The sequence below is a fragment of the Paenibacillus piscarius genome (genome assembly GCF_022234545.1).
Taxonomy (GTDB): domain Bacteria; phylum Bacillota; class Bacilli; order Paenibacillales; family Paenibacillaceae; genus Paenibacillus_AQ; species Paenibacillus_AQ piscarius.
Genome location: NZ_JAIEUI010000036.1, coordinates 1 through 42,234, shown reverse-complemented (window position 1 = coordinate 42,234; position 42,234 = coordinate 1). Strand labels below are relative to the sequence as shown.

General features: G+C 56.6%; 39 protein-coding genes and 1 tRNA gene. 5 read left to right on the top strand and 35 right to left on the bottom strand.

The window, feature by feature from the left end; genetic code table 11:
• Positions 1-339: 339 nt before the first annotated feature.
• From K1558_RS31725 to K1558_RS31650, 16 genes are all read right to left on the bottom strand, one after another.
• Positions 340-579 (bottom strand): DUF1450 domain-containing protein, encoded by a 240-nt coding sequence (locus K1558_RS31725; protein ID WP_238655960.1) that lies wholly within the window; start codon positions 577-579, stop codon positions 340-342.
• A gap of 42 nt (positions 580-621) precedes the next feature.
• A complete protein-coding gene (locus K1558_RS31720; RefSeq protein ID WP_238655959.1) occupies positions 622-924 on the bottom strand; it encodes a HesB/IscA family protein in 303 nt (100 codons plus the stop codon).
• A 138-nt stretch (positions 925-1,062) separates the two neighbouring features.
• A complete protein-coding gene (locus tag K1558_RS31715) occupies positions 1,063-1,314 on the bottom strand; it encodes a hypothetical protein (protein WP_238655958.1) in 252 nt (83 codons plus the stop codon).
• A 188-nt stretch (positions 1,315-1,502) separates the two neighbouring features.
• Positions 1,503-3,623, bottom strand: coding sequence for a 3-keto-alpha-glucoside-1,2-lyase-like domain-containing protein (locus tag K1558_RS31710; protein ID WP_238655957.1), 2,121 nt, complete (start codon positions 3,621-3,623; stop codon positions 1,503-1,505).
• 23 nt (positions 3,624-3,646) lie between these two features.
• On the bottom strand, positions 3,647-4,999 hold the full coding sequence (locus tag K1558_RS31705; RefSeq protein ID WP_238655956.1) for an FAD-dependent oxidoreductase: 1,353 nt from the start codon (positions 4,997-4,999) through the stop codon (positions 3,647-3,649).
• A 427-nt stretch (positions 5,000-5,426) separates the two neighbouring features.
• Positions 5,427-7,016, bottom strand: coding sequence for a helix-turn-helix domain-containing protein (locus K1558_RS31700; RefSeq protein WP_238655963.1), 1,590 nt, complete (start codon positions 7,014-7,016; stop codon positions 5,427-5,429).
• Positions 6,997-8,742: a sensor histidine kinase gene (locus K1558_RS31695; protein WP_238655955.1), complete on the bottom strand. Its 1,746-nt coding sequence runs from the start codon at positions 8,740-8,742 to the stop codon at positions 6,997-6,999. Before K1558_RS31695 ends, K1558_RS31700 begins: the two co-directional genes overlap by 20 nt.
• Before the next feature lie 79 nt (positions 8,743-8,821).
• Positions 8,822-10,177 carry an ABC transporter substrate-binding protein gene (locus tag K1558_RS31690; RefSeq protein WP_238655954.1) on the bottom strand — a complete coding sequence of 452 codons (1,356 nt, stop codon included), beginning with the start codon at positions 10,175-10,177 and terminating at the stop codon, positions 8,822-8,824.
• Between the two features lie 102 nt (positions 10,178-10,279).
• Positions 10,280-11,116 (bottom strand): carbohydrate ABC transporter permease, encoded by an 837-nt coding sequence (locus tag K1558_RS31685; RefSeq protein WP_238655953.1) that lies wholly within the window; start codon positions 11,114-11,116, stop codon positions 10,280-10,282.
• Between the two features lie 25 nt (positions 11,117-11,141).
• Complete coding sequence (locus K1558_RS31680; protein ID WP_238655952.1) at positions 11,142-12,080, bottom strand: carbohydrate ABC transporter permease; 939 nt, start codon at positions 12,078-12,080, stop codon at positions 11,142-11,144.
• Between the two features lie 762 nt (positions 12,081-12,842).
• Complete coding sequence (locus K1558_RS31675; RefSeq protein WP_238655951.1) at positions 12,843-14,051, bottom strand: M14 family metallopeptidase; 1,209 nt, start codon at positions 14,049-14,051, stop codon at positions 12,843-12,845.
• 239 nt (positions 14,052-14,290) lie between these two features.
• Positions 14,291-15,097 carry a glutamate racemase gene (gene racE, locus K1558_RS31670; RefSeq protein ID WP_338019751.1) on the bottom strand — a complete coding sequence of 269 codons (807 nt, stop codon included), beginning with the start codon at positions 15,095-15,097 and terminating at the stop codon, positions 14,291-14,293.
• Between the two features lie 192 nt (positions 15,098-15,289).
• A complete protein-coding gene (locus tag K1558_RS31665) occupies positions 15,290-15,769 on the bottom strand; it encodes a YtxH domain-containing protein (RefSeq protein WP_238655949.1) in 480 nt (159 codons plus the stop codon).
• A gap of 97 nt (positions 15,770-15,866) precedes the next feature.
• The gene (locus K1558_RS31660) at positions 15,867-16,532 is read right to left on the bottom strand and encodes a helix-turn-helix transcriptional regulator (RefSeq protein WP_238655948.1); all 666 of its coding nucleotides are present in this window, start codon (positions 16,530-16,532) and stop codon (positions 15,867-15,869) included.
• A 38-nt stretch (positions 16,533-16,570) separates the two neighbouring features.
• The gene (locus K1558_RS31655) at positions 16,571-17,011 is read right to left on the bottom strand and encodes a DUF86 domain-containing protein (RefSeq protein WP_238655947.1); all 441 of its coding nucleotides are present in this window, start codon (positions 17,009-17,011) and stop codon (positions 16,571-16,573) included.
• Positions 17,012-17,231: 220 nt separating this feature from the next.
• Positions 17,232-17,519: a Dabb family protein gene (locus K1558_RS31650; RefSeq protein WP_238655946.1), complete on the bottom strand. Its 288-nt coding sequence runs from the start codon at positions 17,517-17,519 to the stop codon at positions 17,232-17,234.
• Between the two features lie 202 nt (positions 17,520-17,721).
• On the opposite strand from K1558_RS31650, the gene K1558_RS31645 reads away from it, so the two are divergent.
• Positions 17,722-18,306 (top strand): helix-turn-helix domain-containing protein, encoded by a 585-nt coding sequence (locus K1558_RS31645; protein ID WP_238655945.1) that lies wholly within the window; start codon positions 17,722-17,724, stop codon positions 18,304-18,306.
• Between the two features lie 113 nt (positions 18,307-18,419).
• On the opposite strand, the gene K1558_RS31640 is transcribed toward K1558_RS31645, so the two are convergent.
• From K1558_RS31640 to rpmG, 8 genes are all read right to left on the bottom strand, one after another.
• Positions 18,420-19,067, bottom strand: a complete 648-nt coding sequence (locus tag K1558_RS31640) for a class I SAM-dependent methyltransferase (protein ID WP_238655944.1) — start codon at positions 19,065-19,067, stop codon at positions 18,420-18,422.
• A gap of 41 nt (positions 19,068-19,108) precedes the next feature.
• Positions 19,109-19,528, bottom strand: a complete 420-nt coding sequence (locus K1558_RS31635; protein WP_238655943.1) for a DUF6157 family protein — start codon at positions 19,526-19,528, stop codon at positions 19,109-19,111.
• 156 nt (positions 19,529-19,684) lie between these two features.
• Positions 19,685-19,954 (bottom strand): 30S ribosomal protein S14, encoded by a 270-nt coding sequence (rpsN, locus tag K1558_RS31630; protein ID WP_238655942.1) that lies wholly within the window; start codon positions 19,952-19,954, stop codon positions 19,685-19,687.
• Positions 19,955-19,976: 22 nt separating this feature from the next.
• Positions 19,977-21,110, bottom strand: a complete 1,134-nt coding sequence (locus K1558_RS31625) for a metal ABC transporter substrate-binding protein (RefSeq protein ID WP_238655941.1) — start codon at positions 21,108-21,110, stop codon at positions 19,977-19,979.
• 21 nt (positions 21,111-21,131) lie between these two features.
• Entirely contained in the window at positions 21,132-21,971 is an 840-nt protein-coding gene (locus tag K1558_RS31620; RefSeq protein WP_238655962.1) for a metal ABC transporter permease, read from the bottom strand.
• On the bottom strand, positions 21,917-22,624 hold the full coding sequence (locus tag K1558_RS31615) for a metal ABC transporter ATP-binding protein (protein WP_238655940.1): 708 nt from the start codon (positions 22,622-22,624) through the stop codon (positions 21,917-21,919). The genes K1558_RS31620 and K1558_RS31615 overlap by 55 nt, the downstream gene beginning before the upstream one ends.
• Before the next feature lie 548 nt (positions 22,625-23,172).
• A complete protein-coding gene (locus K1558_RS31610; protein WP_238655939.1) occupies positions 23,173-24,381 on the bottom strand; it encodes a GTP-binding protein in 1,209 nt (402 codons plus the stop codon).
• A 57-nt stretch (positions 24,382-24,438) separates the two neighbouring features.
• Complete coding sequence (gene rpmG, locus K1558_RS31605; RefSeq protein WP_036725285.1) at positions 24,439-24,588, bottom strand: 50S ribosomal protein L33; 150 nt, start codon at positions 24,586-24,588, stop codon at positions 24,439-24,441.
• A gap of 211 nt (positions 24,589-24,799) precedes the next feature.
• Here rpmG and K1558_RS31600 point away from each other — a divergent pair, with 211 nt between their 5' ends.
• From K1558_RS31600 to K1558_RS31590, 3 genes are read left to right on the top strand one after another with little or no spacing between them, the layout of a single operon-like run.
• On the top strand, positions 24,800-25,834 hold the full coding sequence (locus tag K1558_RS31600) for a CobW family GTP-binding protein (protein ID WP_238655938.1): 1,035 nt from the start codon (positions 24,800-24,802) through the stop codon (positions 25,832-25,834).
• 31 nt (positions 25,835-25,865) lie between these two features.
• Positions 25,866-26,855, top strand: a complete 990-nt coding sequence (locus K1558_RS31595; protein WP_238655937.1) for a permease — start codon at positions 25,866-25,868, stop codon at positions 26,853-26,855.
• Between the two features lie 36 nt (positions 26,856-26,891).
• On the top strand, positions 26,892-27,767 hold the full coding sequence (locus K1558_RS31590; protein WP_238655936.1) for a TIGR03943 family putative permease subunit: 876 nt from the start codon (positions 26,892-26,894) through the stop codon (positions 27,765-27,767).
• Here K1558_RS31590 and K1558_RS31585 read toward each other — a convergent pair.
• The 11 genes from K1558_RS31585 to K1558_RS31535 all read right to left on the bottom strand — a co-directional run bounded on the left by K1558_RS31585 (position 27,760) and on the right by K1558_RS31535 (position 40,150).
• Positions 27,760-28,155 carry a NusG domain II-containing protein gene (locus K1558_RS31585; RefSeq protein WP_274529233.1) on the bottom strand — a complete coding sequence of 132 codons (396 nt, stop codon included), beginning with the start codon at positions 28,153-28,155 and terminating at the stop codon, positions 27,760-27,762. The two genes, K1558_RS31590 and K1558_RS31585, sit on opposite strands and share 8 nt — an antisense overlap.
• Before the next feature lie 103 nt (positions 28,156-28,258).
• On the bottom strand, positions 28,259-31,732 hold the full coding sequence (locus tag K1558_RS31580; RefSeq protein WP_238655934.1) for a PAS domain-containing hybrid sensor histidine kinase/response regulator: 3,474 nt from the start codon (positions 31,730-31,732) through the stop codon (positions 28,259-28,261).
• Positions 31,733-31,987: 255 nt separating this feature from the next.
• A complete protein-coding gene (locus K1558_RS31575) occupies positions 31,988-32,620 on the bottom strand; it encodes a hypothetical protein (protein ID WP_238655933.1) in 633 nt (210 codons plus the stop codon).
• Positions 32,617-33,849, bottom strand: a complete 1,233-nt coding sequence (locus K1558_RS31570) for an ABC transporter permease (RefSeq protein WP_238655932.1) — start codon at positions 33,847-33,849, stop codon at positions 32,617-32,619. The genes K1558_RS31575 and K1558_RS31570 overlap by 4 nt, the downstream gene beginning before the upstream one ends.
• The gene (locus tag K1558_RS31565) at positions 33,846-34,721 is read right to left on the bottom strand and encodes an ABC transporter ATP-binding protein (RefSeq protein WP_238655931.1); all 876 of its coding nucleotides are present in this window, start codon (positions 34,719-34,721) and stop codon (positions 33,846-33,848) included. The genes K1558_RS31570 and K1558_RS31565 overlap by 4 nt, the downstream gene beginning before the upstream one ends.
• A gap of 31 nt (positions 34,722-34,752) precedes the next feature.
• On the bottom strand, positions 34,753-35,058 hold the full coding sequence (locus K1558_RS31560; protein ID WP_238655930.1) for a hypothetical protein: 306 nt from the start codon (positions 35,056-35,058) through the stop codon (positions 34,753-34,755).
• Positions 35,009-35,716: an RNA polymerase sigma factor gene (locus tag K1558_RS31555; protein ID WP_238655929.1), complete on the bottom strand. Its 708-nt coding sequence runs from the start codon at positions 35,714-35,716 to the stop codon at positions 35,009-35,011. Before K1558_RS31555 ends, K1558_RS31560 begins: the two co-directional genes overlap by 50 nt.
• Before the next feature lie 183 nt (positions 35,717-35,899).
• A tRNA-Leu gene (locus K1558_RS31550) sits at positions 35,900-35,983 on the bottom strand.
• A 97-nt stretch (positions 35,984-36,080) separates the two neighbouring features.
• Positions 36,081-37,682 (bottom strand): helix-turn-helix domain-containing protein, encoded by a 1,602-nt coding sequence (locus K1558_RS31545; RefSeq protein ID WP_238655928.1) that lies wholly within the window; start codon positions 37,680-37,682, stop codon positions 36,081-36,083.
• 121 nt (positions 37,683-37,803) lie between these two features.
• Complete coding sequence (locus K1558_RS31540; protein WP_238655927.1) at positions 37,804-38,820, bottom strand: ABC transporter substrate-binding protein; 1,017 nt, start codon at positions 38,818-38,820, stop codon at positions 37,804-37,806.
• 109 nt (positions 38,821-38,929) lie between these two features.
• The gene (locus tag K1558_RS31535) at positions 38,930-40,150 is read right to left on the bottom strand and encodes a CynX/NimT family MFS transporter (RefSeq protein WP_420800488.1); all 1,221 of its coding nucleotides are present in this window, start codon (positions 40,148-40,150) and stop codon (positions 38,930-38,932) included.
• Between the two features lie 235 nt (positions 40,151-40,385).
• Between K1558_RS31535 and K1558_RS31530 the strand changes: the two genes are divergently transcribed.
• Positions 40,386-42,101, top strand: coding sequence for an ABC transporter ATP-binding protein (locus K1558_RS31530; RefSeq protein WP_238655926.1), 1,716 nt, complete (start codon positions 40,386-40,388; stop codon positions 42,099-42,101).
• The last annotated feature ends 133 nt before the right edge of the window (positions 42,102-42,234 follow it).

Genomic DNA, 42,234 nt, shown 5'->3' with positions numbered 1-42,234 from the left:
CCTCCTATATCTAGTCTACATTTTTGTGGGGGAGGACTCCAACTTCTTTAGGGGGCTGTGGAGCATTCGCCCCGCTCACCCTCGTAACTGCACATTGTATGTTGTTTTCGGCATACATTCGGCCGCTCACCCTCGCAGTTGTACATTGTATGCTGTTTTCGGCATACATTCTCCACGCTCACCCCCGCAGCCGCACATTGTATGTTGTTTTCCACATACATTCGACCCACGCGCCGCCACACCGCTCAATGTGTTTTGTTTTTGCGCCTACATCCGCGCACCAAAACAGCCCCCGCAACTAACACGGGGGCTGTACGATACTGCGGCGCAACAGCAGAATTACTTCTTCTCTGCCGGCTGTTTGACGAAGGCGGCGGCTTTGGCCAGCACCTCGTCTTCGGACGGGCCGCTGATATAGCGGCCGTTGATGTAGACAAACGGGCGTTTGCCGCACGGGCCGCAGTAGGAGATGCAGCCTGTCTTAATCTCGGCGTCCGGCGCCATCTTCAGCAGCTTGGGTACGATGCTTTTCATTTTGATATGATTGCACTCGTCACAGATTCTAATATCGTTAGCCATGAAGCAACCCTTCTTTATGTCCGTAAAATACGGGCGAATCCATTAATGATCGCCATGATTTCCTTTAGACGGATTAGTAATCACGAAGCCTTCTTCGGGGAAATAGAGATAATCGATCTTCACGCCATCCAGCAGCGGCTGGTCCTTGTCCAGGATCACATCGATTTCCTTGTCGGTGGAGATTACTACATCGTTCTCCTTAGGCGTGTCCAGATCCAGGCCGTAGTGGGCATGGTCGCCATGCGCATGTGTAATCGCTACACGCAGTTTAAGCTCGCTGTTGCCTTCCAGCTCCATCGTTTTCTTTATCACTTTAGCCGCGTTGCGGGTAATTTTGACGTTCATCCTGTTCCATCTCCCAAGCATCTATAGTTTAAATACTCAATAATTCATTTTAAGGAATCGCGGCGGATAAAGCAACCATTAGCTATAGATCCAACCTAAATCCGCGGTGTTCTGCTATAAGAAAAGTTCGCTAAAACGTCATCTTCCCTGCTTCACCGCCGCATATTTGCGGTCCATCCGCGCGGTGAACCAGCCCATCAGCAGCATCGTTACGCCGATGTCGTCAATCGGAACGAATGGCATGACATCCGGCAGCACCCAGTACAGCAACGCCGGAACGGTGAACAGCAGCTTATCGCCCAAGGCAACATTAGGAGAAACAAGATAGCGCCAGGAGCTGCGGAAGATATGCGACCATTGTTTGAGCGACAACAGTTTTCTGAATTTCACGGGTAGCCCTCCCTGCTGTGTAAATAAAATCACCCCAGAACATCTAAAAAGGGCACGGCCGCTCAACACCTGTCGAAGGATAGCGGCCGCACCCTTTGCTGTAGTTTACGCAAATGTGCAGGAAACGTTTCAGTTTTAAGCTAAAATTTGATCAATCTCGTCACCATAATACATGCTTAATCGACATCCTACTCGGTCACCTTCACATCGTCGATCCGTGCAGTGCTGGAGTGCATACGCAGGCCGATTTTGCCTCCGGCCGGCTGCGCCTCCGGATCGGTCCATTGGAGCAGCTGCACGCCGCCCGAGTATGCTGTAATCGTATTGCCGCTGACGCTCACCTTCAGCTCTGTCCACTGGCCGGGCGTAACCGGAGTATTCGTGCTGCTGACCATGGTAAGCGTACCGGCTGTTTTTTTGAACAATTCTGCCTTGTCGCCTGAATCATTCAGCCGGAACATATAGTAATTGGACGCGTCCGCATAGCGGAAGAGCAGACCCACATTGCCGAAGGCATTGAGCAGCTTAACCCGGGCAGAATACGTGTAATTCCTCCAGGCCGCATCCCCTGTAAAAGCAAGGGCCTCACCGCTCCCCGAATTCTGCGATAACGAGCGGGTTCCATCTTCCGTCACGCTCCAGGCTCCCCCGGAGGTCGTCCATCCGCTGAAATCATTATCCTCGAAATTGTCCTGAAACAGCACAGCAGGCGGTGTAATTGTACCCTGGAACTCATAAGCCCCGATATCCGGCGCATCGTTATATAGCGGATTCCCGAAATAATCCAGACCGCCATTGTCCAAGACTGATGCACCTGCATGGATCAGCGGAGAGGACGGGAGCAGCTTATAGCCGTCTGCGGAATCGCGCCCGGTGGCTGTGCCGGGGCTAACAAGCCCGGGGTTGCCGGTGATTTTGTAGGGATCGCTTGGGACACCCGCATTCGCGCCGTAGAAGCTGTTATGGCTGTACGTCATTCTGGGACTGTTCGTGTACTGTCCGCTGGCCGCATTATAGAAAATATTGTTCGTGTAGTAGGCCATTCCCGTATTGCTCGCATGGGTCAGCGCCCGGTTCTGTGTGCCGGAACGGTAGATGATATTGTTGTAGATTTGCAGATTGCCGCCGCCGCTCAGCAGATGGAACGCGCCGTTGCCGTCCAGATCATTCTGACTGATGTTATAGCGGAAAATATTATTGTTCGTGTTGTTCATAACCAGCAGGGTGCCGCCTTCATTGTTGTAGCTGTAATTGTACTGGTAGATGCTGTCATGCACCTCAACGTCGAAGTCCCATGGCTGGCCGTCCCCCTCCAGCATGCGGGTATCCGAGGCCTCATTGTATTGGAAAATAGCACCTTTAGTATAATAAGCCCACTGTGCCGCAACAACAGCGATGTTGTCCAGATAATTTACTACAGCAGGGTCAATATCGCAGGCTTCGCCGATGGACTTGGTCTTGTTGTATTCGATCAGCGGAGACACGGCGGCTCGGACCAGAATACCGTCCCGGTGGATCTTCTCCACGGTATTGCCCCGGATGACCACACCCCGGAAGGCGTCGAACTTATGGGTCCAGGCATTGTTGAGAAAAGCGTCCGTCATCGTCTGAATTCCCGTATCCGCCACGTTGATCACCGTATTGTTCTCGATCAGGATGCCATCCCAGGTGCTCTCCGGCGCGGAGCCTGTTCCGCGCGCATGGAAGTTGATGCCGCCTGTCCGGCGGTCTGTGCCGAAGATATCGTGGATATCGAGACCACGGATCACAATATGCCGGAAATCTCCGGCCCCCGAGCCTTCACCGACGACCAGCACTCCGCTCCGGCGCATGTCGGTGGCATGCTGCCCGCTTGTGATCTCCAGGTTGTTAATCTCCCAGTAGGAGACATTGCGCAGCCGCACGCCGAAGCCTTCCCCGCCGACGGCAGTGTTGCCGAAGTGGATCAGCGGCTTGGCGCCGCTGCCGTAACGGTCCACCGTTATCGGACTGCCCTCTGTCCCGGAGCCGTGCAGGTCCAGATACTGGTCATTCCATACGCCGCCCGCCTTCAGCAGAATCTGGTCCCCCGGGTTGAAGGTGATGCTGTTCACCTTGCCCAGCGTTTTCCATGCGGCCGCTTCACTGGTGCCTGAGTGGCTGTCGCTGCCCTGGGCGGCATCGACGTAATAGGTGGTTCCTGCCGCCTCCGTCACTGGAGCTGCCAGGCCTGATCCCAGACCCAGCACCAGCATAAATATCATCACCAGCAGAGGAAGCCTTCGCCGCTTGTGGGTAATAGGAGTAGCATAACTGTTAGCGTCTGTCATGTTGTTCACTCTCCCGCAGAATATTATAAAGCAGCCAACGCTTCGCCAAGCCAAGCTCCCTGCTCAATCAGCCTGTGCTGGAGCAGCGGGATATCCACGCTCCGGCTCCCGCCGTCCGCTGCGGCCGCCATCGCTGCCGCCATCCCTGCTGCCTGCCCCATGGCGAAGCAGTTGGGCATCACCCGCAGCGAGCCTTGCACTACACGGTCCGAAGAGGCCGCACGTCCCGCCACCCACACATTGTCCAAGCCAACCGGCAGCAGGCAGCGGTATGGAACCCCGTGGGATTTTCCGGGCGGAAGATGATGAATATGCATCGCTCCGCTGCTGCGGGCCATATGAATATCAATGAAGTAGCTGTTGCGGGCAATATCGTCCGGGAAGGAGGCTATATTCATGAAATCGTCTTGCGTCAGCACATAATCGCCTACGATCCGCCGCGTCTCGCGGATGCCGATCTGCTCGCCGGTAGAGACGAGATGGGCCTGCTCGAAGCCGGGAACATAGGCGCGGAAGAATTCCAGCTGGCGCCGGACCAGCTTACGCCCCTCTATCGCCCCCCGGGTCAGATCCTCGGCACGGGAGCCGTCGATGCCGAACACGTGGCCGAAGTTCACCCCGACCAGATAATCGGCCACCCAGGACAGGCCCGAGACGGAGTCGCGGCCCTGCGGCAGCTTCCCGTCAGCCTGCGCCTGCTGCACCGCCTGATGGATCTGATCGGTGTCACCGCTTTCAATCCGGTATTGCTCGAACCGCTGCCGGTCCACGTTCGCCAGCAGGTAGCACATGGTCGCGGCTTGCAGGTCGCCGCCCTCCCCGCCCTTATGGAATGGCGCTCCTGCCAGGGCAGCCAGATCCGCATCGCCGGTCGTATCAATGACTGTGGCGGCCCGGATCAGGCTCCGGCCCGACTTGTTAACGATTACCACGCCGTTAATCCTTCTGCTGGTCTCATCCATCATGGTCTGGCTGGCGATGGTATGGAGCAGCACCTCCGCCCCGCTCTCGGCAACCGCCTCATCGTATACGCGCTTCAGCACCTCCGGGTCGATGGGCACCCAGTCCAGCTCCGCCCCGAAGCGTTCGCGGAACTCCGGCTCACATCCGGCCTTCATCCGGTCCAGCAGCTCCAGGCCGATGCCGCGTATCACGGCCTTCTCCCCGTCGCTGTAAGGGCAAAAGGCCGGCACCAGAGCAACGGTCCCCATGCCGCCCAGGAAGCCGCGCTGCTCGATCAGCAGCGTCCGCGCCCCGCTTCGGGCCGCAGCGATCGCCGCCGCCACTCCGGCAGGCCCGCCGCCCGCAACCAGTACATCCACCTCGCGGGATACCGTGATCTCCTCCGCAGGCAGAGTAAATACAGTTCTCTTCATTATTGTTCCTCCTCCAAAATACCACTTCGATATCTGTTCCCCACTATTATAGTGAGGCGGAGGCTTCGATAGCGTGCAGACTGATTGCTTGTGCTGGTGCACAGTTTTGACCTATTATCGCTGTGCGTCGTTCGATTAAAGCATCGAAGCCAATATTCCGGGAAGCGGATAATCAGCGATAGTTGTATTCTGTACACTTAAAAACCGCGAAAGGGAAGGATTTCTCCTTCTAACTGTAGTCTGTACAACTATATTCGCCCAAATGTGAGAGAACCCGGGTGGAGGGGACAGTTTAATTGCACGTTTTACAGCTAAAGGGATATTTGATGGTACAGCAGAGGATTTAGTTGTACAGAATGCATTAAACCTTACCGCTTGCTATTTATCCGAAATATGGCAAAGCCTTAGCATGGCGATTGGTTAAAATTTATTCCTCCTCCACCGCCCCCGCCTTATACTCGCTCGGGTTCCGGCCGCTGTATTTCTTAAACACCTTGGAGAAATAGGCGCGGTCGGAGAAGCCGAGGGTATAGGCGACATTCTCGACGGTCTCGTGCGGACGGGCCAGCATGGCGATGGCCATATTCATCTTGTACTGGTTCACGTAGTCGGTGAAATTGACGCCCGCCAGCTTCTTGAAGTAGCGGGAGAAATAGCTGGCATTCAGATGCAGATGCTCGGCCATATCCGTTGAGGTGACCATCCGGTCCGCATGTTCTTCCAGGAACCGGTCCACCGCCTGAAGCCGGATATCCTTCACCTCATCAGCGGCCGGGGCCAGGGTATGCTGCCTCCACAGCCGCCGCAGTTCCCTCCTGGTCAGGCTGGCCGCCTCCTCAAGCGCTACCGTCTGCTCCAGTTGGGTGAAGAAGGCTTCCCCGGCCAGTCCTCCGGCCTCATAAGCCATCTGGCGCACGAAGCTGCCGTAGGCCTCCTTCACCAGCTGGGGCAGCAGCCGCTCTGCCGCGGCCTGCTGCGTGTACTGGTTGACCGCGAGATCGATCCAGGCGGCCTGCTGCTCCGCCAGCGCCAGGGAGAGCATTCCGCGCTCCTTTTCCCCGCGCCACTCTACACTCTCTGCGAAGTCCGCCTGTGCATCCAGCACAGCCACCGGCTGCGCGGGAGCATAGAAGTTGTTCTCCCGGCTGGCGGTGAGCCTCCGGTATAACCCGTCGAAGCTATCCACCTTAGCGCAGGACTCCGAATAGAATCCGCGCACGGTGATTTTCAGATACTGCCCTACCTTGTCCTGCACCGCCTGCATGAATTCTGCCAGCCGCTGCCCCCCATTGCCGGGGTCCGCCACATTCCAGAGCAGATCCAGGTCTGCGTCCCTGCTCATGACGGGTGTAATAGACCCATCCCCGGCCGCCAGCTCCAGCGCGATATTGTTCACCGCAAAATGAATCAGCGGGATATCCTGATACCGGTAACGCTCCGTCACGCAAGCAGCATCCATATGAAGGAAGCCGTAACGCAGATACGGATGCCTGAAAGAAATCCCCAGGCGTTCCCCGAACGCCAAAGTCCCCTCCTGACCAGCTGTACCCGACAAAAGCTGCTTCAGGAAGCTCTGCTTCAGCACTTCCTTGTTGCGCTCAACCGCCTGGCGGAAGGAATAGCGCTCCAGCAATTCCTCACGGCTCTTGAAGCGGCTCATCGCTTTGGTGAGACTGCTCTTGAGCTGATCAGGCGAAAGCTCATCCTTGATCAGGTAATCATCCGCCTCCAATTGAATTGCCCGCTTCGAGTAATGGAAATCCTCGTAGCAGGTCAGGAAGATCAGGCGCACCTCCGGCTTCGTGCTGCGGAAGGCCTCGGCCAGCTCCAGCCCGTCCATGCCTGGCAGGCCGATATCCACAATGACCAGATCAGGCAGCACGGCATGGAACTGCTCCAGCGCATCCTCGCTGCTGCTGGCCGAAGCTACGAGCTGAAGCTCAAGTTCCAGCGGCCCGAGCAAATATTCCACATATTCCAGCATCGGGACATCATCATCAATCAGCATCAGGGTCATCAAGGGCAGCCGCCTCCTTCTCTTGGTGTACGGGGATATATAGCGTAAACGTCATGCCTTCTTCCGGGCCTGCTTCCGCGATCAGCCGCGCACGGTATCCGTACAGGACCAGCAGGCGGCGGGCGGTGTTCACCAGCCCGACTCCTTTGTCCGGCCACAGTGCCGGGTCTTCATGGCCTTGCAGACGCCGGTTCAGCCGCTGGAGCTTGTCCTCCGGCATCCCCCGGCCGTTGTCGCTGATGCTGATCTTCAGCAGATCCTGCTCCATGACGGCTTCGAGCCGGATGGCCGGATGCTCCGGCCGGGCGGAGAAGCCGTGGCTGATCGCATTCTCGACAATCGGCTGCAGCAGCAGACGCGGCAGCATCACCTCTCCCTCCGCCTCGCCCACCGCGCATTCAAAGGCAATATCCAGCCGGTTGCGTATCTGCATCACCTGCACATAGCTGCCCAGCACCTTGCATTCCTCTTCCAGCTTCAGCGGCTTGTCCACATGAATGTATACACGCAGCAGCTTCATCAGCGCATCGATCATAGCCCCGTGCGGCTCGTCACCGCTAAGGAGCAGATCCACCTTGATGGAGTTCAGCGTATTCAGCAGAAAATGCGGCCGGATCTGCGCCGCCAGCGCCTGAAGCTCCAGCAGCCTTTTCTCCTCCTGCTCACTCTCGACCTGGTGCAGCAGCCCGTTCATATCGTCCAGCATCTGATTGAAGGCCCCCGACAGCACCGCGACTTCATCCTTGCCCTGCACCGGAATGCGCACCGCGCGGTTGCCGCCGACATATTGCTTGACGCTGGCCCGCAGCAGGCTGATCGGCTTATTAATATATCCGGCCCACAGCATCGACAGAAGCAGAAAAGCCAGGAAGAACAGCCCGATCAGCGAGATCGAGACCAGGAATTCCCGGTTGATGTGGCTGTCGATGGAGCTGCGGGGTGTTTTGCCGGTAAGCAGCCAGCCTACCTTGGGAATCCGGGTCTCACTGACCAGCAACGGGCCTTCATCCGCAGAAGTCGCTTCTCCCGTAACAGCAATCGTTCTTCCCTGCTGATCCGCAAGCGACAGCCGGCTCCCCGCATTGCCCGTATCCAGCAGGCTGCGGAAATAATGGCTCGGAATGCCCACATACAGCGCCGCCAGCTTGTCCTGATTCAGCGGATCGCTAATGAAGCGTACCGCATAATAATAATCCGGTGCAGCGGGAGTGCCGCCGTAGGGGAACCATTGCAGCGATACTTTTTCCCGCTCATCCAGCCTGCTGCTCTCCTGAAGAAGCGCCTCCGGCAGCACCGAGAACACCGGATACTCCTGGCTGCCGATCAGCACCCGGTTCTCGCGGTTGACCAGCATAATCTGCAGGTCTGCATCCAGCGACTGGACAGACAGGATATTCGCAGTAGTCCTGAGTTTGTTGTAATGAGTATACACGCGGTAGTTGCCGAAGCTCGCGGTATCTTTTAAGGAACGCAGACTTTCCAGCACCGCCGGATCATATGCCTCAGAGAAATAGACGGAGACGAACGAGATGCTGTCCACCGTTTTCTCAATTTGACTGCCGATCACCTTCAGTGTCTCCTCATTAGAACGGGCGATTTTCTCACTCACATTCTCGCGGACAGAGGTATACGACCAGAAGGTGACCACAACAAAAGGCAGCAGGATCAGGATCAGGAACGTGAACTGCAGTCTGCGATGGAACGAAAAACGGCTTAACCATTTCATCCGGATTCCACCTTGCACTGTAATGTAACTTCAACGTCCCTATTATAATCCATAATCGCTGCCGCCTTCTGCTCAATCGTTATTTCTGATTCGCCTGCACAACCTTCTCCACTTCCGCGGTCATCTCACCCTTAACTTCATCGAAGCTGCGGTTATCCAGAATGAAGCTGGCGAAGCCGTTCTCCACAATCGCTTTCAGCTCGCTGCCATACGGTACACTGAAGGTGTCCGGCATTTTGATGTTCGGATCGAACAGCGTCTTCGTCAGGGATGCGGTGTCGATGAGATCTGTATTTTCCCCGAAAAAGCCGTTAATCAGCTCCGCCCCGTCCACGCCCTTGAACGAAGGAATCTCCTTGGTGAACTTGTAGGATTCCTTGGACATCCAGCGGATGAAGTCATACGAGGCTTCCTTGTTCGCTGATTTCGCGCCCATCGCCAGGCCGCCGCCGGAAATATTCGTCATGCCCAGCTCCTTGCTGTCCACCGAACGGGGGAGCGGAGCGTACATGCTCTGGAACTCATGCGGGAACTTCTCCTGATTCAGCGCCGCTCTGACGGCATAGCTCGGGACGGCCAGCATACTGGCATTTCCGGCAAAAAACTGCTGCAGCACATGATAGTTCGAGGCCAGCACATCGGCATACGGCTCTACACTCTTATCCTCTTTTTCCATCGCACGGCGGAGGTTGAAGAAGTACTCGAAGGACGGGTCGTCAAAAATCGGCTTCAGATCAGCGCTAAGCTGCGGATGCGGCTTCTCGGTGTAAGCGATAATGTTCGGATATTCGCCCCAGGTGTGGAAGTAGGTTCCGTAATGCTCCGGTGTAGTCAGCTTCTTGGCATAGTCGCGGAAATCATCCCAGGTCCAGCCCATCTCCGGCAGAGACAGGCCCGCCGCCTCCAGGTGATCCTTGTTGAAGACCGTCAGCCACTGCGTGGAGCTGGGCAGAATGCCGTAGACCTTATCCTCCAGCTTCAGCAGCTTGGAATATTCATCCTCTGGAGTGATCTTCTCCTGTTCAAAAAAAGAATTAAGCGGTTCCACAACTCCCCGCGAAGCGCGCTCCAGCAGCTCATCCTCATTACCGGTCATGAACACATCGACCACTTCGCCACCGGCTACGAGAATATCCAGCTTCTTCATAAAATCGGTGCTGTCGCTGTTCTGCACCAGGGATTCATACTCAACTTCGACCTTGTCTTGAGCTTCGTTATACGCCTGAACGGCCTGGTAGATCGGCTCCTCGGGCTTATCCGCCTTGAAGGTGTAGAATTTAATCTTGGCTTTGCCTGCTGTCCCCGGATCAGGTGAGGCAGACCCCGGCGCATCGGTGGCCGCTGAGCTGCCCGCCCCGTTACCGCCGTTTCCGCCGCACGCGCTGACCGAGAGCAGCAGCAGCACACTGGTGAGCATGATAGATAGTTTTTTCACAGCAATTCCCCCTAGATTTATGTTGTGCAAGCTCATTATACAATTGAAGGTCCGCGCACACCGTGTACAGAATTGCGGTATGCGCGTAGACTTTTTTGACCTTTAGCCTTTGACTCCGCCGATGGCAATTCCGTTGATGACCTGCTTCTGGAGGATCAGGAACAGCACCAGCAGCGGGAGAACCGCAGCCACCGAGGCCATCATCATCACGGAGATCTGGGTACCGAACTCCTCCTTGAAGAATTGCATCCCCAGCGGAATGGTGTACAGCTTGGTCGAATTCAGCATAATCAGCGGTCCCTGGTAATCGTTCCAGGTCCAGATGAACTTGATAATCCCGACCGTTGCCAGAATTGGCCGGCTCAGCGGCAGCACGACACTCCAGAAGATACGGAAGAACCCGGCGCCGTCCAGCTCGGCCGCTTCCAGCATATCATTATGAATGCCGATCATGAACTGGCGCAGCAGGAAGGTGAAATAACTGGAGAACATCCCCATCAGGATGAGCGCGGCATGGGAGTCATAGAGTCCCAGCTCTTTAATCATAATATAGCGCGGCACCAGCGTCGCCTGCTCGGGGATCATCATGAAGGCCAGCATCAGGGTGAAGATCAGGGCCCGGCCCTTGAAATCCAGCTTGGCGAGGGCGTACCCGGCCATCGCGGAGATGACGATCGTGGCCAGGGTGGAGATCAGGGCGATTTTGAGCGAGTTCATATAGAATAACCCGAAGGCCACATCGCCCATCCATACCGCCTTGAAGTTGGCGACCAGGTTCCAGTCGGTGGGAATCCACTGAATCGGGAAGGTCCAGACCTCCTTCTCTGTCTTCGAGGCGGCCGACAGCATCCACACCAGCGGCATCAGGAAGAATACCGACAGCAGGGCGAACAGCACCGTGAAGATCAGATTGCCGGGCTTAAGCTTTTTCATTGTCATTGCCTTTCGTTCCTTTCGCCTTGGACTAGTAGTGGACTTTGCGGTTCTGCGTCATCCAGGTAATCGAGGTAACCAGCATAATGATCAGGAACAGCACCCAGGACATCGCCGAGGCGTAGCCCATTTTAAAGCGCTCGAACCCTTCCTCATAGATCTGGTACACAATAACGGTACTGGAGTAGTTCGGCCCGCCGTTCGTCAGGAACTTGATCATATCGAAGATTTTGAAGGAAGAGATCGTGCTCGTTATCGCCAGGAAAAAGGTAGTCGGCCCCAGCAGCGGCAGCGTAATCCGCCGGAATTGTCCGATCCCGCTGGCCCCGTCAATCGTCGCCGCTTCATACAGCTCCTCGGGAATGTTCGTCATCCCCGCCAGGAAGATAATCATCTGGTAGCCCAGCAGCTGCCAGACGTAGATGATCATAATGGCAATCAGCGAAAAGCTGGTATCGACCAGCCAGCGCGGCGGTTCAGATACCCCAAGCTGCATCAGGATCTGATTCACCGGCCCCTTGGACGGATGGTAGAGCGCCTGCCAGACCGCCGCGATTGCTACCGTGGAACAGATATAAGGTACAAAGAAGGCTACTTTGAAAAAGGTCTTAGCGTACAGCTTCTTATGAATCAGCGCCGAGAGCACTACGCCCAGCAGCATCGTGACCGGTACTGTGCCTACGGTGAACAGCACATTATTCTTCAGAGCCAGCAGGAAACGGTTGTCCCTGAACAGCTCGATGAAGTTATCCAGGCCAACGAAGTTAATCGCCGACAAGCCGCCGACCAGATTCCACTCCGTCAGGCTGAGGAACAGGCTGAACAACAGCGGGAACACCGCGATGACCAGCATCCCGATGACCTCCGGTGCAATGAACAGCCATCCGGCGAGCTGCTCCCGCCGCTTGCGCGTCCAATACGTGCGGGCGGCGGGCTTGTCCGCCGTCCGTGTAACCGCAGTCCCGCTCATCGCACGCTCACCTCTGCTGCACCGCAGGAGGTCATCAGCGGGCTTTTACAACTAATTAATGCATATGTTTCGTACTCCATCTCGCCCTCACTTTCCCGGCAGACGCTTGGGTTGGCTGTTGACTCTTTGCTGTAGCCGGTTCCCGCCTGCCGCTGATCTATATGCTCATTCTAGCAAGGGACCCGGCGAAGTACGGTATAGCTTTCATACGGGTTGATGTGTATTATTTTGACCTTTGGGGGATGGCGGGGGTGACAATGGAATGCTGATGATGACTGGCTGGTGGAATGATGGTGACTAACTATGAGAGCTGATGATCACTGGCTGGCCGGTGATTGAATGATACGGATGACTATAGGGGTAGACTGCCGGGAGTTGGACTAACGTTGGAGGTGTGAAAACTAACTTTGGAGTTGGACAACCTACGCTCAGCAGACTTGGAGGGATTTATACATTAGATTTACTCATTGGGGCGACTTTTGAGAAATTCAAAGGGATTAATACACTTCATTTGCTTATCTAGCCCACCTTTACCGATATCAGGTGCACTTTTACACTTTATTGGCTCACCTAGCCGACTTTTGCCGAAATCAGGTGCACTTATACACCTCATTGGCTCACCTAGCCGACTTTTGCCGAAATCAGGTGCACTTTTGCACTTCATCCCGCGCAAAAAAGGATACAGCCGCAAAGCATGATTAGTCAGGATTGCGGCCGCACCCTTTGCATTATCTTACGCAAATTTCAGAGTTTGTTTCATACTTATTTCAAATTGGACAGGATCGCAGCGAGAATCAGGCCGGTCTCCAGCGCCATATCAGTGAAATCAGCCATCGGCAGCGGGTTCTTGCCTATTCCCAGCTCTACCGTGAAGCCCGGCTTGCGGAAGCGCTGGATGAACCAGTCCTTGTAGCCGGCGTCGCTGCCGGTCAGCTCCACCGCCCGGTAGCCGCTGGCTGCCGCAAGCCTCTCGGCCCACTGCCTGCTCTCCGGCGGCTCATAGCCCCGGTAGTTCCAGTAGATCTCCGCACCCTGGCTGTGCAGTGAGACGGCCGCATCGCCCGGAACACGCTCAGCCAGCGCTGCCAGCGCCGCTGCCTCCGGCTCGCTGAGCGGCGCAGGGCCGCTGTAATCGCGCGGAGCCGGTCCGGGGACCTGCCGCCGGTCGCGTTCCTCCTCCCAGTGAGCGGGGAACTGGTCTCCCAGATCCACCCCGCGGATATTGGCCTTCCAGTGCCGGAAGCTGCGGCGGCCGCTGTTCCAAGCCATCAGCTCCCGGTAATAGGGATGTCCGGGCAGCGCTCCCTCCTGCACCAGCTGAACGCCGTCAGGATTCGCCATCGGCACCGCCCATAGCGTCCAGTCCCGGTTCCAGTCCGCTGGCTGGCGGCCGTGCCAGTCAGCACCTGAAGTCAAAGCAACCGCATATTCTTCAATGAACCGCATCAGACACGGTGCGGTCAGCCATTCGTTGGCATGAAGCGCCGCATTTACGTGAAGATGGCGCGGACCGCTGCCGATCCTAAGCAGTGTGATCGGCTGGCCCAGCACACTGTGTCCGATCACTTCCGTATGGACACAGGAATAATGCGCCGCAAGCCGTGCGGCATCCGCTTCCGCCTCCGCCGGCCCGTATTCGCCGCGAAGACAGACCCCGCTGCGGCGGCTCCCGGCCGGAATGACCAGGATTTTGCCCGGCTGGCAGTGCCGTCCGGAGCTGACGCCGGGATTCAGCTGCTCCAGCTCATCGATGCCCACACCAAATAAGGACGCGATGCTGTACACGTCCTCCCCCGCCTGCACCGCATAACGCTTGCGCGGTGCAGACGGCAGAAACAGCACCTGCCCCGGATATAAATAAGGCTGGCTGCCAGCCCACGGGTTTCCCTGTATGACATGCTCTGGTGTCAATCCGTGCCTTGCGGCGATACGGCTTACGGTATCTCCCTTACAGGCAATATATTGCTGCATATGCCTCATCCTCCCGGCCTGTTGAGCCGATTGTCCCCTGCTTCTCCCGCGAACGGGATGCGGAACACAGCCCTTAGCCTAATATATGAACGGCGGCAGCGGGTCATGTGAGAAAGTAACAAGTGCTCCAGTTCACACCAGCATACCCAGAAAAACCGGGAATTTCTCCCCGGTCTCTTACTCCGGACAACCCCTCTAGGGGTTTGTCCCTATTCAGTTCAACGCTCCATAGCCCAAGGCTACATGGTGGACACTTGCCAGACGACAGGCGTCCGGCTGATCTGCTCCCCAAGCCAGTCCCGGGCGATCCGCTGGAACATCTCCGCGTCCCCGCTGCAGAAGAATTGGTGAATCGGGCTCTCATCCCCGCTGGCCAGCTGGCCTTTATCATAGAGTATGGTGCTGATCTCCCGCGCGGTCTCATCCGCCGAGCTGATCAGCTTAACGCCCGGTCCCATCACCTTGCTGATCGGCTCGACCAGGAACGGATAATGGGTGCAGCCCAGGATTAGCGTATCAATCGGCTCATATTTGATGCCGTTCAGGGAATCTGCTACGGCCAGGTGGCTCTCCTCGGAGCGGAACATTCCGTGCTCCACATAAGGGACAAGAGCCGGACAGGCCTGGCTGACCACCTCTACAAAAGGCGACAGCTGCTTCAGCGCCGCCGTATAGGCTCCGCTTGCAATGGTACCGATGGTGCCGATGACGCCGACCCGGCCGCTTTTGGACGCGCTGATGGCAGCGCGGGCACCGGGGTGAATGACGCCGATCACAGGGATAGCGACCTTGGCCGAGATATAATCAAGGGCGGCGGCGGTGGCGGTATTGCAGGCAATGACAATCATTTTAGGATTGAATTGAATTAAGTAGTCCACGATTTGTTCGGTGAACAATTTCACTTCCTCAGTTGAACGGGGTCCGTACGGGGCTCTTGCTGTATCGCCGAAATAGATGATCTTCTCCCGGGGGAGCTGCCGCATCACTTCCTTGACCACGGTCAAGCCTCCCACTCCTGAGTCTAATATAGCTATGGCTTGCTGCACGAACACACCGCATCCTTTAACTTGTTTTGTGTAGCTTATGTAAGGCCGGAATAAAGTGTACCACTCTTTTCAGCCCCAATTGCAGATAATACTCCATTTACAGGGTTTGTTCAAGTGAAGGATGAATCATACAATAAAAGCCGCCCCCCGCCCAACCGGCGGAGAACGGCTTCATATGTTATCAAGCGAAGCTTAGGACAGCTTCTCTGCGTTCTTACCATCTTCGAGCGCCTCAGTTACGGCAGCATCTGTACCGGTCACCGCGCCGATCTCCGCTTCGGCCACGGCGGCTTGCTCCGCAGCTTCATAAGCAGCGATCTCGTCTTTTACAGCTTCCACTGCATCTGTGGCCTCTACAGCCTGCTCAGCGATGCCGCTTACTGTGGCTACATCTGCTTCTTCGACCGCACATTTAGCGGACTTGCTCCATTCCTTCACTTCATGGGCCACTGAGACTACGGCTTCCTTCGCCTTGCCGTATATTTCCGTCGTCTTCTCGCTGGCCTGCCCGGCGATAACCTGGACCTTATCCACCGCTTCAGCCGTTCCTTCGGCGATGTCCTTACGCAGTTCCTTGCCCGGCTTGGGAGCAAGCAGCAGGGCGGTCACACTTCCCACCACGCTGCCGGCCAGCACACCCCAGAATAAGCTTTTGGTATCTTTTCTCATCATGCATCTCTCCTTCGGTTTGTTAGTGCCTCTGCCCGGCCACCGGGCGTTCGCCTAGTTCTGCTATATCATAAGCATAGAGAGGATGTCCTGTGACTGTTCAGCCCCTGATTTCGGAAGATTTCTCACTGGAGCCCGGAGTAATCGCGTACCGGCAGCACTGGCCGCCTTCAGCCATACACTCACTGCGGATCACCTTCGCATCCAGCAGCTCCTCGAACAGGTGCTGCTCGCACTCACAGGCCTTGCGGTACTCTGCCGCCACCTGGCGGATGGGACAATTATATTCACGCAGGACATAGGAGCCGTCTTCCTCCTTGCTCCATTCCGCCATATAGCCTCCGGCATTCTGGATCGAAGACAGCTCGGCGACCCGCTGCTCCAGATCACGGCCTTGCATCACCTTGCCGTACTGGGCCAGCATCCGCTTCCTGCGGCCTTCGAACAGCTGATTGACGGCTTCGCCGCCGCTTCCGTGGTCCAGCTCCCGCAGCAGCTCCAGCGCCAGATTGTGATAGCTTTTGGGAAAATGATCCTCCGCCCTCTCCGTCAGCGAATAGACATGAATGGGACGTCCCATCGCCTGACGCACCACCCGGGTCTTGGCCAGTGACTCCTGCTCCAGCTGCAGCACATGGCGGCGGACCCCCATCTCGGTAATCCCCAGTTCTTCTGCAAGCGCGCTGATCGTCAGCGGCCCCCGCATCTTCAGCAGTGTCATGATCATCCGCCGGGTAGAACCGCTCTCCTGACCTTTCTTCGCCATAGAGAATCTCCTTCCTGTCAGATTGTTATGGCCCTGCCCTAGCCTATAGCCCCGCTGCCCAGCTCCTGATCCAAATATCTGTGCACCTCGGCGGCGAACCGCTCCAGGATCTCCGGCAGGCCCGCTGTCATGGGATGCAGCGCCTGCCGGTTCCACACATAATAGTCCTGAACCAGCGGCTTGCGCAGAGCAACCAGGGCGGTCAGAGCTTCGTAGATCCCGCTGTCGCCCAGCACCTTCTCATCATGAATAATGGAGATAATATCCTCGTAGCTTCCGGCATCACGCATGATGAATCCGTCGATCAGACAGCTGCCGACATCCGTGACCACCTCAACAGCGAGATGAAGGCAGCGTTCCTGCATAAGCCCCATCATCGTACTTCCGTCCCAGGAAGATGCCGCACGGCGCAGACCTTCATTCAGATCAGGGATCTGTTCAAGAATCACTTCAATTTGCTTCCGGTTGACATAATACACAGCTGACCCTCCAACCTTGCAATATTTTGACTAAGCGGCCTGAGCCGTTTCCTTACTTCCCGCGCCTGCCCCGGCGCTTCAGCCAGACCAGCATCACAATACACGCTGCCATAAAAACAATCAGATACGTCAACGCTTCCATCGGGTACTCCAGCTCGCGCATTCTCCTTCACCGCTTTCTGTCCATAATGGGTTAGCGACTTGCACCACTGCCCTGCACTCAGATCTCGTAATCGACCGCTACAGACAGCTCCTTGACCTCGTTGATATGTGCAATGACTTCCTTGTGGGCCGGATGCACCTGATACGCCTGCAGATCCTCCAGAGAAGCCACCTCAGTAACCAGCGCAATATCGAAGGAACGCTCGGAGTGAATCAGATCGGTACCGACTTCAATGGACAAGAGCTGCGGAATGCGGCCTTCCATATTACGCAGCACGGCAACCGTCTCTGCTACCTTGTCCGGAGACCGGTCCTTTAATTTGAAGAATACAATATGCTTAATCATCGAAATCCCGCTCCCAGCTCTTAGAATATTGTAAATTAGATTACTAAAAATATATCATAAACCTCAGCATTACTGAAACAATCCCGGAACTTGACCAAAACAGAGCACTCGCCTCTGGACGAATGCCTTAATGAAATGTTAAAGTCATAACAGCTAAACTAGAACAATGACCACTTCATGAAATCAGTAAACCGGAGGAATTATGCCTAAGAATCAGCAAGAAACACATAAAATTCAGGCCTGGTCTCTGATCAACCGCAAATATCTTGGACAAGGTGTACGGGTCAAACGATTTCGCCGCCCCACACGCAGCCAAATCCGTAACCGCGTGCTGCTGGCCGTCCTGATGGCCAAGGATATGAAGCTCTCCCGGCTTGCCGAAGAGCTGTCCGTTTCCTCACGCAGCGTAAGCGCTTGGGTATATGAAGGCCGCATTCCGTCCAGAACCAATCTGGACAAGGTCTGCCGCCATTTAGGCTATCCTCCCCATGTCCTGTTCAACGAAGCGCTTGTGCGGCAGAGTCCGATTGTATGCCAGCCCACCCCTTCCCGCTTCATGAAAAGAACGCTTGCCCATTCACCGCAGCGCAATGCCATACTGACCGGCCTCTGCATGGTGTATGACTTCTCGGTAACCGATGTAAGCATTTGGATCGGGGTGCATCCCGGCACCTTCCGCAAGTGGCTGCATCATTGCCATCTGCCTACACCGGCCCTGCAGGAGAAGGCAGAGAATTTCTTCCGGATTCCAAGGCATATTCTGTTCGCGGATTGCGAGCATCATTAAGTGTGGCTGTGCACACCATCGCTGAAGCAAGGTCCTTCTCCCTGGAGAAGGGCCTTTTGACGTTGGCTGGGGGACACGATAACTTTTATTTCTCGCTGAAACGGAACCGTCCTTTAAAAGGAGGGCAAAGCCGTTTCCACTTGTTTGCGTGCGAGAATAGTTCTTAGTATGTATTCGTGCGTGCCGCCCTGCGGGCTATGTAAAGTCTCAGTATACGTGCCTGTCTCCAGAATCTCCGTTCCCGCGAATTCCGCCAAAAGCCCGGCCTCGCTGAAGAAATGGGCGTATTTGTCCTGCTTATACTCATAGGTTCCAGGCTCCAGCTCTGTTCCGCAGCCATAGTTAGGGTCCTCATCGGAGAAGCTGGTGAAATAGAGCAGTCCGCCCTGCCGGACCTGAGCAAGACTTGCATCAATCAGTCTGCGCCGGTCCTCCGCCAGGAACAGATGCAGCACATCATAGCAATAGACTGCATCCACCGGAGCTGTAAGCTGCGGCTCCAGCGCCGATCCCGCAATAAAGGCAGTTGCCGGGTCCCATTCTCTTGCCAGCTCCAGCGCCGGTTCACTTAATTCTATGCCGTAGACTGTAAATTCAGTGGCAAAAGATTTGGTATTCCGTCCATACCCCGCCCCCGGAACCAGAACAGTAGATACACCAGCCTCACGAAATTTCTCCTTCGCCCATTCCGCTGACGGGCTCGGCTCGCTTCCCCAGATCATCCCTTCCCCGGCAAACCTGTGATTCCAATAGTCTGGCATGCTGTTCCTTCTTTCTGTGTCCGAAATTGTGTTCTTATTGATCAGCCCCGCTTATTGCGCATCGCATTCAGCAGCTTCACGCCTGCTTCGTCACTGGAGGTGTAGTAATCATACTCCGGAGATTCCCTGGCATACAGGGCAATCTTGCCTTCTGCATTATAATGAAGCCCCCAGCCGAATTTCTTGGGCAGCATGGAGGCGCGCAGGCACGGATGTTTTTTGGAGAACAGCTCAGTATACAGCTCCTCCCGGCGCGTTTCACGCTCCTCTTCGGGAATCGCTTTGTGGCGTACATGGACTTCGTACAGCAGCTCCTCATGGGTATACCGGTAAGGTGATTCAGCCAGCAGATGGTATTGAATGACATGGGCGGGCGGAAGTGTCCGGCCGGATACCGGAACTATGCCTGTCTCTGACGGACAATCTTCGGACACCCGTATGAATGTATCTGCATAACTCATGAAATACGCCTCCTCCAGCGGACAGATGCTTTTATAACTATCATAATCCACTCCTGCGGATCAGGCAAAAGCTAAAATATAGCCAGGCGGCTGATCCCTGTATCACAGAGAATCAGCCGCCTGGCTAATTGTGTAGCTATGAATTGATAGTCAGGCCTACCAGCTCGACTTGGTAACGCCGGGAATGTGGCCCTTATGCGCCAGCTCGCGGAAGACGATCCGGGATACCCTGAATTGGCCCAGATATCCGCGCGGTCTGCCGGTTAAGCTGCATCTGTTGTGCTGGCGTGTAGCCGAGGAATCGCGCGGCAGCTTCTGCAAGGCCATCCAATCACCCGCTGCCTTCAGCTCTCTGCGTTTCGCGGCGTATTTGACTACCAGCTCCTGCCGCTTCAATTCCTTGATAACCTTCGATTTCTTAGCCATGGTCTGAATCAGACCTCCCTTCCTATTCGTTCAGCGCCTGGGTCAGCGCGGCCAGATTCTGGCGCATGATCCCCAAGTAATCCAGATTGTTCTTAAGGTCCTCATCCGTCAGCCCTTCAATCGGATTCAGTACCGCAGTCTTCGCGCCTATTTCCTGGGCAATAGCGTCAGCCACCTTGGAGGATACCAGCGTCTCAAAAAAGATCGTGGTCACCTTATTCGCCTTGGCAAATTCAACAACCTCAGCCATCTGGGCTGCGGAAGGCTCCTGCTCGGGTGATAATCCGGCGATCGGCAGCTGTGTTAAGCCGTATTGCCGGGCCAGATAACCAAAGGCGGCATGCTGAGTAATGAAATCCTTGCGCTTTGTGTTCTTCAGCCCGTCTCTGAACTCCTGGTCGAGCTGCTCCAGCTTGGCAATATAAGCTTCACTGTTCGCCTGGAAGGCTGCGGCATTCTCCGGGGATGCCTTGGAGAGCGCCGCTTCAATGGTGCGGACCTCTCCGATGGCCATGACCGGGTCCAGCCAGACATGCGGATCCAGACCGCCGTGGTCATGGCTGTGTTCGTGGTCATGATCATGTTCGGCTTCTCCGGCAGCGGATTCACCATCGGTATGCTCATGATCGTGGTCATGTTCATGATCGTGGTCATGACCTTCTTCATGTTCATGCTCTTCTTCGGCGCCTTCCACGATCTCCAGCCCTTTGCTGGCTTCAATGGCCACCAGGCTGCTTCCGGCAGCAGCGTCAATGACCTGCTGTGCCCAGCCCTCCATGCCTGCGCCGTTATAGATCAGCACATCGGCATCCGAGATGGCGGCCATATCCTTCGCAGTCGGCTCCCAGTCATGCGGCTCGACACCGGCCGGTACCAGAACCTCCACATCAGCAAGATCTCCGGTAATATTCTTGGTGAATTCATACATCGGGTAGAAGCTGACTTTAATATTCAAACGGTTCCCCGGCGCTTCAGAAGCAGCAGCGGAAGGAGCAATAGTAGGCGAGGCCTCGGGGCTGCCGGCAGATTCCGCATTGCCCGCCGTGTTATTGCTTCCGCAGCCAGCGAGAATCAGGATGGACGTCAAGGATACAGCGGCCAGATGGCGGATTCTGAATCCGGGTCTGGAGCGGGGTATTGATTTCAACATAGACATGGGATGTGTTGACCTCTTTTCTTATATAGTTTGGGAATGGTGAAGCTTACGGCGGCTTCTTCGTCTGACCATCTTCTGCAATGCCATAACGGTCAGCAGAAACACCAGCAGAATCAGCGCAATAGTGCCCCCGGGAGGCGTATTAATATAGTAGGAAGCTGTCAGCCCGGCATACACACCGGTGAGACCCGTGCCGACCGAGATAAGTATTGCTGCCGTGAAGCCTGAAGCGATTCGCAGGGCAATGGAGGCCGGCAGGACGATCAGGGCGGACACCAGCAGCACACCGACCACCGGCATGGCTGCGGCCACGGTCATGCCGGTCAGCACGGCGAACGAGAAGGACAGCAGGCCGGTGCGGACACCGCCGATGCTTGCCGTCTCTTCGTCGAAGGTCAGGCTGTACAGCGGACGGCGCAGAATGATGAAGTAGAGCAGACCGGCGGCGGCCACCACTGCAATCAGCTTCAGCTGAGTATCGCTGACAGCAACGATAGAGCCGAACAGATAGGAGCTGAAGCTCTTCGCCAGATTCTGCTTCAGGCTCATCAGCACAACAGCCAGCGCCAGGCCCGAGGTCATAATGATCGCTACGGGCAGCTCGCTGTATGTACGGTAAGAGCGGCGCAGCTGCTCAATGACAAGGCCGCCGGCTATAGCCACGGCAAAGCCGCTGAGCGCCGGATTCCAGTGCAGCACGGAGCCCAGTGCAACTCCGGCAAGCGATACATGCGATAGCGTATCCGCCATCAGCACCTGCCTGCGCAGCATCAGGTACACGCCAAGCAACGGTCCGATGAGGCCGATCAGGCCTCCTGCCCAAAATGCACGCTGCATGAATTCGTAACCAAGCATGTCCAGCCCTCCTGCTCTTTGCGTTCCAGGCTGATCACCGTGTCCAGATAGGAACTTGTCTCTCCAAGGTTATGGGTAACCATAATGACCGTCCGGCCATGGCTGGTAACATCATGGCGCATCAGCTGATAGAAGCCGCTGCGGCTGGCAGCATCCATCCCCGTCACCGGCTCATCCAGCACCAGCACCTGCGGCTGCTGTGCCAGCGCCCGGGCAATGCAGATCCGCTGCTTCTGCCCGCCGGACAGCTCTCCGATCCGGGAGTTGCGGTACTCCCACATCTCCACCTGCCGCAGACTGCGCTCAACCAGCGCCTCCTGCTGCTTCGAGAACCGGCCGAACAGCCCAAGCCTTGCATAACAGCCGGAGCGGACCAGCTCAATCACCTTGCTGGGAAACCCGGCATTGAAGGAGGCCACCTGCTGCGGCACATAACCGATCACCGGCCGCCCCGCTCCGTTCAATTCCCGGTTCAGGGTGACCGTTCCGCTCCATGGCTTCAGCAGGCCCAGCATCAGCTTGAGCAGCGTAGTCTTCGCTGCCCCGTTCGGGCCGGTAATGCCGATGAATTGCCCGGCTTCAATATCCAGCGACAAGCCCTTGATCACCGGCTCGTTCCCGTAGCCAAACACCACATCCCGCATCGATGACAGAATCATATGGCCTCGTCCTCCCTTCCTGACACTGCAACAGGGTGCTTTGAGCTAAAGTGTCTGTTGGCTTGATAATGACTTGTTAATGGCTCGTTAATGACTTGTTAGTGAATTGCTAATAAATAGCTATTAACTCGCCGTTTATTCGTAATTTTTACGTTTTAACTTTAACGATTTTATCGTAACAATTACGATTTGTAAACCTATAAATCTAAATTAATCGTAATCACACCGATTTATACACGCTTTATCCTCCTGTTTGTACAGCACCAAATTACGTAATCACCTGGCCCATGTGTCGCCGTACCACCGTTGCTTATTGAATTAGGTTTTCCGATTACATTACGCCCAAGCCCCCCAGCGCCGGCGCATTGTAATCGCTTTTCCGATTACATTACGCCCGAGCACCCCGCACCAGGCATTGTAATCGCTTTTCCGATTACATGTGGCCCACTCGCCGCCACAAGCGCGGAGAAGCCGGAATCAGCTCTATGATTCCGGCTCCAGGCTCCCGATTACCGCAACAAATGCACTACTTCCCGCCCTACAGCCGCTTACTCCTGCGCGGCCGCAAGCAGCTCCTCTGCCGGCCAGGGCAGCGGATTGTTGAAGCTGCTCCAGTCCTGCTGCATCTCTGCGGCAGTCAGCAGGCAGCGGTCCAGCCGGGCCTCAATGTCTTCCCGGTTCATGTTGACCCCGATGAACACAATCTCGTTCAGCCGGTCGCCCCACTGCCCGTCCCATTTCGCCAGCACATCCGGCTCGGTGGCCAGCACCTCCTGCTGCTGGTCCTCCGGCAGGGTCGCCAGCCAGTAGCCGGCGGGGCCGAACTGGATTGACGGCCCGGCCTGGCTGATTGTGGCCGCCAGATCGCCGCGTGCGGCCAGCCAAACCAGGCCTTTGGCGCGCACAACCTCTTCAGGCCAGTTGCTGAAGAAGAAGCTCAGCCGCTGCGGGTGGAAGGGGGTTCTGCGCCGGTAGACGAAGGAGGTGATGCCATACTCCTCCGTCTCCGGCGTATGCTCTTCCTTGCTGAGCTCGGCGATCCAGCCGGAGGACTGGCTGGTCTGCTCGAAGTCGAAGCGGCCCGTGTTCAGAATCTCGGCAGGATCAACCTGCGCGTTCACGGTACGGATGATCTTCGCACGCGGCTGCAGCCGTCGCAGCACCGCCTCCAGCTTGTTCAGCTCCGCTTCCTCCACCAGATCGCATTTGTTCAGGAGCAGCACATCGCAGGTCTCGATCTGGTCAATCAGCAGATCGACAATATCCCGGTAATCGTCTTCACCCGCCGTCATGTTACGGTCCAGGAGGCTGTCACCTGAAGCAAAATCATGCCAGAAGCGGTTGGCGTCCACGACGGTAACCATCGTATCCAGTCTGGCAAGCTCTGTCAGATCAATATCCAGCTCAGGATTGGCATACGTGAAGGTCTGGGCGACCGGAACCGGCTCACTGATGCCTGAGGATTCAATCAGAATGTAATCGAAGCGCCCTTCCGAGGCGAGAAGCTGGACTTCGCGCAGCAGGTCATCCCGGAGCGTGCAGCAGATGCAGCCGTTCGACATCTCCACCAGCTTCTCCTCGGTCCGGGAGAGGGTGCTGCCGGATTTCACCAGATTCGCATCCACATTGACCTCGCTCATATCATTGACGATCACGGCGACCTTCAGGCCGTCACGGTTATGCAGAATATGATTGAGCAGTGTTGTTTTGCCTGAACCCAGGTATCCGCTCAGTACAGTAACAGGAATTTTGTTCATAGGTACACTCCTTAGACAGATTTGGTTTCCGCCGGGCCAGCCCGGACAGCCGGCCGCTTAACGGGTCTCGCGGTGCAGTGTGACGCGCTTCAGGCGCGGGCAATATTTTCTCATCTCCAGCCGCTCCGGTGTGGTTCGCTTGTTCTTCGTCGTGGTGTAGTTCCGGTCGCCTGTCTCCGTACAAGCCAAGGTCACAATAACTCTCATTCAAAGCCAGCTCCTTTCGATTAATCGTAATATTTACGATTTACACATCTTACATGCTTCCGCCTGCCCCTGTCAACAGCAATTCTCAAATTCTCAGCCCGCTTAGGCAGGGGTTCTGTCCGGCGCCGGACTAACGTATAGATGGAATTACAAGCGGAATCAGCTTGCCCGCCCCTGCAGGGACGGAACTTTAGGAACGGGAGTGTGAGCCATGAGAATACCTGTGATCATACTGAGCGGATTCCTGGGGAGCGGCAAAACAACTCTGCTGCTGAGTGTGCTGAAAGAGTGCAAGCGGAGAGGGCTGAGCCCGGGGGTCGTGATGAATGAGCTGGGGAAAAAGGATGTTGACGGCTATATTCTCCAGGAGAATACCGGCACCCGTGTGGAGAAGCTGCTGGATGGCTGTATCTGCTGCAGCCGCAAGGAAGAGCTCCCGCGCAGCCTTACTGCGCTGATGGCACGCCAGCCGGATCTGATCTGCATCGAGCTGACAGGGGTTGCGGACCCTGACGAGATTGCCGCAACGCTGCAGTCACCGCCACTGGCGGACCGCCTGGTGCTGCACCACACCATCACGGTGCTGGATGCGGAGAATGTAATGGAATACAGCAGCCGCTTCTCGTCCGACAAGCAGCTGGTCCGCACACTGCGCAAGCAGATCACCGCTGCCGACCTCATTATCGTCAACAAGAGCGATCTGGTCGAGCAGGAGACCCTGTGGAGAATTGAGCGAATGACTGGCCGCTATAACGCTGAAGCGGAGATTGTATTCACCCATTACAGCCAGATCAACCTTGCGCCTCTGCTGACGGGTATCCCTGCCCGCCGAATGCGGCAGCCCGCCCGCCAGAGCGTTCCTGCCAGCAGCGGCGGCACAGTACTTAAGCGGGTTAGTCCAAGCAGCACTAACAACAGTGCTACCGCAGTGCATGAGCCCGAGTCCGGGACCGGCGGCTCCTACTCCCAAGTAACAGCAGTGACATTAACCGTTCCCTTGGCTGTCAGCAGCAGTCTCCGGCGGGAGCAGCTGGAGCAGTTCTTCCGGCAATGGGGCTACAGCCTGCTTCGGGCCAAGGGGCATGTACGGCTGACCGGGCAGGATTCCGTACAGCTGGTGCAATTCGCAGGGAACCGTATCTCCTGGGAAGCTTCAAGCTATCCGGGGCAGCCGTATGTGGTGTGCATTGGACTGAATCTGGACGAGAAAGCGATCAGCCGCAGCTGGGCCGGAATGTTCAGCTAATTACAGGCACGGGGAAGGAGGCCATGAAGTCTTGAATGCTATAACTCCACTCAAAATAATACCGCTGCTCCTCCCCGCAGCTTTTTTGCTCACCATCGGCATACTGTGGCTCCCCGGACACCCGGAGCTGGTGGACAACGGCTATACCGATACCTTCAAAGCCGCATTCCTCGGCATAATGCTGGAGGCTCTGCCGTTCGTTCTGCTGGGTGCGCTGCTCTCTTCCCTGCTCCGCGTATTCGTGCCGGACCGTGTGATTCAGCGCTGGATTCCGCGCCGCCCGGTTCCGGCGATTCTATTCAGCTGCCTGCTGGGTCTTCTCTTCCCCGTCTGTGAATGCGGGATGATTCCGCTCGTCCGCCGCCTGATGCACAAGGGAATGCCGCTGTACGTCGCTATCGTCTTCATCCTGTCCGGCCCCATCGTGAATCCGGTCGTCTACGGCGCCACGCTTATGGCCTTCCGTTCCCACCCGGAGCTGGTCTACGCCCGGATGGGACTGGCCCTGGCCGTGGCGGCCGTCATTGGCCTGATACTCTATGCCACCGTCCGCAAGCCGCCGCTTCGCCTCACGATCCGCAGCGGAACCGGAGAGCTCCACCGCACGGATACCCGCGGCGGCAAGCTCGCGGCTGTTTTCGTGCATACCTCGGATGAGTTTTTTGAAATGGGCAAATATCTGATCATCGGCTGTCTGTTGACCGCCGGCCTTCAGACCTTCCTGCACCAAGGCAGTCTGGCCGCCATCGGGGAGCGACCGTTAGGTTCCTATCTGTTCATGATGGGGCTGTCCTTCGCCCTGTCACTCTGCTCCACCTCGGATGCGTTCGTTGCCTCGACGTTCCTGCATTCCTTCCCGGCAGGTTCACTGCTGGCCTTCATGGTGCTCGGCCCGATGCTGGACTTCAAGAACGCACTCATGCTGCTGTCGCTGTTCAAAACCAGGTTCGCGCTATACCTGTTCTTCCTGATCTTCGCGGCGGTCTTCACCGGCTCCGTAGCGTTCTCCCTCTGGCTGTAGCTGTACAGAACACCCTTAATTTGCAGGAGGTTCCTTATGAATAGTCCCCGGAGCATCCGGATTCACTATTTGCTGAGAGCAGCGGTTCTGCTCGCGCTGGCGCTCTATATCGGACATCTGGTCCAGCAGGATGCGCTTCATTATTACGTGGCCCCCAAGCTGGCCCGCTGGATCAGGCTATGCCCGGTTCCGCTCGTCCTGATGGCACTCAGCCTAGGGCTTCAAGCCATGCTTGGCGCAAGCGCCGCGCTGTGTGACTGCGAGCACCGCCTGCCCCGTTCCGGTCTGGGAAGCTCCGTCCTCTATGGATTGTTTCTGCTTCCGCTCCTGTTGGGCGTCCTCCTGCCCGACCGTGCCCTCGGCAGCGCGGCAGCTGCCAGGAAAGGGCTGGCCTTGTCTTATACCGCTGTAGAATCCGGCACCGGCAGCGGAGGAAGATTCACCCCGGCGAATCCGTATGAAGCCGAATTCGCAGAGCTTGCAGGCAAGCTGTATGCAGAGCCGGTCATCCCGGTGCGGCCGGAGATCTATTCCGAGACGCTGGGGGCGATGAACCTGTATAAGTCACAGTTCGCAGGCAAGAAGCTCTCCATATCCGGCTTCTTATACCGCGAGCCGCAAGGGAGCAGCCCGCCTGCTTATGCTGTCAGCCGCTTCCTGGTCCAGTGCTGTACAGCGGACGCGGCTCCCTTCGGCATTCTGCTCCGGCCGGGAACGCCAATAAGCCTGCCCGCCGATACCTGGATTGAGGTTCGGGGCAAGCTTGATGTGGCCTTATATAAGGGGACGGAGACCCTGATGATTATCCCGGAGAGCATCACACGGGTTCAGCCGCCGTCAACGCCTTACATCTACACGAATGCTGACGCCGCAGCAGCCTGGGAGGAGCTGCAGCCGGGAGCCGTCAAATAACGGCATCCAGCGCATCATCATCGTCTACCGAGCCGGCAGGGTTGATGATCTCCACCAGCAGCCGGGCCGGGATACAGATAATCTGCTGCTTAGGCCTGGAGATGAATCCCATATCCAGCGCAATGGGCAGAGGAGCATCCGAGAAGGTCATCTGTATGCCGTAATCATATACCTTCAGCGTATTGTGGCCGAACCGGGTACGGATGTCGATAATCTGCTCTTCCTTGGTTAGCGTTACCGTCTGGTATTCCTCGCCGTTCACAGTGATTACGGCCTTCAGATCGCCTTGGGCATAGTGCTCGTTATGATTCTGGAACCACCGGAAGCCATAGATAGAGCCGGCAGCCAGCAGGACAATCAGGATGAGCAGGAAATCTCCGCGTTTCATGGTTCGCACTGTAGTAATCCTTTCTATTGACCATTTATATAATCGTAATAATTACGAACAATATAAATAGTAATCCAGCCAACGCAGCCTTGTCAACTCCACTTCAGCTCTGGCTGCGCACACTGCCGGACCAATCCCTCAGCACCCTGTCCAGCTCTTCCCCGCGGATCGGCTTGGAGATGAAATCCTGCATCCCGGCCCGCAGGCACATCTCCTTGTCTTCCTTGCGGGCAAAAGCCGTTACGGCAATAATCACCGGCGACAGCCCCACCGTACTGCGGATCTGCCGGGCGGCCTCAATACCGTCCATCCCAGGCATCTGAATATCCATGAACACCAGATCATAGTACCGGGAGCGCACAGCTTCCACCGCCAGCTCACCGTCCGTCACCAGATCGGACGTATAGCCCCGCTTCCGGAGGAAGCCCTGGATGATCTGCTGGTTGACCGGATGGTCTTCGGCTACGAGGATGGAGAGCGGACCATAAGCAGCCTCCGGCTGATCCATGCTGAACACTCCGCTTCTATACTCCTTGATAACCCCAGCTCCAGCCAGCAGCGGGCCGCCGGATTCTTGAGGTGGAAGCCCCGCACTGATTGTGAAATAGAACTCCGAGCCTTCCCCTTCACTGCTGTTCACGCCGATGATGCCGCCCAGCAGCTCGGTCAGCTTCTTGCTGATCGCCAGCCCAAGACCTGTTCCCCCGTACTTGCGGTTAATGGAAGGGTCCAGCTGGGTGAAGGACTGGAATAACAGGCTCTGGCTGCCCTGGGGAATGCCGATGCCGGTATCGGTTACCGCGAACCGCAGAATCAGCGAACCCGGCTCCCGGGCCGCCTCCAGCTTCACAGCCACCCCTACCTCTCCTTCTTCGGTGAATTTCACCGCATTGCCGACCAGATTGACCAGAATCTGCCGCAGCCTGGCTTCATCCGTTATGACAAGGCCCGGAATGTCCGGGGCAATATCGCTGCTAAGAATCAACTGCTTCTCCTGAACCCGCGGATAGAACAGCTCGCATACGTTTTGAACCACTTGCCGGATATCCACCGGCTGCAGATCCAGCGTCATCATGCCGGATTCAATCTTGCTGAAATCAAGCACCTCATTCAGAATGTGGACCAGCGCGGCCCCGCTTTTATTGATAATCTGGGTGTAATATTGCTGTTCCTCGTTAAGCTCTGTGCCTGACAGCAAGTCAGCCATACCGATAATCCCGTTCATCGGGGTACGTAATTCATGACTCATGATGGCGAGGAACTCCGACTTGGCCCGGTCAGCCTTCTCCGCAGATTCCTTGGCCCGGACCACCGCCTTCTCCTCTGTAATGTCCCGGAAGACCACTACCGCACCTTTATGCTCCCCGTTATCGTACAAGGGAGTCATCCGGTATTTGGCCAGGAAGCTGGAGCCGTCCTGCCGCCAGAAGATCCCCTCATGCTCCTGTTCAAAAGAAGCGTTCATCTGCAGCAGCTCCGTCAGCGTGCGCCGGCCTCCGGGATACAGCTCGCCGTCCATCCAGGTCTGGGCTATCGTATGCAGCTTGATATTGCGGGCCAGCTCTCCCGGATGGTATCCGAGCATGACAGAGGCGGCCGGATTGATAAATACCGTCTCTCCCTCCAGATTCATGCCGAATATCCCTTCAGACACCGAGTTCAGAATCAGTGCATGCTCATAGCTGAGCTTCTCAATCTGCTCCAGATGCCTTTTGCGCTCCGTAATATCACTGGTAATCGCGAACACGCCGACCACTTCATGATCGACCATAATCGGGACATAGATCATCCCGACTTCAACCCGTTGCCCGTCATGGCGGATCACCCGGGTCTCGAAGGTCTGGGCTAATCCTTCCGCCGCAGCCCGGAACCGCCGGTTCACCTCATCCAGCTCTTCTTCATCAATGATTTCACTATAACTCGAATACTGCAGGGTTCCGTGAGAATATCCGGTCAGCTGTTCCAGACTGGCATTGAGTGACTGTATGTACCCCTCCAGGTCCATCGCACTGATGGCGGACGGATTGTATTCAAACAGCGACTTGTAGCGGTTCTCGCTCTCCAGCAGCTTCAGCTCATATAGCTTGCGCTCCGAGATATTGCGTGTTACGCCGATCATCTCGCTAACCCCGGCGCCCGTCTCCGTATGCTGCAGCGTGGTCTCCACCCACAGGTAGGAGCCATCCTTGCACCGGTAGCGGAAAACGATGGGCTCCAGTGCCAGCCTCTGCTTGCTGCGCTCCAGATAGAGCTGCACCCGGGCCACATCCCCGGGATGGACATAGTCGATCCCGCCCGTGCCGACCATCTCTTCCGGCGTATACCCCAGCATCTCCCGGCAGACGGGTGAAGCATACAGGAAGGTCGCCTGTTCATCTGTACGATTCCGGGTGATGAAGTCCTGAGAGTTCTCCGAGATCAGGCGGTAATTCCGCTCGCTCTCACGAAGCTGCTCTTCCATCCGGTGGCGATCTGTAACATCCTGCACCATGCCGCGGACCTGCTGTACCCGGGATGAGGCATCCAGAATCACCACCCAGCGGGCATAGATGAACTTGCATTCCTCTTCCCTGCTCTTCACCCTGAAGATCGCTTCGCCGTTCACCCCCGTCTTCAGCGTGCGGTGCAGCTCGGCACGCAGCGCCGCCAGATCCTCCGTCACTATACATTCCAGCAGCCGCCTATATTCAAGTACTGTATGGTTACCACAGTTCTTGCCCAGCTCAAAGATCGCCATCATATGTCCGGAAACGGTCATCTGCCCGGCAACGGAATTCCACTCCCAGGAGCCCATCTGTCCAAGCTCCTGCGCATAAGCCAGCATATCTTCCACTTTCTTGCGCTCGGTAATATCGCGGGCAATCGTCAGAATCTGCCGCACCCTGCCTTCAGGGTCGCGCATCACCTGAAAAGAGCTCTCGATCCAGAGGTAATGCCCCTCCTTGTGCCTCGCCCTGCGGGTAAAGGTATCATTGTCCGAATAGAGCTTCCCCGGCCGGGTCATCTCCAGCGCATCCGTTTCATGGTAGTACTCCCGTTTGTTCCGGCCGATCATCTCACTGGCAGGATACCCAAGCAGCGTCTCGACCGAAGGTGACACATAACGCAGGGTGCCGTCCGGATCGGCGAAGGAGATCATATCCGGGGTATTCTGTGTAATCAGCTTATACAGGTGATAGTCCTCTGTAATCTTCTGCTCCGCCAGCTTGCGTGCTGTAATATCGGTCATCTCCGCTACCAGGTGCGACGGCCGTTCCGTCCATTCATCCATAATCAAAAAGGCATGGAGTGCCACCCAAAGCGTACCGCCGTTCTTATGTCTGAAGCGCTTCTCTGTATCCACCGCTGCGCCGGGGCTGGCCAGCAGGTATTCCATAATCTGCGCGTGATTCAGTGTATTCCGGTCATCAGGATCAACGAGATCCAGATAGCTCATTGCCTTAAGTTCAGCTTCCGTATATCCGAACATCCCGCAGAATGCAGGGTTGGCCATCAGCATGGCACCCTCCGCAGTCGATACTGCCGCATAGCCGGTAGAGGAACGCAGATATAAGTGCTTAAATAGAGTATCAGACAAAGCTAAAGCCTCCTCCGTAAAAATGGGGGACATAAATTTATTACAGTATACCTTTTTTTCGGAAAATTTGCTCCAGTGCTGAAGTCCTCCCCGGATACGGTTCTTTAGGAGTGGCGGAGGACAGGTCCCATGGAATCAGACCACTACTGTCTGCCGGATCTGCACAAAAATACCGCCCCGGTCATCATAATGACACCGGGACGGTTGTTATAGGAATTATCTTGATCGCCGTCAAGCCTGCTTCGGCATATTGTATTATTCCAATCTGCGGCGCGGCAGCCACAAGGTGCACAACACAGCAAGGGTGAGCGCTAAGCCGGCCAGCAGCCATTTATCCTGATCCCAGCCACTGCGGAGCAGGCCGAACAGATAGAACGGTCCGGTCCATTTGCCTTTGGTGGTGAAGTCGATCAGATACCAGGCGAAGCCGGCAAGGTATCCGGCGGACAGGTTGCCGCACAGGAGCGCAGCTGTAAGTCCGGCCGATCCCAGCGCTACAGCGGTAATCACTGTCCCGCCAATCACCGGCCACAAGGCGAATACGGCTCCGGCTCCATGCAGCCAGGCGAACAGCACAGTAACGGCAAGGACAATGTAGAGTGCGGTTAGCAGCCAGCGGAACAGGAATAGCGGATGCTGGCGTAACCGCTTGGCATAGAGCGTCTCGGAGATGCCGCCATCCTCCAGCAGCGCCAGATGCGGATAGACGATGAGTCCAATGAAGCTGATCAACAGCTCTCCCAGCTTCGCGGCCCCGGCCCTGCCCATCAGCTCCGGCTCCATGAAGAACGGAACAGCAGCCAGCAGCACCGCCGACAGCAGCCAGGAATAATGCACTGTCAGCTTGAGGTTATACCCGGCCAGCGGCAGTATAATCTGCCGCCTCATCGCACTCCCTCCGCTTCCGGTACGCCGTCCAAGGCCCGTTTGGAGCTCCTCCGGCTCAGCCTTCGGGAGGCATCCGCCCGGCTGCGGTTTCTCTCCCACAGCCAGGCCGCCCCGGCGGCCAGCAGCACAGAGAGCAGCAGATAGAAGCTGCGGTTCAAGGCGATCTCATCCGCCCACCCCTTGTACAGGATATAGTCATCAGGCGAGTTGAAGCGGATAAACAGCCGGTTCAGCCCGTAGGAGCCCATCAGCGGCAGCACCGATACGAACCACCAGACCATCTGCAGAGCGATGGGCACAATTCCCCGGCGCAGCAGCATCGAGCCGAACATCCCGAAGGCTACCGAAGCCCACAGAGTGGGCAGCAGCCACCAGGCGGTATAGCCAAGGAAGAACGTGATCGCTTGTCCCGTCTGCCCTGTCAGTCCCATGGTGTCCGCCGTCTGCCAGCCCCCGGTCACTGCAAGGGCGAGGTAGATTAAGGAGAGCATGATGCCCTGGGCGATGAATTTGGAGCTGACATATACCCAAGGAGAGACCCGGCGGCTGTAGATCAGCTCATGCATCCGGCTGGACCGGTCACGGAGCAGCAGGAAGGCGGACAGGAAGACGGGGAAAATCCCGGCCGGCAGCGACAGATAATCGCTGAAATAACGCGCTGCCCCGGGCAGCAGCTCACCTGCGTCTACCTTGGCGTTATATTCGGCAAGCGCCGCCTTTTGTACCTTCATAGCCTCATCCGCTGATTCAATACCATAACCGAAATTATTCAGCCCTGGCTTATACATACTGCTGCCGCCCAGATGCTTGTTTAATGTCTCACCGACATCATTAACATCTTTCATAGTATAACTCTCCGGGGACTTCAGGATCTGATCCAGCTCCGCGATAGCGGATGAGAACGCCTCCTGCTCTTTGGCAGCCAGCTTCACCCGGACAGGGAAGCCCAGCCGGATTTTCTCACCGGTTCCTGCTTTCAGGTCCCGGACCATACTTAGCTTCATCTGTTCGGCCAGACTCTGCGAATCCGCCGGCTCTGCCCAGCCGTAAAAAGGGTGTTCCGCTGTACCCAGATTCTGCGGCGTGCTTACAGCAGGCGGCCCAAGCTCACCCCAGGTTTCCTCTGTAGCATAGGAGGTCAGATAGAAGAACACACTGGCGATAATGAACAGGTAAAAGACCAGGCTGCGCAGCGTCATGCGCATCTCCTTGCCGATCAGGGCAATCATACGAAGGCTTCCTCCCTGCGCATGAGGTAGAGATACGCATCCTCAATCGACGGAGAAGCCTGCTGCGCTTCTGAATAAGGCTGCTGATCCGACAAGATACGGACCCGCATTCTGTTTCCTTCCGGCACAGCGGACAATACCGGGAACTGGTCGCGGTCCCGTTCCCACTGTGCGCGCTCCAGCTCGGCAATCCAGACGCGTCCGGCGGCAGCGGCGGTTAAATCGCCGATCCGGCCATGATAACGCAGGCTGCCCTGGTGCAGAACCGTCATCTGCTCACAGGTGGATTCCACATCTTCAACAACATGCGTGGACAGAAGCACAATCCGTCCTTCGGCGAACCGGCTGAGCAGCCGCCGGAAGCGGATGCGTTCCTCCGGGTCCAGCCCGGCTGTCGGTTCATCGACAATCAGCAGCTTCGGTTCATGCACCATAGCCTGGGCTACGCCGAGCCGCCGCTTCATCCCGCCGGACAGAGCCTTCACCTTGGTGCGGCGCTGCTCTGTCAGATTCACCTGCTCCAGCAGATGGTCGATTCTCCGCTTCCGTTCAGCGCGGCCGCCGATCCCGGATAACAGCGCCAGATAATCCATCGCCTCATAGACGCTCATTCCCGGATAGAAGGCGAATTCCTGCGGGAGATACCCGACCAGTTCACGGACCCGCGCTTTATCACTTAAGGAAACGCCGCCAATCTCCACCGTCCCCGAGGTCGGCTCCAGCAGGGTGGCGAGCAGGCGCATCAGCGTGGTTTTGCCCGCCCCGTTCGGCCCCAGCAGGCCGTGAATTCCTTCGCCTATACGGAAGGTGACATCCTGCAGCGCCTGCTTGCTGCCATAGGTCTTGGTTAAATGATTAATGATTAGCTCCATTCCAGTTCTCCCCATTCATAAGAATCCTAGTTCATCTGTCATTCTCCGGACTCCATGCCAATTCCAGCTTCTCGATCAGCAGACCTGCGGCAATCAGAAGGAGGGACAGCTGCACACAGAGCCACTGGTCAACCTTCCCCAGTATGATCAACAGGGCAAAAGCTGCCGTAACGGTTGTGATGCCGGATATCGTCCATACCCTGCGTCTTGCCAGCACCTTGCGGTTATGGAGTACCTTCTCGGCCTCACGCTTGTCATATTCCAGCAGCCGGGCCTTCCGGTAGACCTCATCCAGAAATAGCTGCTCCTGCTTGTGTCTCGGTTCCCTGTACTTCACAATCCCACTCCTCCTTCTCGTAGACTTGTCTGAGCTTCTTGCGGGCCCGGTGCAGCAGCACCTTGAAGCTTACCGCCCCGCGGCCCATGACGGCAGCCGCCTGCTCATAGGACAGCTGCGCCAGATCCACCAGATAGATGGCCTGGCAGTAATCCGGCTTCAGCCGCAGCAGCCTTCTCCGCCACTCCCGGTCCTCTTCCCGGATAATGGCCAGCCGCTCAGGATTCTGCTCCTCTGCTGTATGTATGCTGCCCGGGCCATCCAAGAGCTGATCCGGCGAATCCGCTCCCGCCAGCCTGCCGCCTTCTTCAGCGAGTGTCACGCTCCGCTGTCTTGCACGCTTGCGGATCGAGTCGATGCTTTTGTTGCGCACAAGGGTGAAGAGATAGGTTTTGAAGGAGGCCCGGTAATCATACTTCTCCGGGTACACCAGCAGATAAGCGAAGCAATCCTGCGCCAGATCCTCGGCAGAGTAATAATCGCCCGTTAGGTGGTACGCAAACCGTACCGCAGGCTCCCGGTAGTGCCGGACCAGCCATTCGAACGCCTCTTGGCTCCCCTCCCGGAACCTGATCAGCACCGCATTCTCTTCCCCGGGCGGAGCCTGTCCGGCCTTCCCTGACAATGGCAGCGGGCTATCTCCATTCTTATATTCCATACCGTCCGCGCTTGCCGCCTCCTCTCCTGCTGTGCCCTCTAGTGCTTATTCGTCTGAACCCGCCGAAAGGTTACAGTCTCTCTCGGTTTTTCCTTATCCCGGCTTGGAACTCAAATTTAGAACAAACAAAAATAGGCTTCAGATGACTGTAATCAGTCAACCGAAGCCTGTTTGTAATGCGGATGCGGTCAAGAGGACTCGAACCTCCACGATATTGCTACCACTGGCACCTGAAGCCAGCGCGTCTGCCAATTCCGCCATGACCGCATATTATGTAGTTCAGTGATTCAATCACCGTAATTAAGAATATACTCGCTTTGGCGGGGAATTGCAAGTTTTTTTATTTTCGCGCTGGCTGACTGCTTCAGGCCATCACTTTCAGCACATCCGCAATCTTCCGCTGATGCGACAGCACGCCGAAATTCATCCAGGCCATGAAATCCACCTCGTACACGCAGGAGTTACGCACCGCAGGCAGGCTTCTCCACAGCGGGGTATCCAGCAGCTCACGCCCCTCACCCTCCTGCCGGTCGAACGTGATGAACAGATGATCTGCGGTTAAGCCGGATAGCTCTTCAGGGCTCAGGCTCACACGCTTCTGTCCGCGGGTAAGCTGCCGGACCAGGGGATGCCGCGCCAGCCCCAGATCGTCATACAGGACATTCGAGACATAGCCCAGATTCTCACTGCCATATAATGTAACTCCGCAGGCAGAAATCCGCAGCAGAGCTGCGGTCTGCCTGTTGACGCTGCGTCTGAGCAGCCGCCTGGCCTGCTGGGCCTGCTGCTCATATTCGCTGATTACCTCCTGCACCCGGCCTGTTCTCCCGAAAACAGCCGCTGCACTGCGGAGCGTTGCGCGCCAGTCCTCCTGGTGGAACGGAAGCCGGAACAGCGGGGCCACCCGGCTGCATTCCCCCAGCTGCCAGCGCCGGAAGCCGTCATCCAGCATAATCAGCTCAGGCTTATAACAGGAGAGCCCCTGCCAGTCTCCGCTGGAGATATCGAACGCCGGAACCTGATCCAGCCCGAGGTATTCCTGCCTGCCCCACTGGGCATGGCAATATTGCACGACCGGAGTGATGCCCAGCGCCAGCAGATAATCCTCCAGAAACGGCGCAAATACCCGGACCCCCTCCTGATGGAGGCTTCTGTATTGTCCGGGAGTCACCCCTACCGTACTTTTGAAGCGGCGGTTGAAATAATATTCATTGCTGTAGCCCGCAGCCAGAGCAATCTCATGCAGCCGGTCGCGCGTCAGCAGAAGCTGCTGCTGGGCCCGTTCGATACGCAGCCCGTTCAGGTGCTCCAGCGGCATCCGGCCGGTTATCTCTTTAAAGATCTGCGTATAACGCGCCCGCCCGATCCCGGCAATCTCAGCCAGCTGATCAACAGATAACGGTTCACTGCAATGCTCTTCCATGTAACGTAGCGAATCCTCCACGGCCTCACGGTCGTCCTTCGCCCTCAGTACAGGAGCATTCGTCCGCATCAACAAAAGCATCAGCTCCTGGAACCGGGTCTGGGCTGCGAACCATTCGATATCCTCGGAACGCCGGAAGCTGATCCAGATGGAATCCAGCAGCAGGGCACACTGCGAGAACGGGCGGCAGTCCAGATATCCCGGGCGGAGCATACATTCTGTATTCCCCTCAACGCCGCTGCCTGGCTTAACCGGCCCTGCCGGAATCAGCCCGAACTCCAGCCGGTACCAGCTGAGGCCCTGCTCCCCGGCCTGAATCCGGTTCAGCGATCCGGCCTCGGCCAGGAAGCCGGTGCCTCGCTCCAGGGAATACTGCCTGTCCTCTGCCTTGAGCCACCCCTGCCCTTCAGACATAATAATCAAGGTATGCTCCTGGTAGACAGCGGCCTGATCCTTCCCGGACGGAGAGCGTGTAATCACTTCTATGTTCATCAGGCTGTGGAGCAGCCTTCTCCTTGTGCGTTCCTGCAGCTGGTCCGTCATTCTGCCCCTCCTGACTGAGAATCATTATCACAAACTCAAGTGTAAAACAAAAAAGAAGATCTATCAACCTTGCTGATAGACCTTCTTGTCACTGATAGACTCACCATCGCTTAACGCTGAATTACTTCACCATCGCCTTAAGCAGATCATCCAGCTTCATCTGGTTGGCGGTAATCCCCCCGGATTGCCAGTGCGAACGCTCCATGCGGTAGATGCTGCCGTTCTTCACCGCAGGCAGGTTCTTCCAGAGCGGCCCGTCCAGCAGCTTGATCGCTTCCTGGTTGACCGCACTGTCCCAAGCGCCATTGTCAGGGAAGATAATGATATGATCCGCCTCAAGCTGCGGGATCACTTCTTCAGAGATGATCGCCTGATAATCCGTCATCTCAGCAGCCATAGGGATAGGCTTCAGGCCGAACTGATCGTAGATCATGCCGGTATAGCGGTTTTTGACTCCAAAAAGAGCAAAGGTCTTGTCCGCAGCATTCAGCCGGATCACCGCCACTTTCTCCTGACCAAGCGCCTGCTGGAGGGCTGCTTTCCCTTCCGCTACCTTCCGGTCATATTCTGGAATCACGGCTGCAGCTTTATCCGGGATGCCCAGCGCCTCTGCGATGGCTGTAAGCATTAATCTGGAATCCTGCAGCACAGCCTCCGGCAGGCGGTAGGTCGGCGCAACCTTGGCATATTGCTCGTATCTCGCCTCATCCGCTCCGCCGTCGGCGATAATCAGATCCGGATTGCGGTCCAGCAGGGCTTCAATGCTCCCGGAGATATCGTATTCCGGCACATCCAGATTCAGATAATCCTGCTTACCCCAGCTGGGATGATACCACTGGACTACCGGGGTGACGCCGAGTGCCTTCAGGTAATCCTCCACATAGATTCCCGCTACCCGCTTAGGATTCGCCGGGATCTCCACCTCGCCGAATTCCCCGGCGACCTTCCTTGTTGCCCCTTCTGAAGCTGCCGCTTCCCCAGTCTCCGCAGGAGCTGGACTGGCCGCCGGCGCAGCCGCATTCCCTGTCCGGGCGGATTTGCCGTCCTCAGCCTTATTATTCGTCCCGCAAGCCGCCATAGCGGACATCGCCAGGATAAGTACAGTTGTCCAGATTAATCTCCGGCCCCGCTTTGCCATGTCTCTCTCACTCCTGTGTCTAATTTCATTGATAATCATTCTCAGATGATCTTAAACACAATAGTAGCATGTCATGAGCAGCTTTCAATGCACTTTTTCCGGCAAAATCTTATACATATTTGTCGCGTCCGGCTCCCATCCCGGCGGCGAACAGCAGGACGCTTGCTGCAGCAAGCAGTGCCAGCGGCAGATTCCAGCTGCCTGCCGCATCATGCAGCAGACCAAACAGCGCCGGTCCCGCTGCTGCCAGCAGATATCCGGCAGACTGGGCCATCCCCGACAGCTCGCTGGCCTCCTGCGTGGTCCGGGTGCGCAGGCTGAAGAACATCATCGCCAGGCCGAAGGCGAATCCCCCGGCAATGCCGATACAGACCGCCCATAGCGCCATGAAAGCGGTACTGCCCAGCCACACGCCCAGAATGCCGGTGATGAACAGCACTGAAGTGATGATCACCGGCAGCCGCTGGTTCTTCATTCTTCCGGCCCAGAGCGGCACGAAGAAGGTGAACGGCAGCTGGGCCAGCTGCATAAGCGAGAGAATCCAGCCGGCCTGGCCGGGGGTCATCCCCCGCTCCCCGAGAATCACCGAGAACCAGGAGATCAGCACATAATAGAGCAGCGACTGCAGCCCCATGAACAGCGTGACCTGCCAGGCCAGCGGCGAGCGCCAGACCCGCACGGCCCCGGACCGTACAGGGCCTGAGCTGCCGGTGTTCAGACGCTTCAGCTGCGGAATCCATAACACGGTAGCCAGTGCAGCTACCATGAACCACAGAGCCAGCGTACCTCTCCACCCCAGACCTGCACGTGTAGCCAAGGGTACGCTCAGCCCCGAAGCAGCCGCTGCACAGATATTCATCGACACCGTATAGATGCCGGTCATGAGGCCGATGCGCTGCGGGAATTTCCCCTTGATCAGCCCAGGCAGCAGTACATTGCAGAGGGCAATCGGCAAGCCGATCATGGCAGTACCCGCGAAGAAGGCAGCCGGACCGGAGGCTGAACGGAGCAGAATCCCCATCGACAGCGTCAGCATGGCGAGCATCAGTAGATTGGACAGCCCCAGCTTGCGGGCAAGCAGCGGAGCGAATGGCGAGAGCAGCGCAAAAGCTAACAGAGGCAGTGTCGTAATCGCTCCGGCCAGGGTATTGGACAAGCCAAGATCATCCCGGACCATTTCCAGCAGGGGACCGACTGAAGTGAACGGGGCGCGCAGCGCGGCTGCGATACAGATGATTCCGGTGATCAGCAGCCAGGTATTGCGGGGCTCCACGTCCGGCATGGACAAGTCTGGCCTGGAGCTGCTGTGATTCGGTCTAGTGAATTTCATGATGTTCCTCCATGCGCAGCAAAGCACCCGTCAAGCCTGAAGCTTGCCGGGGTATGCAGCGGCTATATGTATTTCATCTATTATAGCCCTCTACTCCATATAGGGACAGCCCAATATAATTATTCTCTCCGTTGACAAAACGGGCCAGCCACTTTAGTATCCTAAGCATAGGTCTATTTGAGAATCAATCTCAATGACGAGTACATAACTCCATACAGAAATGAGTGAATACGCAATGCTGCGCCGTTTTTTCTCGTATTACCGTCCTTATAAGACGCTGTTTGTTATTGATTTCACCTGTGCGGTCGGGGCCGGGCTGCTGGAGCTTGCTTTTCCGATGGCTGTCAATAAATTCATTGATGATCTGCTGCCGGGACAGAACTGGTCGCTGATTGTGCTTGCCTGTGCCGCCCTGCTGGCGATCTACGCGCTAAACACGGCAATGAACTATATTGTGACCTACTGGGGCCATATGCTGGGGATCAATATTGAGACCGATATGCGTAAAAAGATGTTCGATCACATCCAGAAGCTGAGCTTCCGCTTCTTCGACAACAACAAGACCGGTCATCTGCTCGGCAGAATTACCAATGACCTCAACGATATCGGCGAAGTCGCGCATCACGGCCCGGAGGATGTGTTCATTGCCGTTATGACGCTGATCGGCGCCTTCGTGCTGATGGCCGACATCAATCTCAAGCTGGCCGTAATCACCTTCATCGTGGTGCCGGTTATGGCCTGGGTCATTATCTACTTCGGGCGCAGCATGACAGATACTTATCACCGCTTATTCGGCAATGTCGGGAATTTCAATGCCCGGATTGAGGACAATGTCGGCGGTATCCGCGTGGTTCAGTCTTTTGCCAATGAAGAATTCGAGAAATCGCTGTTCGCTGTGGACAACCAGAAGTTCCGTGAGACCAAGCTGATGGCTTACAAGCTGATGGCGCGAAGCTTCTCGGTCAGCTACATGATGACCCGCCTGATTACGGTGGTGGTGATGGTCTGCGGCGCATGGTTCTTCATCCAGGGAGAGCTCGAAATCGGGGAATTCGTCGCCTTCATTCTGCTGTCCAACGTCTTCTTCCGGCCGATTGAGAAGATCAATGCGGTCATCGAGAGTTATCCGAAGGGGATTGCCGGGTTCAAACGGTATCTGGAGGTCATTGACACCGAGCCGGATATTGCCGACAAGCCGGATGCAGTTGACCCTGGTCCGCTGCACGGCGATATCCGCTTCAGCCGGGTCAGCTTCGGGTATGAAGCAGACCGGCCGGTGCTGAAGGAGATCAGCCTGCAGGTGAATGCGGGGGAGACCATCGCCTTTGTCGGGCCATCCGGTGCCGGCAAGACAACGATCTGCAGCCTGCTCCCCCGCTTCTACGATGTAACCGGCGGCTCAATTAGCATCGACGGGACCGACATCCGCGATATGAAGCTGAATACGCTGCGCAAGCAGATCGGGATCGTGCAGCAGGATGTATTCCTCTTCTCCGGTACCATCCGCGAGAATATCGCCTACGGCCGGCTGGATGCCAGCCTGGCGGACATCTGGCAGGCTGCCCGCCAGGCCCACCTGGAGGAGCTGATCAACAGTCTGCCGGACGGGATGGATACGGTGATCGGCGAACGCGGCGTCAAGCTGTCCGGCGGACAGAAGCAGCGCCTGGCCATCGCCCGGATGTTCCTGAAGAATCCGCCAATTCTGATTCTGGATGAGGCGACCTCGGCGCTCGACACCGAGACCGAAGCGGCGATCCAGCAGTCGCTGGCTGACCTCTCGGTGGGCCGCACTACACTGGTCATCGCCCACCGCCTGACAACCATCAAGAACGCCGACCGGATCATCGTGGTGAACGAGGACGGCATTGCTGAGGAGGGCCGGCACGAGGAGCTCATTGCAGCCGGGGGCACCTACAGCCGGCTGCATCAGGCACAGTATAATGCGTAATATAACCGCCCAAGGCAATGTATTCGGTTTTTCGCATACATTCTGTGCGTATCCTTCGGAATCTCCTCTAGAGTAAAGGGCTGGTATAACCCAGCCCCTCCTCATCAAACCGTACGTGAGGTTTTCCCTCATA

Bases quoted from the DNA above. Each gene is read 5' to 3' on its own strand.
- K1558_RS31650 (WP_238655946.1), bottom strand. From the start codon at position 17,519: ATGATTAAGCATATTGTATTCTTCAAATTAAAGGACCGGTCTCCGGAC.
- K1558_RS31660 (WP_238655948.1), bottom strand. From the start codon at position 16,532: ATGGCGAAGAAAGGTCAGGAGAGCGGTTCTACCCGGCGGATGATCATG.
- K1558_RS31685 (WP_238655953.1), bottom strand. From the start codon at position 11,116: ATGACAATGAAAAAGCTTAAGCCCGGCAATCTGATCTTCACGGTGCTG.
- K1558_RS31645 (WP_238655945.1), top strand. From the start codon at position 17,722: ATGCCTAAGAATCAGCAAGAAACACATAAAATTCAGGCCTGGTCTCTG.
- K1558_RS31565 (WP_238655931.1), bottom strand. From the start codon at position 34,721: ATGGAGCTAATCATTAATCATTTAACCAAGACCTATGGCAGCAAGCAG.
- K1558_RS31725 (WP_238655960.1), bottom strand. From the start codon at position 579: ATGGCTAACGATATTAGAATCTGTGACGAGTGCAATCATATCAAAATG.
- K1558_RS31695 (WP_238655955.1), bottom strand. From the start codon at position 8,742: ATGAAATGGTTAAGCCGTTTTTCGTTCCATCGCAGACTGCAGTTCACG.
- rpsN (WP_238655942.1), bottom strand. From the start codon at position 19,954: ATGGCTAAGAAATCGAAGGTTATCAAGGAATTGAAGCGGCAGGAGCTG.
- K1558_RS31555 (WP_238655929.1), bottom strand. From the start codon at position 35,716: ATGGAATATAAGAATGGAGATAGCCCGCTGCCATTGTCAGGGAAGGCC.
- K1558_RS31665 (WP_238655949.1), bottom strand. From the start codon at position 15,769: ATGATGAGAAAAGATACCAAAAGCTTATTCTGGGGTGTGCTGGCCGGC.
- K1558_RS31545 (WP_238655928.1), bottom strand. From the start codon at position 37,682: ATGACGGACCAGCTGCAGGAACGCACAAGGAGAAGGCTGCTCCACAGC.
- K1558_RS31705 (WP_238655956.1), bottom strand. From the start codon at position 4,999: ATGAAGAGAACTGTATTTACTCTGCCTGCGGAGGAGATCACGGTATCC.
- rpmG (WP_036725285.1), bottom strand. From the start codon at position 24,588: ATGAGAGTTATTGTGACCTTGGCTTGTACGGAGACAGGCGACCGGAAC.
- K1558_RS31575 (WP_238655933.1), bottom strand. From the start codon at position 32,620: ATGAGGCGGCAGATTATACTGCCGCTGGCCGGGTATAACCTCAAGCTG.
- K1558_RS31540 (WP_238655927.1), bottom strand. From the start codon at position 38,820: ATGGCAAAGCGGGGCCGGAGATTAATCTGGACAACTGTACTTATCCTG.
- K1558_RS31585 (WP_274529233.1), bottom strand. From the start codon at position 28,155: ATGAAACGCGGAGATTTCCTGCTCATCCTGATTGTCCTGCTGGCTGCC.
- K1558_RS31600 (WP_238655938.1), top strand. From the start codon at position 24,800: ATGAGAATACCTGTGATCATACTGAGCGGATTCCTGGGGAGCGGCAAA.
- K1558_RS31535 (WP_420800488.1), bottom strand. From the start codon at position 40,150: ATGAAATTCACTAGACCGAATCACAGCAGCTCCAGGCCAGACTTGTCC.
- K1558_RS31570 (WP_238655932.1), bottom strand. From the start codon at position 33,849: ATGATTGCCCTGATCGGCAAGGAGATGCGCATGACGCTGCGCAGCCTG.
- K1558_RS31680 (WP_238655952.1), bottom strand. From the start codon at position 12,080: ATGAGCGGGACTGCGGTTACACGGACGGCGGACAAGCCCGCCGCCCGC.
- K1558_RS31640 (WP_238655944.1), bottom strand. From the start codon at position 19,067: ATGCCAGACTATTGGAATCACAGGTTTGCCGGGGAAGGGATGATCTGG.
- K1558_RS31700 (WP_238655963.1), bottom strand. From the start codon at position 7,016: ATGACCCTGATGCTGATTGATGATGATGTCCCGATGCTGGAATATGTG.
- K1558_RS31675 (WP_238655951.1), bottom strand. From the start codon at position 14,051: ATGCAGCAATATATTGCCTGTAAGGGAGATACCGTAAGCCGTATCGCC.
- K1558_RS31590 (WP_238655936.1), top strand. From the start codon at position 26,892: ATGAATAGTCCCCGGAGCATCCGGATTCACTATTTGCTGAGAGCAGCG.
- K1558_RS31625 (WP_238655941.1), bottom strand. From the start codon at position 21,110: ATGTCTATGTTGAAATCAATACCCCGCTCCAGACCCGGATTCAGAATC.
- K1558_RS31635 (WP_238655943.1), bottom strand. From the start codon at position 19,528: ATGAGTTATGCAGATACATTCATACGGGTGTCCGAAGATTGTCCGTCA.
- K1558_RS31615 (WP_238655940.1), bottom strand. From the start codon at position 22,624: ATGATTCTGTCATCGATGCGGGATGTGGTGTTTGGCTACGGGAACGAG.
- K1558_RS31530 (WP_238655926.1), top strand. From the start codon at position 40,386: ATGCTGCGCCGTTTTTTCTCGTATTACCGTCCTTATAAGACGCTGTTT.
- K1558_RS31720 (WP_238655959.1), bottom strand. From the start codon at position 924: ATGAACGTCAAAATTACCCGCAACGCGGCTAAAGTGATAAAGAAAACG.
- K1558_RS31710 (WP_238655957.1), bottom strand. From the start codon at position 3,623: ATGACAGACGCTAACAGTTATGCTACTCCTATTACCCACAAGCGGCGA.
- K1558_RS31610 (WP_238655939.1), bottom strand. From the start codon at position 24,381: ATGAACAAAATTCCTGTTACTGTACTGAGCGGATACCTGGGTTCAGGC.